Annotated in this window: 54 protein-coding genes and 2 tRNA genes (1 of these 56 running past the window's edge); 30 read left to right on the top strand and 26 right to left on the bottom strand. The window is 42.5% G+C overall.

Features of this window, described 5'->3' with window-relative positions; genetic code table 11:
- The 4 genes from JMX82_RS02810 to JMX82_RS02795 form a co-directional block, all read left to right on the top strand.
- Positions 1–884, top strand: partial view of a M3 family metallopeptidase gene (locus JMX82_RS02810; RefSeq protein WP_201539397.1) — the 3' portion only. Its footprint begins 1,303 nt before the window's first position; the window shows 884 of its 2,187 coding nt (coding positions 1,304–2,187); the start codon falls outside the window, past its left edge; its stop codon occupies positions 882–884.
- Positions 885–1,142, top strand: a complete 258-nt coding sequence (locus JMX82_RS02805) for a YheV family putative metal-binding protein (RefSeq protein ID WP_201539396.1) — start codon at positions 885–887, stop codon at positions 1,140–1,142.
- A gap of 113 nt (positions 1,143–1,255) precedes the next feature.
- The gene (locus JMX82_RS02800; protein ID WP_201539395.1) at positions 1,256–1,780 is read left to right on the top strand and encodes a hypothetical protein; all 525 of its coding nucleotides are present in this window, start codon (positions 1,256–1,258) and stop codon (positions 1,778–1,780) included.
- A 33-nt stretch (positions 1,781–1,813) separates the two neighbouring features.
- Positions 1,814–2,404 carry a hypothetical protein gene (locus JMX82_RS02795; RefSeq protein WP_201539394.1) on the top strand — a complete coding sequence of 197 codons (591 nt, stop codon included), beginning with the start codon at positions 1,814–1,816 and terminating at the stop codon, positions 2,402–2,404.
- A gap of 129 nt (positions 2,405–2,533) precedes the next feature.
- Here the strand turns inward: JMX82_RS02795 and pnp are convergent, their stop codons facing one another.
- From pnp to tpiA, 14 genes are all read right to left on the bottom strand, one after another.
- Positions 2,534–4,636 (bottom strand): polyribonucleotide nucleotidyltransferase, encoded by a 2,103-nt coding sequence (pnp, locus tag JMX82_RS02790; protein ID WP_201539393.1) that lies wholly within the window; start codon positions 4,634–4,636, stop codon positions 2,534–2,536.
- Between the two features lie 740 nt (positions 4,637–5,376).
- Entirely contained in the window at positions 5,377–5,643 is a 267-nt protein-coding gene (gene rpsO / locus JMX82_RS02785; RefSeq protein ID WP_045443035.1) for a 30S ribosomal protein S15, read from the bottom strand.
- 370 nt (positions 5,644–6,013) lie between these two features.
- Positions 6,014–6,187, bottom strand: a complete 174-nt coding sequence (locus tag JMX82_RS02780) for a hypothetical protein (protein ID WP_201539392.1) — start codon at positions 6,185–6,187, stop codon at positions 6,014–6,016.
- Positions 6,188–6,322: 135 nt separating this feature from the next.
- Positions 6,323–6,484, bottom strand: a complete 162-nt coding sequence (locus JMX82_RS02775) for a hypothetical protein (protein WP_201539391.1) — start codon at positions 6,482–6,484, stop codon at positions 6,323–6,325.
- A 75-nt stretch (positions 6,485–6,559) separates the two neighbouring features.
- Positions 6,560–7,084, bottom strand: coding sequence for a type 1 glutamine amidotransferase domain-containing protein (locus JMX82_RS02770; RefSeq protein ID WP_201539390.1), 525 nt, complete (start codon positions 7,082–7,084; stop codon positions 6,560–6,562).
- Positions 7,085–7,460: 376 nt separating this feature from the next.
- Positions 7,461–8,540 carry a tRNA pseudouridine(55) synthase TruB gene (truB, locus tag JMX82_RS02765; RefSeq protein WP_201539389.1) on the bottom strand — a complete coding sequence of 360 codons (1,080 nt, stop codon included), beginning with the start codon at positions 8,538–8,540 and terminating at the stop codon, positions 7,461–7,463.
- 8 nt (positions 8,541–8,548) lie between these two features.
- Positions 8,549–8,953 (bottom strand): ribosome-binding factor A, encoded by a 405-nt coding sequence (locus JMX82_RS02760; RefSeq protein ID WP_201539388.1) that lies wholly within the window; start codon positions 8,951–8,953, stop codon positions 8,549–8,551.
- A 203-nt stretch (positions 8,954–9,156) separates the two neighbouring features.
- Complete coding sequence (infB, locus tag JMX82_RS02755) at positions 9,157–11,877, bottom strand: translation initiation factor IF-2 (protein WP_201539387.1); 2,721 nt, start codon at positions 11,875–11,877, stop codon at positions 9,157–9,159.
- Between the two features lie 151 nt (positions 11,878–12,028).
- Positions 12,029–13,513, bottom strand: coding sequence for a transcription termination factor NusA (gene nusA / locus JMX82_RS02750; RefSeq protein WP_055123697.1), 1,485 nt, complete (start codon positions 13,511–13,513; stop codon positions 12,029–12,031).
- 158 nt (positions 13,514–13,671) lie between these two features.
- Positions 13,672–14,172, bottom strand: a complete 501-nt coding sequence (rimP, locus tag JMX82_RS02745; protein WP_045454872.1) for a ribosome maturation factor RimP — start codon at positions 14,170–14,172, stop codon at positions 13,672–13,674.
- Between the two features lie 446 nt (positions 14,173–14,618).
- Positions 14,619–14,695, bottom strand: a tRNA-Met gene (locus JMX82_RS02740).
- Between the two features lie 125 nt (positions 14,696–14,820).
- Positions 14,821–14,904: transfer RNA gene (locus JMX82_RS02735), tRNA-Leu, on the bottom strand.
- 186 nt (positions 14,905–15,090) lie between these two features.
- Positions 15,091–15,399, bottom strand: a complete 309-nt coding sequence (secG, locus tag JMX82_RS02730; RefSeq protein WP_025652589.1) for a preprotein translocase subunit SecG — start codon at positions 15,397–15,399, stop codon at positions 15,091–15,093.
- Positions 15,400–15,613: 214 nt separating this feature from the next.
- A complete protein-coding gene (gene tpiA, locus JMX82_RS02725) occupies positions 15,614–16,426 on the bottom strand; it encodes a triose-phosphate isomerase (RefSeq protein WP_201539386.1) in 813 nt (270 codons plus the stop codon).
- A 628-nt stretch (positions 16,427–17,054) separates the two neighbouring features.
- On the opposite strand from tpiA, the gene pilB reads away from it, so the two are divergent.
- From pilB to coaE, 4 genes are all read left to right on the top strand, one after another.
- Positions 17,055–18,764 carry a type IV-A pilus assembly ATPase PilB gene (gene pilB / locus JMX82_RS02720; RefSeq protein ID WP_201539385.1) on the top strand — a complete coding sequence of 570 codons (1,710 nt, stop codon included), beginning with the start codon at positions 17,055–17,057 and terminating at the stop codon, positions 18,762–18,764.
- A 393-nt stretch (positions 18,765–19,157) separates the two neighbouring features.
- On the top strand, positions 19,158–20,381 hold the full coding sequence (locus tag JMX82_RS02715) for a type II secretion system F family protein (protein WP_201539384.1): 1,224 nt from the start codon (positions 19,158–19,160) through the stop codon (positions 20,379–20,381).
- A 25-nt stretch (positions 20,382–20,406) separates the two neighbouring features.
- Positions 20,407–21,309 carry a prepilin peptidase gene (locus JMX82_RS02710; protein WP_201539383.1) on the top strand — a complete coding sequence of 301 codons (903 nt, stop codon included), beginning with the start codon at positions 20,407–20,409 and terminating at the stop codon, positions 21,307–21,309.
- Positions 21,310–21,433: 124 nt separating this feature from the next.
- Positions 21,434–22,120, top strand: coding sequence for a dephospho-CoA kinase (gene coaE, locus JMX82_RS02705; protein ID WP_201539382.1), 687 nt, complete (start codon positions 21,434–21,436; stop codon positions 22,118–22,120).
- Here coaE and rlmB read toward each other — a convergent pair.
- The 4 genes from rlmB to JMX82_RS14210 all read right to left on the bottom strand — a co-directional run bounded on the left by rlmB (position 22,083) and on the right by JMX82_RS14210 (position 24,691).
- On the bottom strand, positions 22,083–22,853 hold the full coding sequence (rlmB, locus tag JMX82_RS02700; RefSeq protein WP_198330480.1) for a 23S rRNA (guanosine(2251)-2'-O)-methyltransferase RlmB: 771 nt from the start codon (positions 22,851–22,853) through the stop codon (positions 22,083–22,085). The genes coaE and rlmB overlap by 38 nt on opposite strands.
- 212 nt (positions 22,854–23,065) lie before the next feature.
- The gene (locus JMX82_RS02695) at positions 23,066–23,401 is read right to left on the bottom strand and encodes a pyrimidine/purine nucleoside phosphorylase (protein WP_198330479.1); all 336 of its coding nucleotides are present in this window, start codon (positions 23,399–23,401) and stop codon (positions 23,066–23,068) included.
- 446 nt (positions 23,402–23,847) lie between these two features.
- Positions 23,848–24,369 carry an IS630 family transposase gene (locus JMX82_RS02690; protein WP_265089306.1) on the bottom strand — a complete coding sequence of 174 codons (522 nt, stop codon included), beginning with the start codon at positions 24,367–24,369 and terminating at the stop codon, positions 23,848–23,850.
- Complete coding sequence (locus tag JMX82_RS14210; RefSeq protein ID WP_227676266.1) at positions 24,353–24,691, bottom strand: IS630 transposase-related protein; 339 nt, start codon at positions 24,689–24,691, stop codon at positions 24,353–24,355. Before JMX82_RS14210 ends, JMX82_RS02690 begins: the two co-directional genes overlap by 17 nt.
- A gap of 353 nt (positions 24,692–25,044) precedes the next feature.
- On the opposite strand from JMX82_RS14210, the gene recN reads away from it, so the two are divergent.
- The 7 genes from recN (at position 25,045) to xerD (ending at position 31,316) form a co-directional block, all read left to right on the top strand.
- On the top strand, positions 25,045–26,724 hold the full coding sequence (gene recN, locus JMX82_RS02685; RefSeq protein ID WP_201539381.1) for a DNA repair protein RecN: 1,680 nt from the start codon (positions 25,045–25,047) through the stop codon (positions 26,722–26,724).
- A gap of 147 nt (positions 26,725–26,871) precedes the next feature.
- Positions 26,872–27,435 (top strand): YqgE/AlgH family protein, encoded by a 564-nt coding sequence (locus JMX82_RS02680; protein ID WP_045443003.1) that lies wholly within the window; start codon positions 26,872–26,874, stop codon positions 27,433–27,435.
- Between the two features lie 108 nt (positions 27,436–27,543).
- Positions 27,544–28,071, top strand: coding sequence for a Holliday junction resolvase RuvX (gene ruvX / locus JMX82_RS02675; protein ID WP_201539494.1), 528 nt, complete (start codon positions 27,544–27,546; stop codon positions 28,069–28,071).
- A 92-nt stretch (positions 28,072–28,163) separates the two neighbouring features.
- Positions 28,164–28,643 (top strand): hypothetical protein, encoded by a 480-nt coding sequence (locus JMX82_RS02670; protein WP_201539380.1) that lies wholly within the window; start codon positions 28,164–28,166, stop codon positions 28,641–28,643.
- A 60-nt stretch (positions 28,644–28,703) separates the two neighbouring features.
- A complete protein-coding gene (tusA, locus tag JMX82_RS02665) occupies positions 28,704–29,030 on the top strand; it encodes a sulfurtransferase TusA (protein ID WP_201539379.1) in 327 nt (108 codons plus the stop codon).
- A gap of 120 nt (positions 29,031–29,150) precedes the next feature.
- The gene (locus JMX82_RS02660) at positions 29,151–30,353 is read left to right on the top strand and encodes a methyltransferase (RefSeq protein ID WP_201539378.1); all 1,203 of its coding nucleotides are present in this window, start codon (positions 29,151–29,153) and stop codon (positions 30,351–30,353) included.
- A 24-nt stretch (positions 30,354–30,377) separates the two neighbouring features.
- Positions 30,378–31,316, top strand: coding sequence for a site-specific tyrosine recombinase XerD (gene xerD, locus JMX82_RS02655; protein ID WP_201539377.1), 939 nt, complete (start codon positions 30,378–30,380; stop codon positions 31,314–31,316).
- Here the strand turns inward: xerD and JMX82_RS02650 are convergent.
- A complete protein-coding gene (locus JMX82_RS02650; protein WP_201539376.1) occupies positions 31,313–32,569 on the bottom strand; it encodes an ImmA/IrrE family metallo-endopeptidase in 1,257 nt (418 codons plus the stop codon). The two genes, xerD and JMX82_RS02650, sit on opposite strands and share 4 nt — an antisense overlap.
- A gap of 193 nt (positions 32,570–32,762) precedes the next feature.
- On the opposite strand from JMX82_RS02650, the gene JMX82_RS02645 reads away from it, so the two are divergent.
- Positions 32,763–33,371, top strand: a complete 609-nt coding sequence (locus JMX82_RS02645) for a class I SAM-dependent methyltransferase (RefSeq protein ID WP_201539375.1) — start codon at positions 32,763–32,765, stop codon at positions 33,369–33,371.
- A gap of 94 nt (positions 33,372–33,465) precedes the next feature.
- Here JMX82_RS02645 and lptG read toward each other — a convergent pair whose 3' ends face one another.
- Positions 33,466–34,692 carry an LPS export ABC transporter permease LptG gene (gene lptG, locus JMX82_RS02640; protein ID WP_060490161.1) on the bottom strand — a complete coding sequence of 409 codons (1,227 nt, stop codon included), beginning with the start codon at positions 34,690–34,692 and terminating at the stop codon, positions 33,466–33,468.
- Positions 34,692–35,987 carry an LPS export ABC transporter permease LptF gene (locus JMX82_RS02635; RefSeq protein WP_201539374.1) on the bottom strand — a complete coding sequence of 432 codons (1,296 nt, stop codon included), beginning with the start codon at positions 35,985–35,987 and terminating at the stop codon, positions 34,692–34,694. The genes lptG and JMX82_RS02635 overlap by 1 nt, the downstream gene beginning before the upstream one ends.
- Positions 35,988–36,554: 567 nt before the next feature.
- On the opposite strand from JMX82_RS02635, the gene JMX82_RS02630 reads away from it, so the two are divergent.
- The 5 genes from JMX82_RS02630 to sstT (JMX82_RS02610) all read left to right on the top strand — a co-directional run bounded on the left by JMX82_RS02630 (position 36,555) and on the right by sstT (JMX82_RS02610) (position 42,386).
- Complete coding sequence (locus tag JMX82_RS02630; RefSeq protein WP_201539373.1) at positions 36,555–37,172, top strand: cysteine hydrolase family protein; 618 nt, start codon at positions 36,555–36,557, stop codon at positions 37,170–37,172.
- Between the two features lie 190 nt (positions 37,173–37,362).
- A complete protein-coding gene (locus JMX82_RS02625) occupies positions 37,363–39,042 on the top strand; it encodes a leucyl aminopeptidase (protein ID WP_201539372.1) in 1,680 nt (559 codons plus the stop codon).
- A 36-nt stretch (positions 39,043–39,078) separates the two neighbouring features.
- The gene (locus tag JMX82_RS02620; RefSeq protein ID WP_201539371.1) at positions 39,079–39,567 is read left to right on the top strand and encodes a DNA polymerase III subunit chi; all 489 of its coding nucleotides are present in this window, start codon (positions 39,079–39,081) and stop codon (positions 39,565–39,567) included.
- A gap of 198 nt (positions 39,568–39,765) precedes the next feature.
- Positions 39,766–40,968, top strand: coding sequence for a serine/threonine transporter SstT (sstT, locus tag JMX82_RS02615; RefSeq protein ID WP_201539370.1), 1,203 nt, complete (start codon positions 39,766–39,768; stop codon positions 40,966–40,968).
- Positions 40,969–41,183: 215 nt separating this feature from the next.
- Positions 41,184–42,386 (top strand): serine/threonine transporter SstT, encoded by a 1,203-nt coding sequence (gene sstT / locus JMX82_RS02610; RefSeq protein ID WP_201539369.1) that lies wholly within the window; start codon positions 41,184–41,186, stop codon positions 42,384–42,386.
- 93 nt (positions 42,387–42,479) lie between these two features.
- Here the strand turns inward: sstT (JMX82_RS02610) and JMX82_RS02605 are convergent, their stop codons facing one another.
- The gene (locus JMX82_RS02605) at positions 42,480–42,803 is read right to left on the bottom strand and encodes a chaperone modulator CbpM (protein ID WP_201539368.1); all 324 of its coding nucleotides are present in this window, start codon (positions 42,801–42,803) and stop codon (positions 42,480–42,482) included.
- A 92-nt stretch (positions 42,804–42,895) separates the two neighbouring features.
- Complete coding sequence (locus tag JMX82_RS02600) at positions 42,896–43,879, bottom strand: DnaJ C-terminal domain-containing protein (protein WP_201539367.1); 984 nt, start codon at positions 43,877–43,879, stop codon at positions 42,896–42,898.
- A gap of 572 nt (positions 43,880–44,451) precedes the next feature.
- Between JMX82_RS02600 and JMX82_RS02595 the strand changes: the two genes are divergently transcribed.
- Positions 44,452–44,814: a septal ring lytic transglycosylase RlpA family protein gene (locus JMX82_RS02595; RefSeq protein ID WP_045442968.1), complete on the top strand. Its 363-nt coding sequence runs from the start codon at positions 44,452–44,454 to the stop codon at positions 44,812–44,814.
- 111 nt (positions 44,815–44,925) lie between these two features.
- On the opposite strand, the gene JMX82_RS02590 is transcribed toward JMX82_RS02595, so the two are convergent.
- Positions 44,926–46,947, bottom strand: a complete 2,022-nt coding sequence (locus tag JMX82_RS02590; RefSeq protein WP_201539366.1) for an ABC-F family ATP-binding cassette domain-containing protein — start codon at positions 46,945–46,947, stop codon at positions 44,926–44,928.
- Between the two features lie 467 nt (positions 46,948–47,414).
- On the opposite strand from JMX82_RS02590, the gene erpA reads away from it, so the two are divergent.
- From erpA to JMX82_RS02550, 8 genes are all read left to right on the top strand, one after another.
- Entirely contained in the window at positions 47,415–47,795 is a 381-nt protein-coding gene (gene erpA / locus JMX82_RS02585; protein WP_201539365.1) for an iron-sulfur cluster insertion protein ErpA, read from the top strand.
- Positions 47,796–48,144: 349 nt separating this feature from the next.
- Positions 48,145–49,719 (top strand): glutamate--cysteine ligase, encoded by a 1,575-nt coding sequence (gshA, locus tag JMX82_RS02580; protein WP_201539364.1) that lies wholly within the window; start codon positions 48,145–48,147, stop codon positions 49,717–49,719.
- A gap of 83 nt (positions 49,720–49,802) precedes the next feature.
- Positions 49,803–50,330: a disulfide bond formation protein B gene (locus JMX82_RS02575; protein ID WP_201539363.1), complete on the top strand. Its 528-nt coding sequence runs from the start codon at positions 49,803–49,805 to the stop codon at positions 50,328–50,330.
- A gap of 488 nt (positions 50,331–50,818) precedes the next feature.
- A complete protein-coding gene (locus tag JMX82_RS02570) occupies positions 50,819–51,457 on the top strand; it encodes a copper resistance protein NlpE N-terminal domain-containing protein (protein ID WP_201539362.1) in 639 nt (212 codons plus the stop codon).
- A 442-nt stretch (positions 51,458–51,899) separates the two neighbouring features.
- Positions 51,900–53,423, top strand: a complete 1,524-nt coding sequence (locus JMX82_RS02565; RefSeq protein ID WP_201539361.1) for a Mur ligase domain-containing protein — start codon at positions 51,900–51,902, stop codon at positions 53,421–53,423.
- A 369-nt stretch (positions 53,424–53,792) separates the two neighbouring features.
- Complete coding sequence (locus tag JMX82_RS02560; protein ID WP_045454808.1) at positions 53,793–54,047, top strand: GlsB/YeaQ/YmgE family stress response membrane protein; 255 nt, start codon at positions 53,793–53,795, stop codon at positions 54,045–54,047.
- A 314-nt stretch (positions 54,048–54,361) separates the two neighbouring features.
- Positions 54,362–54,916 carry a peptide deformylase gene (gene def, locus JMX82_RS02555; protein ID WP_045442956.1) on the top strand — a complete coding sequence of 185 codons (555 nt, stop codon included), beginning with the start codon at positions 54,362–54,364 and terminating at the stop codon, positions 54,914–54,916.
- Positions 54,917–55,080: 164 nt separating this feature from the next.
- Positions 55,081–56,256, top strand: a complete 1,176-nt coding sequence (locus tag JMX82_RS02550; RefSeq protein ID WP_201539493.1) for a type III PLP-dependent enzyme — start codon at positions 55,081–55,083, stop codon at positions 56,254–56,256.
- A gap of 92 nt (positions 56,257–56,348) precedes the next feature.
- Here JMX82_RS02550 and JMX82_RS02545 read toward each other — a convergent pair whose 3' ends face one another.
- Both JMX82_RS02545 and JMX82_RS02540 read right to left on the bottom strand, forming a co-directional pair.
- On the bottom strand, positions 56,349–57,200 hold the full coding sequence (locus tag JMX82_RS02545) for a hypothetical protein (RefSeq protein WP_201539360.1): 852 nt from the start codon (positions 57,198–57,200) through the stop codon (positions 56,349–56,351).
- A complete protein-coding gene (locus JMX82_RS02540) occupies positions 57,184–57,459 on the bottom strand; it encodes a hypothetical protein (RefSeq protein WP_201539359.1) in 276 nt (91 codons plus the stop codon). Before JMX82_RS02540 ends, JMX82_RS02545 begins: the two co-directional genes overlap by 17 nt.
- Positions 57,460–57,671: the final 212 nt, after the last annotated feature.

Raw genomic sequence — 57,671 nt, 5'->3', positions numbered from 1 at the left:
GTGGCTTTTACTTTGACTTATTTGCACGCAGTGGTAAACGCGGCGGCGCTTGGATGAGTGGTTTTCAGTCACGTTATACTTACAGTGAACAAAATCATCAGCAGCTACCCGTTTGCTTTATGGTGGGTAACTTTACCCCTGCCCTCGATGGCAAACCAAGTCTATTGACGCATGATGAAGTATTGACTCTATTCCATGAGTTTGGTCACGGCCTACATCATTTATTAACCCAAGTGACGGTCGGTGATGTCGCTGGTGTCAATGGCGTTGAGTGGGACGCGGTCGAGTTGCCTAGTCAATTTATGGAAAACTGGGCGTGGGATGCCGAAGGGATTGCGCTGATTAGTAGCCACGTCAAAACGGGTGCGCCCTTGCCTAAAGACAAACTTGCAGCGTTATTGGCGGTGAAGAATTTCCAAAGCGGCATGCAAACCCTACGGCAAATCGAATTCGCACTGTTTGACTTATTGATTCATGCGCATACGCCAGCGCTAGATTATGACGGTATATTAGCCACGCTAAATACCGTTCGAGATGACATTGCTATCATGCAGACACCTGACTACAACCGTTTTGCCAACGGCTTTAGTCATATCTTTGCAGGCGGCTATGCGGCAGGTTATTACTCGTATAAATGGGCAGAGTTGCTATCGGCAGATGCCTTTAGCAAGTTTGAAGAAGAAGGTATTTTTAACCCAGTCACTGGTAAAGCCTTCCGTGAGACAATTTTATCCGTTGGTGGTAGTTTCCCTGCCAAGACCAACTTTGAAAACTTCCGTGGTCGCAGTGCCAGTATCGATGCGTTGTTACGTCATAGCGGTTTTTCTGATACTAAAAAAGGCAGTGCTGCTGCTAATGCCTCAACAACACATGAGGTGATTTAAATGCGCTATCAATCAACGCGACCAAAGCGGCAGTTTTTAGCAGGTGTTCGTTGTCCTAAATGTCAGGCGATGGATGCGGTGGTACAAATCAACGTCGTCACTCCAGAACCTGATGAGTATATTGAATGCACATTATGTGGACATAGCGAACATCGCCCTGATCCTGATGCCATCAGTGCCAAAAACCATGCTGAAGATCAGCTTATACGTGATGCTATGGCTACTGGTACCAGCGGCACAGTAAAATTCAAACCTTAAATATTAAGCGTCAAGTCTTAATAGCTACCAGCCTATCTAGCAATAGATAGGCTTTTTATTTTGAGTTTGCTATAGTATGGCTACTTATATTTCTAACATAAATCGACTATAGTATGAAAAGTCAAAGAATGCGTCCTCTGTCAACCAAATCACTGAAAAAAAAGCCCACTAAGTCACGCCAGAAATGGTGGTCAATTATTATATTAGCGGCATTATTGATTGGCTACTTGGTCTGGAAAAACAATTCGATAAACACAAATACTGTGCCTATCGAAAGTACACCACCGACGACCGAACCAGATAGCGCTACTCAATTAGATGCTACGCTTTTAGGTAATAATGACAATAGTTCAAACAATAGTAACTTAACGTTAAATACTGATGAGACAATCACAGTTGATCAAATACCTAATGCTGAAGCCATCTTAAGTGCTCCTTTACCAGAAACAGATAGTCTTGCTAAAGAAGAAATAGATCGCTTAGCAGATGAAAAACAGCGCTTCGCTGAACAAAAAAAACTCGCTGCTGAACAGTTGGTCATGAATAAGCAATTGACGACAATGAAGGATGAGCAAATTGAATTGTTAGAACAACAAATAGCGCAATTAGAAGCCGAGACAAACGGCGACAAACAGTAGCTCATTATTTAGACTTTTATCAAGGGGCTGACAATGGCGACTTTGCAACTTACCCACGCCCCTATCTTAAATAGTAGCGCGCAGCTGCTTATTCTACCAGTCAATACTGCAGGGATTCTTTTAGATCCTGTTCTCACAAAAGCTAAAACTTTATTTGCTGATAATTATCAACGTTACTATCGCGCATGCCGCGATGGCAGTCTGAGTGTTGGCAGCTGCTTACTGCATAAACGCGCGCTTGAGCAAGCTGGTTTAAGTATCAGCAGTAATGGTAATCAGCCCAGTTATATCGCTAATCTTGTGGTATCAAATCATCCTTACCACCCCACACGGTCACAATGGTTGATTGCCGCGCTGAATGATTTATCTGAGCAGCTTATCCCGCTCATCCGTTATCAAGGTATTCGTAGAATTGCCCTACTGGCACGTCCACTTATTCATAACCACTCACGAAATGATAGAGCTAACGTGTCCAACGCAGCCAATTTAGCAAACACAGGCTCAGTTGCGTTAGACTGGCACGCTGACATCTTACCGTTACTCTTACAGCACCTACAAGATTTGCCTAAAGTTCGAATCGATATTCACCTTCCTAAAGACTTTAATATAGACCAATCACTTTGATATAGGCCAGTTACTTTAATAAGATATTCTACTGAAAACAAGATTTTACACCCATAAAAAAAACCGCCTTAAGCGCTCATGACGAGAGACTTAAAGCGGTTTTTGGATGTTGACTACATTAGATATCGATTAGCTTTGTTCGATACCTTTCATAGTCAATTTAATACGACCACGGTTATCGACGTCTTGGACGAAGACTTTAACGATCTGACCTTCTTTTAGGTAGTCAGAAACATTCTCAACGCGCTCTTCAGCGATTTGTGAGATGTGTACCAAGCCATCAGTGTTTGGCAAGACGTTAATAAACGCGCCAAAATCAACGATACGAGCAACCGTACCTTCATAAGTTTTGCCCACTTCAACTTCTGCCGTCAATGCTTCGATTCTACCGATAGCTGCTTTAGTTGCCGCTTTGTTCTCACCAAAAATACGAATCGTGCCGCCATCATCGATATCGATAACTGCGCCAGTCTCTTCGGTTAGCTGACGAATCATCGCGCCGCCTTTACCGATTACGTCACGGATTTTATCCGGATTGATTTCGATAACCGCATAGTTTGGTGCATGAGCGTTGATTTCAGTACGGCTCTCAGGCAATACTTTATTCATCGCGTCCAAAATATGGATACGACCAGCATGGGCTTGCTTAAGTGCCTGCTCCATGATGTCAGGGGTAATACCTTCGATTTTGATGTCCATCTGCAGCGCAGTGATACCATCTTTAGAACCAGCAACTTTAAAATCCATATCGCCAAGATGATCTTCATCACCTAAGATGTCTGATAGTACAGCGAAACGCTCACCTTCTTTAACCAGACCCATAGCGATACCAGCAACTGGTGCTTTTAGTGGAACACCAGCATCCATCAATGCCAAGCTTGCGCCGCAAACAGACGCCATAGAAGATGAACCATTTGACTCAGTAATCTCTGATACCACACGGATGACATAAGGGAAGCGTTCGCTATCCGGTAGCATCGCTTGTACACCGCGGCGAGCTAGACGACCATGACCGATTTCACGACGTTTTGGAATACCTTCGCGTCCCGTCTCACCAACTGAGAAATGTGGGAAGTTGTAATGCAGCATGAAATGGTCACGAATCGTGCCACCTAGTGAGTCAATCATGTTGACATCACGGCTGTTACCAAGCGTAGTCGTAACCAATGCCTGCGTTTCACCGCGTGTGAACAATGCTGAACCATGCGTGTATGGCAATACACCAACTTGTACGTCGAGGGCACGAACAGTCTCAAGATCACGACCATCAATACGCGGCTTACCTGACAAGATATTGTCACGAACCGTACGATATTTAAGATCATTATAAATTTCTTTTAGCTCAGATACCGTATCAGCGTAAGTTTCTGACTCAGCATCACCAGCGAGCGCATCGATAATTGATTGCTTAATGTCATCAAGCTTAGTATAACGAGCTTGCTTATCAGTAATCGTATAAGCGTCAGCAACTTGCTCACCGAACTGTTCTTTCATGCTGCTGGTAAGCGCTTGATCACGCTCAGGGGCAGTATACTGCTGCTTAGCAGTACCGATTTCTTCTGCCATTGAAGCAATGTTATCAATAACGATTTGCTGTTGTTGATGACCATATAATACCGCGCCTAGCATTTGATCTTCTGACAGCTCTGCCGCTTCAGATTCAACCATTAGTACCGCAGATTTCGTACCAGCCACAACCAAATCAAGATCACTCTCTTTAAGCTGCTCAATCGTTGGGTTCAGGATGTACTCGCCGTTGATAAAGCCAACACGGGCAGCTGCGACTGGACCATTGAATGGTGCATCAGAGATGGCCAATGCTGCTGAAGCACCGATTAAGGCTGCGATATCTGCAGACTGCGTTTTATCTGATGAAACAACCGTTGCCGTAATTTGAATTTCGTTAACATAACCTTCAGGGAATAGCGGACGAATCGGGCGGTCAATCAAGCGTGAGGTTAGGGTTTCGAACTCGCTTGCACGACCTTCACGTTTGCCATAGGCACCTGGGATTTTGCCCGCTGCATACATTTTTTCTTGATAGTTAACCGTTAGCGGAAAGAAGTTTTGACCTTCTTTAGCCTCTGACTTTACCACTGCTGCGACAAGTACCGTAACGCCGCCCATATGTACTAAGATAGAGTTTGCTTGACGAGCAATACGACCTGTCTCGATCACAACCTGTTGGTTGCCATACTGAAATTCACGCTTAATGGTGTTAAACATTGTCATATAATCTTCCTAATGTTGACTGACGAAAGTAATATCAGCATTATAAAAATGCTGATATTTTTCATTAAAATTCTGTGTATGTGACTACTAGTGTATATGACTAATAATTGACAGTCTTTCTCTCAGAAATCATCTCAACCAGTGCCAATAACATTACCTAGTTATTCCATATGCCTATCGGCGCTAGACATCGTACTATTGTGTATATTTGGTCATTCAATTTTGGCTTTACTATAAATACTATCAAAAAGACCTTAAGTCAAAAGACTTCGGTGCTAAAAACCCTACAGACTATTTTTCTGCGCTTTTGAGAGTCAGGTATTAGCGCAGCTAGCTATTCTATAAGCTAAGAAATAGGTATTTTATAAATAGTCACCATATATATAGTAGATATATTATCAAACTCACAAGGCATTATTTTACAGTGATTTATAGCCATTGACCAATGAATTGCCGAACACAGCAATTATCGATAGAAAACACTTAGCTCTAGTATTACTGTTTTCACGAAAAATTCTATTACCTACTTGAATTGGTCTTTATAACCAATGCTATCCAAAATCAATCTTGAAAATGAATAAGCATAAAAAAACGGCGTGAAACTATTCCACACCGTTTTTAGAAAAATCTATTTTATCGATAGCAACAAGCAAGTTCCAAGCGATTCAGCAAAATTTCTAGAATAGCACCATATGATGGATTCTTTTGTTTTAGCATCTACTCGTACTATTGTCGTTAGATTAACGACGTAGACCTAACTGGCTGATAAGCGTGGTGTAACGACCAAGATCTTTACCTTTTAGGTAATCAAGCAATTTACGACGCGTGTTAACCATACGGATAAGACCGCGACGGCTATGATGATCAGCTTTATGTGCTTTAAAATGGTTCTGCAAATCGTTGATACGAGCACTCAATAGTGCTACTTGAACTTCTGGAGAACCAGTGTCATTTTCGCCACGTTGGTATTGAGCAATGATTTGTTCGCGATCGGTATTAGTTAGCATAAATATCTCCGGCAATGCTAAAAGCTTTAAGATATTCTCGAATTTGAGTAGGATCTAAAGCAGTAGAATAGTAAATAAAATAGCCTACACGTCATTCAGGACAACCCTGCATTACTAGAGTTGACCTAGTGTACGACAAGCTAATTAGTCATAACGACCATTTAGAATAAGCTGCGATGAGAGACCACTTAATATAACTATCCGTTTTGGACAGCCTATGAAGCACGATGTCTTATCTCAACCTAATGTAAATGTGACGGTGATTATAACAAAAAACTGCTGAACTAGCAGCAGTTTTTCATAATACTTGTAAAGTCAGATTTATTTTTTATAGTTAAATCATCCGTCAATAGGCAATAGAATTTGCTTATTACTTGACGTCATCTTCCGTTGCGTTACCGCCTAACTCATCATCTTCAAGCGGTGCAGCTGTGGTAACTTCTGCTAAACTATCAGGAGTAGCATGCTCACTAGGATTAATGTCTTCTGCAAGCCTTTCAATCTCTTTTTCTTGCTCATCCATGTTATTCAATGAATTACTCATATTAGCTCCTGAATTATTATTTTTTGAAGTAGCTGTTTTATACTTTTTACATTGAAATGCAAATGTCATCAGTGATATTGAGGTGATAAGCCAATATATCAGTGTCACCCTACTATGGCTGACACTTTACATACTCTACTTGTCTTCTTTAGCATTTCCTAGGTTGTCCGCAATACGATCTGCTGCGGCTTCACTATCTTCAATATGATTGTTCTCAGTTTGGCCTTTAAGCGCTGCAGTTGCTGATTCAGAACGTTGTTGCTCAAGCTTGGTATCGTTTGGGTTAGAGTTTGACATAATATTTTCCTCAGTTACGGTTGTGAATGTTTAAGAAATATAAGTAATTAATTACTCAATAAGTGGGTAGAAAAATTAAGATAACGCCTTATCAATAGCATCAACGAAATTGCTGATATCATCTGGATTACGTGAGGTAATCAAATTACCGTCTACCTGTACTGTTTGATCTACAAATTTTGCACCAGCGTTTTCTAAATCTATCTGCAACGTATGATAAGCAGTAAGTGTTTTACCTTTAGCAATACCTGTATTGATAAGTGCCCAAGGAGCATGGCAAATGACAGCTAATGGCTTGCCTGCATCATTGATAGCATTGATAATACTATGAGCCTCTTCATTGCCACGAATCGTATCCGCATTGACAGTACCACCTGGTAGTACCAACGCATCATAATCAGAAACGCTTGCGTCTTTTGCAAAAATATCAGCAATAAAGGTGTCGCCTTTGTCTACATCTTGCTGCATGGCTTGCACTTCTTTTTCTTTATTTGTGGTTATAAGAAGTGTCTTGTAACCTTTATCTTTGAGTTGATTATTAACCTCTTCGTATTCTGCTTGCTCGAAGTTATTGTGTAGTAAAAAAGCAATGGTTTTCATGATATTCCTTTTTTCGTTATGAGTGATTTTCTTTTGGTATTTTTATTATTCATACTTTATTTTTATAAATCGTTATTATTATTGGCTGTATAGTCTTCCTTTGACCCATCTTGTTCCTATTAAATATTCTCTTTCGAACCTAGTTTTTATTTTTGATATATGACTTTTTATCTTATTATTTTTTTATGTTCTTATTCTTAGAGTCTTAGTTCGATTTATTTTTCTATCCAGACTTCCTATCCGGTAGATCTAAAGTACAAAAAAAACAGGTTACACCATAGGTGAAACCTGCAATAAAATGTGAGGATATGTGATTAGTGTAAACTATTAGTAAGCTAAATCGTGTTTAAACGAGGGTTATATAAGAACCGTAACATTAACGCTGGATTAATTTTTTAGGCTGCAATCTACCGTTGAGACTTACGGCACCCAATCCAAGAAACTGACCTTGCTGATTTATCAAACGAATATCAGCTGGAATCTCATGGATCAAGGGTTGTTGGTCATCGTCACTACTAACCATATCACTATCTAGTTGAATATCGTTGTTTTCTGACACAGACGACTGATGACTGATACTAGTTGAAATATAGTCGCGCAGACTGTCTGTCAGTTGCTCAAATACATTCAAACGTTGACCCATGTGTATACGCTCACACTGCTCAACCGTCAATACCATCTCAGCTTCAATATTAATGCAAGCATCTACCGGCATCAATTGCTCTTGCCTGTTATCAAACGCTAATGCTTCTAAGTCTGACAAAGTAATCGCATCATTGATTTTAAAATCACCAACCTGCGTACGGCGTAATGCAGTCAAATGCCCTAATGTACCCATCGCTTTGGCGATGTCTTCACCAAGTACACGCACATAAGTCCCTTTAGTACAGGTCACTGTCAATTGAATTTTCTCATGATCAAGCGCTTTTAAATCAATGGCCTTGATTACAATATCTCTAGGCGCTCGTTCTACTTCAATACCAGCACGAGCATACTCATAGAGTTTTTTGCCATCCTTTTTTAGTGCAGAATACATCGGTGGTATCTGCTGCTGGGCACCTAAAAACTGCTGGGCGACTTTGTCTAAAAGTACATCATCAAATTTTGGAATGGGTGCTTGTGCAACGATTTGACCATCGGCATCACCAGTATCAGTTTGACCACCAAGTAGAATAGTTGCTTGATAAGATTTGTCTGCATCTAGCTGATAATGGCTAAATTTCGTCGCTTCACCCATACAAATCGGCAATAGACCCGTTGCCATTGGATCAAGTGTCCCTGTGTGCCCCGCTTTTTTACTATCATGATTTAGCGATTTAAAAAGATACTTCACCTTCGACACCACTTGCTGAGAAGTCATGCCTTTGGGTTTATCAACTAAAATAACACCCGAGACTTTAATCTTGTTAGGGTGATTACTAGACTTTTTATCCGCTTGCGTAGATGCGATAGACATAACGACTTTTACCCTTCGTTTTCTTGCTCGTCTGACTCATTTTCTTCAGTCTTAATAACTGCTTTACTGATTAAATCCATCATGTAATTACCACGAGCAGTCACTTCGTCATAATGAAAACGCAAGCGTGGTGTGGTACGTGTTTTTAGGCTGTGGCTTAATTCGGTGCGCAAAAAACCCGCCGCTTTATTAAGTACTTTGATGCTTTCTTCATGATTGGTCTTATTCATGGAATCATTAAGCTCAGGCTCCATGATGGTGACATAGACATCAGCATACCCTAGGTCAGGACTAACTTTGACACTAGAAATAGTGACAAAACCAGTTAAACGAGGGTCATTGACTGCATCACGGATGAGAACAGCAAGCTCACGTTGAATTTGGTCGGCTAAGCGTTGTAGACGTTGGTTCATATTGTTACCTTACTTTAATATGGCTTATTTTCACTGATTGATATATTGGCTTATTAACAAATTTTAGGACTAATAGTTGGTAAAAAAGGCCTAGCAGGATGTACCTGTTAGGCCTAAGTACAGCTAGATATTAAGAAGATACTAATCTGCTCAGCTGATTAAGCATATTGCATGATTAGATATCCTGCTATCGAACTGTAACGTTAGATAGTACGTGCAAACTCTTGGATTTCAAAGACTTCGATCTTATCGCCAGCTTCGACATCATAGCCACGAACAGCCATACCACATTCCATACCAGTACGTACTTCATTAACGTCTTCTTTATAGCGACGCAATGATTGCAATTGACCGGTAAAGATAACTTGGTCATCACGCAATACGCGGATAGGTTTGTTGCGATAAATTGTACCTTCAACCACCATACAACCAGCAGCAGCACCGAACTTACTAGAACGGAATACTTCACGAACGTCTGCAACACCAAGGATTTTCTCACGATGTTCTGGCGCAAGCATACCACTCATAGCTGCTTTGACATCATCAATCAAACCATAGATAACGCTGTAATAACGGATATCCATGTTGGCGGCATCCGCTTTGCGACGTGCGGTCGCATCAGCACGAACGTTGAAACCTAACAATACCGCTTCGCTAGATTCTGCAAGTGTCACATCAGATTCAGAGATAGGACCGACGCCTGAGCTGATTACTCTGACTTTAACTTCATCAGTTGATAGCTCATTCAATGCTGAAAGCAGTGCTTCAAGCGAACCACGAACATCGGTTTTCAATACGATATTCAAGAATGACACATCACCTTGTTCCATCTGATCAAACATGCTTTCTAAACGCATGGCATTCTGACGTTCAAGTTGACGCTCACGGTTGCTTCTAAACTCTGCCACTTCACGAGCTTTTTTCTCGTCGGTTAAGACTAAGAACTCGCTGCCAGCTGCTGGCGTTTCAGGTAGGCCTAAAATTTCTACAGGGATAGAAGGACCCGCTGATTGAATACGCTTACCATGTTCATCAGTCATCGCACGAACTTTACCGTAATGCTCGCCTGCCAAGACCAAGTCGCCTTGCTTTAATGTGCCTTTTTTAACTAAGACACTAACAACCGGACCGCGCCCTTTTTCAAGTCTTGATTCAATGACCACACCTTGAGCAGCGCCATCTAACGGTGCTTCTAGCTCCATTAGTTCAGCTTGTAGGCTAATAAGTTCTAACAGCTCATCAATACCATCACCGGTTTTGGCTGAGATGCGAGCCATTGGCGTATCGCCGCCCCACTCTTCTGAAACAACTTCTTTAGCAGTCAATTCATTAAGAACGCGATCTGGATCAGCGCTTGGCTTATCCATTTTATTAATTGCAACGATAATTGGCGTACCAGCAGCACGAGCATGATCAATAGCTTCTGCTGTTTGCGGCATCATACCATCATCAGCGGCAACAACTAACACAACAATATCAGTCGCCTGTGCACCGCGTGAACGCATAGCACTAAAGGCCGCGTGACCTGGAGTATCAAGGAAGGTAATCACACCGCGATCGGTTTTAACGTGATAAGCACCAATATGCTGAGTAATACCACCTGCTTCACCAGTTGCCACTTTTGTTTCACGAATTTTATCAAGTAATGATGTCTTACCGTGATCGACATGACCCATGATCGTGACTACTGGCGGACGAGTTTGAACGTTACTGCTACGCTCATCAACGGCGTCTTGTAGATCGTCTTCAACCTTAGTATCACTAACCAGTACTGGATTGTGACCCATCTCTTCAACGAGCAAACTTGCTGTCGCTTGATCAATCGTATCTGACTCACGAGCCATCTCACCCATTTTCATAAGCAATTTGGTGACTTCGCGCGCTTTAACTGCCATACGTTGAGCAAGATCTGCGACTGTAATTTGTTCACTAATCTCAACATCGTAAACAATTTTTTCAACAGGTTTTTCGAACTTATGCTGTGATGCTTGCGTTGAACGCAAACCGTTTTTACGGTTTTTGATTTCACGCTCATCTTGATTCTTACGACGACCACGGCCACGAGCACTAGTACTACTGGTGCCACGCTTGATTTCACGACGTTCTTTTTCAAATGATTCTTCTAAGGCATCACCAACCAAACCTTCAGCGAGTGGCTCATCTTTACGAACTTCAGAAGCAGGCTGATCTGTATATTTTCCAGCCATTTTACGCATTTGTTCAAGCGTACGTTTCTGTGCTTCTTCAGCTTGAGCACGGCGTGTTTCTGTTTCGATTTCACGTAAACGAGCTTCTTCTTTCTCACGCATTTCGCGCGCTTTACGCTCAACCGCCGTTTCAACTTTCGGTTTCGTCGCTGCAACTTTTTTCTTCGGTTGGTCTTTAGGTTTGACTTCGACAGTGGTTTTGCCACCTTTTTTCACAACCACTGAGGTTGAGATATCGTCGTTTTTATCATCTGACTTTTTGCTAGAGCCTAAGCTTGCACGCATTGCAGCCAAGGTTGCAGCTTGACGTTCTTCAGATTTTTTCTTGGTAGCAGCACGCTCTTCAGCATCTTTAGCAGCACGTTCTTGCGACTCAATCATCGCTTGCTCACGCGCAGCCAACTCTTCAGCCATTTTTTCTGGATCAGGCTTTTCAAATACTTTCTTTTTACGCACTTCCACATTGACGCTCTTAGATTTACCTGAAGAGCCGGTCACGCGCGCAGTGCTAGTTGTCTTAGATTTAAGACTAATACGACGCTTTTCTTGCTGACCATGACTTTGCTTTAAATACGTCACCAACTTCTCTTGCTCAAGCTCAGTGACTAGGTCACCCTCTGCACGAGCAGGCAGTCCAGCATCTACCAATTGCTGTTGTACAGCACTTGCGGTTTTGCCTACCATATCTGCCAGTTCTTTGACGGTCTTATCTGCCATTTATTATCACCTACTGTCTATTATTTGCTATATGTTCAATTCAGTTGTTGGCTACAAATGATTGGGGTAAGGCTGGTATTGGTACTGCTTTGACACCAGCACTTTATTATCGATAGCATATCACTAAAAGACAGCGATATGCAGTTACCGCTTATTCATTGAACCAAGATTCCCGAGCTTTCATGATGAGTTTTCCTGCGGTTTCAGAGTCTAAACCTTCGATATCTTCGAGATCGAAGACTGCTTGTTCTGCCAAATCATCAACGGTAATAATGTCTTTTTGTGCCATTTTATAGGCCCAATTGACTGTCATACCTTCAAGCTCTTGTAGCTCTTGACTTGGCTCTTTCATGTTCTGTTGTTTGACCAGCTCATCAGCGATGACCACTTCTTTTGCACGCTCTTGAATCATCTCAATTGCTTCATCGTCTAGACCTTCAATATCATAAAAGGTTTCAACTGGTACGTAAGCCACTTCTTCAATACTGGTAAAACCAATATCGACAAGTGCTTGTGCTAAGTCTTTATCCACTTCTAAACGTTCATAGAATAATTCGATAAAGGCTTTCGATTCGTTTTGTTGACGCTGCTGATATTCTTCTTCTAGCATCATATTAAGCTTATAGCCCGTTAGCTCAGACGCCAAACGTACGTTTTGACCTTGTGAACCGATCGCACGCGCCAACTGATCATTGGTGCTAAAGATAATATCAGCTGTTTGCGTGTCTTCATCCAAGATGATGCTACTGACGTCAGCTGGCTCTAAAGCACTGATAATGAACTGTGCTGGATCATCTGACCACACCACCACATCAATGCGTTCGCCATCAAGCTCCTGCTGTACGGCTTGGATACGTGTACCACGCATACCAATACAAGCGCCAACTGGATCGATACGATGATCGTTGGTTTTCACAGCTATTTTAGCACGAGTACCCGGCAAGCGCGCGACGTTGCGGATTTCAATAATTTGTTCGGCAATCTCAGGCACTTCTTTTTGCATCAATGCTGAAAGCATTTCAGGATGAGTACGAGACAGTAGCAACTGAGCGCCGCGGTTTTCACGGTTGACATGATACAAAATGGCATTGATACGTGATTTTGCACGTAATTGCTCACGCGGCAGCATCTGATCACGTGACAAATAGCCTTCGGCATTGTCACCTAGATCAATGATATAGCCATCACGAGTCTGCTTCTTGACTTCACCATACATCATCTCGCCAACACGCGGCTCAAAAGCATCTGCTACTAAATTACGCTCAGCTTCACGAATCTTTTGGATGATGACTTGTTTGGCTTGCGTCGCAGCAATACGACCAAACTCAATCGATTCAATCTGTTCTTCTTTGACATCGCCGATTGACCATTCTTCTGGATCAAGATCGCTGATGGCTAGCTGACAAGCAGGCATTTCATGGTCTTCATCTGCAACCACTGTCCAGTAACGATAAGTATCATAATCGCCCGTTGTACGGTCGATAGCAACCCGTACTGCCACTTCTGGCTGTTCGGTGTATACTTTTTTCTTAGTCGATACCACCAAAGCATCTTCTATCGCTTCAAAGATATCTTCAGGATTTAAGCCCTTTTCATTACTGACAGTTTCTACTACCGTTAAGATTTCACGACTCATGCTATACCTGTCCTATCATTTTTAATTGACTTAAATTTTATAATTTATGTATTGCTATTATATTTTCACCGTAAGCTATATAAGCTGTTTGGATATTAAAATGCTGATGAATGATTTGTTACTTCAAGTTTTCAAATCAAACCAAGCTGTACAAAAGCTTAGGCATCTTCATAAATCAAATTGGCTTTATCAATATTACTCAGCGCAATCTCAAACTGCTGACCATCGCTTGATGTCAGATTTAAGACATTTGCATCGATACTATCTAAAGTACCTGTCGCTTTGCGACGTTTTTGATCACCTTCACCAATCGCTTGTATTAGACGCAAGCTGACAGTTTGACCAACATAGGCATGCATCTGCTCATCGGAAAAGAATGCACGGTCGAAACCTGGTGAAGAAACTTCTAAGATAAACTCACCAGCAATCGGATCATGAACCTCAAGAATACCGCTCACTTGATGGTTCACTGCTGCACAGTTTTCAATGGTTACTTGTTTATTTTGGGCCTGCTCTTCTGGCAATGCCTCAATATAAATGCGTAATAAAGAGCGATTGCCTTGCGGTGCAAACTCGATACCCCATAATGCCACATCGCAAGCCGCGACGGCAGGAGCAATAATATTGGTCAGTTCTGTAACTTTGGTTGAAAGCTTCATAATCTATTTATCTTTTCCTATTCACGTATCTATCGTACTTAGTAAACCGCGTAATTGTCGCTCACTCATGAAATTTATTTATTAGTAAGAGACACAGTCATTATATTATCTTAAATCACAAACATATTATTTTATATGATATGCGCTTATATAGGGATGAGCACAAAAAACATCAAGCTCAGCCAGACAATGCTTTTATTATTCACAAAGCAGTACTATCGATAAAGGAGTGAGGAATAAAGGATAGTGTGCTTAAGAAGCAGCGCGCCGATAGCGGCAGGTGACAACCAATAACGAATAATATCGCACTCTATAGAACTAGAGCTTAGCATAAGTAGGATAGATACCGCGATACCACTGACCGTCAGATACAAAAAAACCCACAAACATAATGGTGGGCTAATCGTTACTGACAAATTTAGTGTACAAAACATCAGTATAAAAAGTGGTAGCGGGGGCTGGATTTGAACCAACGACCTTCGGGTTATGAGCCCGACGAGCTACCAGACTGCTCCACCCCGCATCAATCTATGGTGCGTATTATAGGAGGGTTTTATATAAGTGTCAATCTTTATTTTAAATAAATTAAACTAAATTTCTTACCTATATTACTAACGCCGCACTTAATACGTTACAACTTTAAAAACTTGGTGCGATTGGGGGGACTTGAACCCCCACAGCTTGCGCCACCACCCCCTCAAGATGGCGTGTCTACCATTCCACCACAATCGCATTTTTCACTGCTCTATTATTACTATCTAATCTATCATAATAGATGCTTAAGGTAGGCATCGATAGAATCAGACTGCTAAAACAGAAAAGCATTGTAAATCTAACGTCTCAAAATAGCAAGAGCTGCCTCAATTAAAAGGCAATGACTAAAGACAGCTATTAAAGGCAAGTGTCTTTAAAATACAGTTATTGAGGATTCTGTGTCAATGGACGCGGCGTTTGTGGTGCTGACACAGGTGCATCTAAACGGAACTGATCTTCAGCCTGTTTGCGCGCGTGAACGGCTAGCGTCATACTGGTGATAAAGAATATCACTGTTAAGACTGCTGTCGCACGCGTTAAAAAGTTCGCTGTTCCTGCCGCACCAAAGACCGTACCTGACGAGCCAGCGCCAAAAGAAGCTCCAGCGTCTGCCCCTTTACCATGCTGTATCAAAATCAAGCCGATCATGGCAATCGCCACGATAATATGCAGGGCTAATATAAACGTAAACATGGTGGCCTCTTTTGCCGCGTAATGACGACTGATAACGGAAAATAAATCTTACGGTTAATAGGAATAGCAATTGACGGGTAATGCTGCCAAATCGATTATATAAATAAGGCGCATTGTACACGATTGCAAGGGCACTGTTAAACCTACTTTTGCCAACTGATAAAGACATTTTATAATCGAGACCGCTATGAAATGCACGTTTTATCTCTATTAACTAGTCTTTAGCTCGACTAAAGGCATTGGCAATTGCCAAAAAACTCTCTACCTTTAATGATGCGCCGCCAACCAATGCCCCATCAATCATAGGATCTGCGGCAAAGCTATCAGCATTGTCCGCATTGACACTACCACCATATAGCACACTCATTACCTTTAGTGATTCTGCAAAGCCTGTGATGGTTTGCTTAATATGCTGATGCGTTTGACTGACTTCGCTCACGGTTGGGACTTTGCCAGTACCAATCGCCCATACTGGTTCATAAGCAATGATCAGTCGATCAGATAGTGATGACATGAGATCAGGTTGGGTAGTAATCACTTCTTTTATTACTGATAACTGAGTGTCAATTACGTCAAGGGTTTGCTTATCATCATATTGAGCCTGAGTTTCACCAATACAAAATACCACGCCCAAACCTTGGGTGAGTGCGTGAGTCACTTTTTGCAATAACGTATCGTGAGACTCGCTATGATACTGGCGACGCTCAGAATGACCCAGTATCGTCCAAGTTGCCCCAGCGTCTGCTATTTGCTGTGCTGAGCAATCGCCCGTATAAGCGCCAACGCTAGCACTATGCGCACTGACGTCTTGCGCTGCACTCAATATCGAACTACCGACTAAACGCGCACTGACAGCTGCCAGATGAATACAGCTTGGTGCCACCATCAACTGACAGCGACTATTTGACCGTTCTGTGGCGGCTTGCTCTTTAGCATCAATCGTAGTCAACAAATTATTCAACAATAAATCGACGTCGTGACTCGTTGCTGGATTTTGTTTCCAATTACCAATTACCCAAGCTTGCATACTCATCTACCTTGTTTCATCTATTCTTGCCAATTTGGCTAATATGCGCGCCAGTATAACAAATAATTCCCAAGTGCTATAGTATGCTGCCGCCAGCAGAAAAACAGACAGTCAATGCAAATATTTACTAGGGCATGTCCTCACTCTAAAAAATAATGATAAAAATGAGATAAATTACTGTCAAACAAGGAAAGCAGCACAAATATTATCGAGATATTGATAGGCTATTAAACGATGTTTGGCAGAATTTAGCCTATTTAGAAAATAGTCTATTGAATTGAAGACACGCCCTAGACATTGTCTCAAGCTATGATTTTTTGGGTCAAGCACTCAATCGTCCATATAAAATCTTTAAACTAAAGTAATGTTTTATAGTATTGTGTCTATATATAACAGAACATTATCAATAATCTAATGACCAAGCTACTGATAACCTACACTATTAAAACGCTTTCTCTGCTAAGTCTCTTGCAAGAGCATCTCTGCATTGACTGTTATTAATGATAGCCTAAAGGCTAACAATGACTTATAGCAGGTATCTGTTAAAATTTATAATAGTAAATGGCTCTCAGAAGTATATGGATTTCAGACAAATATATAGCATATTGGGTATTAAGGAGAAGTCGTAATGTCTATCACCACGAGCAAATATGGTGGTTTAGCGCACCAGCTAATCAGCGAAGGTATCGTCAGCGAAGCGAATATGAAAATTGCGCAGACCGAATCGCAACAGCAACAAGTAGGACTAGTGCCCTACCTAGTCGACAATAAATTGGCAGATGCTTATCATCTTGCGCAGATGTTGTCACAAGCTTTTGGTGATCCTCTTTTCGATCTTGATGCTTTACATGTTGATGTCATTCCAAAAGACTTAGTAGATGAAAAAATCGTTCGTAAATTTAATGCGTTGCCACTATTCAAACGAGGACAGCGTTTATTCGTAGCATTGAGTGATCCAACTCGTGTGGATGCAATCGACGCTATTGCTTTTAATTCACGGCTGTCTATTGAAACTATTGTCGTCGAAGAAGATAAGTTAAAAAAGCGTATTGAGAGTCTTTACGCTGATACCATGCAAAATTTTGATAGCTTCTCTGATAGCGATTTAAATATTGGCTTTGATGAAGGTGAAGAAGAGGAAAGCGAGACCAAGCTTAGTGATAGCGTCGAGGAAGCACCTGTTGTAAAATTTGTTAATAAAATGCTGGTTGATGCCATTCGTATGGGCGCCTCTGATTTGCACTTTGAACCCTACGAAAAAACCTATCGCGTTCGCTTTCGTGTCGATGGGGTGATGCAAAAAATGGCCAATCCACCTGTACAACTGGCTGGGAAAATCGCAGCTCGTTTAAAAGTCATGTCGCAGATGGATATTTCAGAGCGCCGTGTGCCACAAGATGGACGTATCAAGCTCAAGATATCTAAAGATAAAGCCATCGACTTTCGAGTAAGCTGTCTGCCTACCCTATTTGGCGAAAAACTTGTACTTCGTATTTTGGACCCCTCTTCAGCGATGTTGGGTATTGAAGCGCTCGGCTATGAACCTGATCAGAAAGATATGTTTTTAGAGGCACTGCATAAACCGCAAGGTATGTTGCTTATCACGGGACCAACTGGTTCTGGTAAGACCGTGTCGCTTTATACTGGTATTAATATTTTAAATACTGGCGCGACCAACATATCCACTGCTGAAGATCCAGTGGAGATTAACTTGGAGGGGATCAATCAAGTCAACGTCAATCCAAAAGTGGGTCTAACTTTCGCAAATGCCCTCAAATCTTTTTTACGCCAAGATCCTGATATTGTCATGGTCGGTGAGATTCGTGACCTTGAGACTGCTGAAATTGCAATTAAAGCAGCGCAAACAGGGCACATGGTGCTCTCAACCCTACATACCAACTCAGCACCTGAAACACTGACGCGGCTGCGGAACATGGGTGTGGCCTCCTTTAATATCGCGACTTCAGTGAACTTGGTTATCGCCCAGCGCCTAGCACGACGTTTGTGTAAAAACTGCAAAAAACCTATTAACATCCCTAAGCAAAGTCTGCTTGAGCTCGGCTTTACAGACGCTGATTTGGACAATCCAGACAATATCATTCACGAGCCAGTAGGCTGTAATGAATGCCGTGAAGGTTATAAAGGACGAGTCGGTATCTACGAAGTCATGAAAGTCAGCCCTGATATCTCACGTATCATTATGGAAGATGGTAACGCGATAGATATCAAAGACGCTGCACTTAAAAATGGCTTCCGAGACCTGCGTCGCTCTGGGATTTTAAAAGTCTTACAAGGCGTAACCAGTATTCAAGAAATGATGCGCGTTACTTCTGAGTAAGAATACTGGCTATTCGCATGTTGCATACGCACAAAAAAACAGACACTGCTGATCACTAAAGAGGAACGTTTGAAGTGACTGAACCAACTACTTTTTAATCTTGAGTTGTCGAAAAAACAGCTTTTAGTAATGTACTGATAAACGGGTATTTGGAAATTTAAAACTGTCCTTATATGAGTAATGCCATTATTTATATGAGGACTGATATAATGTGCGTTAATCGTACGGAATTTTATAAATTAGCAATAATCCCTACCAGATATACTTAAATATAAAACAGAGTTATACTGGTTTTTTACGTTAAAATAAAGTATGCCTCTTTTATGTAATGAGTCAGGCATCGTTGTACATCTTTGCAATATCTATATTAGACAATATTTTGAGGGTAGTAACATGGCAAAAGCGAAGACCGACATGCTGTTAGACTTTGTCTATGATGGGGTGAATCGACGCGGACAAAAAGTGAAGGGAGAGACCACCAGCCGTAGTTTAGAGTTAGCAAAAGCCACTTTACGCAAACAAGGTATCAGCGTCAAAGGTATCAAGAAAAAACCGAAGCCGCTTTACACTTTCAAGAAATCCATCAAACCTATCGATATTGCTATTTTTGCCCGTCAATTGGCTACTATGATGAAAGCAGGCGTGCCATTGACCCAATCCTTTGAGATTGTTGCTGACTCACTTGATAATCCCAGTATGAAAGACTTGGTATTACAAATAAAATCGGACATTGAAGCGGGTGGGACTTTTGCTTCTGCATTGCGTAAGCATCCTCGTTATTTTGATGATCTGTTTTGTTCACTCGTCGATTCTGGTGAGCAGTCAGGTGCACTGGAAACCATGCTTGAACGCGTTGCTACCTATAAAGAAAAAAGTGAATTACTTAAATCTAAAATTAAAAAAGCAGTAAAATACCCTATTGCAGTCATCGTAGTCGCTATCATTGTCACCATGATTCTATTGATAAAAGTAGTTCCAGTTTTCTCAGATTTATTCGAATCTTTTGGTGCAGAGCTGCCTGCTTTTACCCAAATGGTTGTCAATATGTCTGAGTGGATGCAGGCGTGGTGGTTTATTTTAATCATCATTATCGGCGGTACTATCGTTGGCTTTTCAGAGACGAAAAAACGCTCTAAGAAATTCCGTGACTTTTTAGACCGTGCGGTTTTAAAGGTTCCAGTATTTGGCAATATCGCTTATCAAGCGATTATTGCGCGTTTTGCTCGTACACTATCGACGACCTTTGCTGCAGGCGTGCCGCTTATTGATGCCCTCGATTCTACAGCGGGTGCAACCAATAATGTTGTATTTTATAATGCCACTCAGCAAATCAAAAATGATGTTTCTACTGGTCAACAGCTACAGTTTTCAATACGTTCTACTAATTTATTTCCAAGTATGGCTATTCAAATGGTTGGTATTGGTGAAGAATCCGGTAGTTTGGAAGAGATGTTAGATAAAGTTGCTGTCTATTATGAAAATGAAGTGGATAACGCCGTTGATGGTCTAACTAGCTTGATGGAGCCTATGATTATGGCGGTGCTCGGTGTATTAGTAGGTGGCTTGGTGATTGCCATGTATTTACCGATTTTCCAGATGGGCTCAGTAGTAGGCTAAAAGCTATTTAAAGGACAGCTTGTTCATGCAATTTATAGAGTTATTACAAGACAATATGCCTATCGCTTTAGGCATATTCGGCCTATTAGGTCTTTGCGTTGGCAGTTTTTTAAATGTGGTGATTCACCGTATTCCGCTGATGATGGTTTATAGCTGGCGACAAGAGTGCAGCCAGTTTATGTCAGAACAAGCAGACATGCCTCGCGAACACACTCTGCCCCTAACAAATATCGTAGCAGCTGACCAGCCGATTACTTTGAGTCGACCAGCCTCACGCTGCCCTCATTGCGCCCACAAAATAAAATGGTACGAAAACATACCGTTAATTAGCTGGTTAATATTACGTGGCCGTTGCTCAGAATGTAAAACTGCGATTGGACTGCGTTATCCACTGGTTGAGCTAGCAACAGCCCTACTATCAATGTTAGTAATTTATCAGTTTGGCGTAACTGCAGCTGGCTTGTCAGCCCTGATTTTGGTATGGACGCTGGTTGCATTAACTGGTATTGATTTTGATACCCAATTACTGCCTGATCGCTTGACCTTTCCATTAGCAGGTTTAGGATTAGCAGTGAATTCACAAGGCTGGTTTGTCTCACCTACCCAGTCAATTTGGGGCTTATTGCTAGGATTTTTGTCATTGTGGATAGTGGTTAAGATATTTTATCTAATCACTAAAAAGCATGGTATGGGGCAGGGAGATTTCAAATTATTGGCAGTATTAGGTGCTTGGCTTGGGCCCATGATGTTGCCATTGATTATTTTATTGTCTTCTCTATTAGGCTCAATTGTTGGGATTATTTTGATGAAGAAGCAGGGTGAAAGCAAGCCGTTTGCCTTTGGTCCTTATATCGCTATCGCTGGTATTGTTGCTTTATTATATGGCTCAGATATCGTCAACTGGTATCTCGGCATGTATACTTACTAAATTGTCCTAGAAAGTATTTCGGTCACTCCTTTTTAAACAGACACCAAATCTTAAAATAGGCACCAAAATACTTTCTTAGCTTATAACCATCACTGTCATTATATCGAGCAGATAAGTCATTATTATGTCAAAACGATCATTTTCACCTTATTCTCATAAGCCCCAGACCCCGCAAAAGAAAAGCAAAACTTTAGTAGTTGGCTTAACGGGTGGTATCGGTAGTGGTAAGTCCGCTGCGAGTGCTTGGTTCGCTGAGCAAGGCATTGATATTATCGATGCGGATGTGATTGCCCATGAAGTCGTCGCTAAAGGTAGCAACACTCTGCACAAAATCCAGAAAAAATTTGGTGATTGGGTGTTGAATAGTGATGGATCAATGGATCGAGTGGCAGTAAGAACGCACGTCTTTTCACATCCTGAGGCATTGATTGAGTTAGAAGCAATCACTCACCCAGCGATACGCGAAGCAGCAAAAGCACAGTTGGCAACCAGTACTTCGCCTTACGTGATATTGTCAGCGCCTCTACTTATTGAAGCAGCAGAAGCAGGACTTGCCAATTTATGCCAACGTATCTTAGTAATGGATGCCACCGAGGATACGCAGATTGCGCGTGCCAGTCAGCGCGACGAACAAAGTATACAAAAAATCAAAGCCATCATGGTGAATCAGCTGAGCCGCGAAGAGCGTAATCGTCATGCAGATGATGTGGTGCTCAACGAAAGTGATCTTGCGGCTCTGTATGTGCAACTAGCGCCATTACACCAAGAATATCTTAAGCTTGCCCAACAGCTAAAGTACGCTGTCGATTGACTTCATATAGCGCCATACCAGTGGCAACACTCACATTTAGACTTTGAAGGTTGCCATGCTCATTTCCTGACATCGGAATATACACCAGCTCATCACAGCTCTCCATAGTCAGGCGACGCATCCCCTCACCTTCTGAACCCATGATAATGGCTGTTTTGCCAGTCAGATCAGCAGCATGAATGGGTTTGGCATCCGCATTAAGCGCTGTACCAAACACAAATACCCCAGCATTTTTGATTTGCGTGAGCGTACGTGCCAGATTGGTAACACTAATAATCGGCATCATCTCTGCTGCACCGACTGATACTTTAGCCACTGTTGGTGTCAGACTTGCCGCATGATGTTTCGGACAAACCACGGCATCCACACCCATCGCCACTGCGGTACGCAAGCAAGCACCAAAGTTATGTGCATCCGTAATTTGATCTAAGACCAATAATAAGCATTGGTCACGCCCAGCAAGGGTAGCAAGCAAGCCTTCATCAGCAAATCCTAAAGGACGCGCATTCAGCACCACACCTTGGTGCTGCGGGCTGCCACACAATTGCGTGAGTTTGTCTTTTTGCGTGGGTTGGATACTGATACCATTGTCACGTGCTTGCGCCATAATCGCTTGTACATGGCTATCAGTCTCACGACCTTGCTGCACAAACAAGCTTAGCCCATCTAAAGGACGATATTCGAGTAAGGCATCAATCGCATGAATGCCATAAAAATAGGTAGGTTTTGCCATAATAGGCCTATTGATTATAAAGTGGGTATCGCGCTATATGATAAAAACTAGGCGATAAAAAGAGATGACAGTAATTGTATCAATAAATGGATATCTGCATATAAATAATATCAGCAGAAAAAGAAAAACCTTACCAATCCGATAAGGTTTTTCTTTTTTTGAGTAAAAGGCTTTTTGCTGTCATCAATCACTTAATAACAGCTTTAGCAAACTTACCCTTCTAAGTGGCAAATATATTGAACAATTTCTTCTGTCCGCAGATTAAAACCACTATTACCTTCAACCACGAATGATTGACCAGCGCGGTAATAGCTGAATTCTTCGTCACCATTAATTTTGACCTCACACTCACCGCCCGTGATCTCGATACGCTCGGAGGTATTGGTGCTAAAATGATAATGCTCAACCAAATTATCACAAGGCAAGATAACGCCCAATGTTTTATGTCGACCATCTTCGAACATAATAGTGTGGCTTGAACAACGACCATCATAAGATATCGTAGCTTGAGCATTGACTGTTACATTAGTAAATTGCGCCGCTGTCATAGTGGCTTCCTTATCAAATAATCATTACGAAACTAAAAAATAAGTAATTGGTTAGAGTACCGCCAGAGTTGCATCGTTAACCGACACCTCTGTACTACGTACTGTATCCTTCTATACTAGATATCTGTGCGCTAGAGCTAGCCACAGGTTCTATGAAAATACTTTAGAATAATGACCGAGTGGCATACTCTTCCAACTATACGCCTATCATTTTACAAAATTATGACTCGTTATCGTGTATTACACTGCACCAATCTAATCAGAAGAGTTTATCATTATGTGAGATTATGCTACCACATTATATCTATAAAGTTTGTTAAAGCGACTAGGAAAATGCTGTTTGATGCGAATCCTAAACTTAGTTACTCACCTTTTTTTGAGTCAACACCTGATCACTACAATTGGGCTATTTTTATAAGTTTAATCCGCAACCATGCTTAGTATAGTCAGTCCAAAATAAAACTGGAACAGCCCATATCATAAAATAGTTCAGGTAGATTATTCTCCATCCACCCTTGTCGTAGGAACTTAGCTTGTGCCCATTTTTTCTCAATGGGATTTAGATCAGGACTGTAGGGTGGCAGCGATAAAATACGATGGCCGTGCCTGTTCAGTAGTTTTTGAATACGCGTGCTCTTATGAAAGCGGGCATTATCCATAACGATCACGCATTTGGTCTTGAGACTTGGAATTAGCGTGAACTTGCACCAGTCATAAAATATATGGCTGTTGATATTTTGTTCAAAGTAATCAAGCGCAAATAGCATCTTTTTATACAAAGCACCGATGACATTAGTACGCTTTTTTGCTTGCCAGTTGTAGCTGTCGATACAGGGTTTGCCTCTCGGTGAGTATCCGTAGGGTCTGATAGTTTCAGCTTCAAAACCGCTTTCATCCATATAAACGATGGGATAGCCTTGAGTCATATAATCATTTAAATGATTGAGATACTTAGCTCTTTTTATCAAACAGGCTTTTGGATGTTCTAAGGTCTTTTTTTTGACTGATACCAAGACGTTTTAATGCGGCTTCTATACCTGATTTACTACAGCCTAAACGCCGTGCTCGCTCGTACATATAATCGTCTGGATGCTGCTCAATATCTTTCAATAAGGCTTGATTTGATATTTTAGTCGGTGCTTTATTTCTGGTGGTTTTAGGAGCTAAGCTCTGCTGCCAGCTGTGAATCGAGCTTGTGCTAAGCTGATAAAAGTTAGCTGCTTCTCGAATGGTCATGCCGTCTTTAATGCTACGCAGTACTTGTTTGCGATAGTCGATTGAATAGGTCATCGTTTATTTCACTAAATGCAATTATTAATAGGATTGTATCGGTTTTATCTAAGATTGACTATATACAGCCATCATTTTGACAGGCTTAATCATCTTAATGATTGATATTGTGAATATTATGATGATGACTCATAGCCAGTTTTTGACAGTTTTATGGTAATCTTCCAATAATAAAATCTATTATACATCACTTGAAAGTTTGTATTTAAGCGCGTTTAACACCATACTATTTGCCTATAATATTTATCTCATTAACACGGTTAAATGAATAATTTCATTCCCTTATCTACCCTATTTTATATATGGCTTCTTAAGATGTATATGAAGTCTATTGTCTGTCATGAGAGGCGTTGATGCTAGTATCATTAACTTTACATCAGTTTGCGTTGATCGCTCGGCATGAGCTGAGTGTGGCTGAAGGCTTCAATGTCATCACTGGTGAGACCGGTGCTGGCAAGTCATTATTATTGGATGCGCTGTCTTTATGTGTTGGTGAGCGCGCAGACAGTGCGATGGTCAGACACGGGGCGGCGCAAGCCGATATTTATGCGCAGTTTGACGTAGAAAACAATACCGTCATCGCTGAGTGGTTCGCTAAAAATGATCGACCATTAGAAGAACCCGAAGTCCTCATTCGTCGTCAGCTCAGCAATACCGGACGCTCAAAAGCTTGGTTGAATGGCACGCCAGTCAGTTTGGCTGAACTGAAAAACCTCGGTACGTTACTGGTTAATATTCATAGCCAACATGCTCAGCAAGCGCTCCTCAAGCCGCAGTTTGTGGTGCAATGGCTCGATGAGATGGCACAAATCACGCCATTAGCCATACAAACTGCCAGTAGCTATCAATCTTACCAGCAGCTCAAACGCCGTGCTGACGATATTGCGAGCCGTGAGGCTCAGCGCCAAGACCGTATTCAACTATTGCAAAGCCAACTTGCTGATATTGCGCCGTTATTGGCGGTTGATTATGCAGAAGTTGAAGCAGAGCACGAAGAGCTGTCTAATATCGAAGCCCTCATGATAGAGGCCAGTCATGGCTTGCATCTGCTCGACAATGACACGGATGAGCCAGATGTGATGACCTTGCTTGGGCAGGCGATTAAGCTTTGTGATAACCAAATGAGTGTCAGTCAAACCTTTGAGCAAGCCTCCGAGCAACTACATTTAGCACAGCAACAAATCACTGAAGTGACAGGATTACTATCAGATTATGCAGAGCAACAGCTGCCTGATCCTGAGCGCTTGCAGACACTAGACAGTCTTATCAGCTTAGGACATCGCTTATCACGTAAACATAGCTTACCAACGAGCGACTTAATCGATGAAGCAAAGGGCTGGGAAGCGCAATTAGAGCAGCTAGAAAACGAGCCAAGCAGTGATGTGATGGCAGCGCAAATTGAACAGGCTTGGCAAGACTATCTTGCATTCGCCACTCAGTTAAATAAAGAGCGCTCGAAAGCCGCGCCGATCGTCAGCAAACAATTAATGCAGCAACTACAACCGCTTGCGCTACCCAATGCCCGCTGCGAGTTTGTCTTTACCAAGAAGATCGAGCCGAGCCACTATAATGCACAAGGTTGCTATGATATTGATTTATTATTTAGCGCCAATGTCGGTATGCCGATGCAGCCGCTACATAAGATTGCCTCAGGCGGTGAGCTGTCACGAATGGCACTGGTGATGCAAGTACTGCAAGCGACCAATGCCGATAATAATGCCGCAAAACCTATGCTGGTATTTGATGAAGTCGATGTCGGTATCAGTGGCGGTACGGCGCAAGTGGTCGGTGAGCTACTGCGCGCACTTGGGCAGACGCAGCAGCTACTGGCCATTACTCACCAAGCACAAGTCGCGGCGCAAGCGCATCAACATATCCTAGTACAAAAACATCATGACGAGCAGACCGAAAGCGAGCTATTAATACTGACTGATAGTGCGCAAGTCGACGAGCTGGCACGCATGTCTGGCGGTGTGATCATCACTGACGTCACTCGCGACCATGCACGTAGTTTATTGACCGATGTGAAATAAAAGCTTGGTCATTCATCAACCAGTTGTGCAGCGCTGTGTCTCATCACTGCTAAATATTTGCTTTGGTTGATTTTCACCTCAGTATCGCCATATAGTGGTGTGTCATTTCTGTTATTTTACCTTCAATATTAGGGTGCGTTTGTCTCTATGTCTAAAGCCAATTTGACCCATCATTTTTTAATCGCGGCACCAGAACTGTCAGACCCAAGGTTTGAGCAGGCGCTGATCTATATTTGCCGTCATGATAAACATGGCGCACTCGGTCTGATGGTCAATCGTCCATTAGAGCAGGCACGTGTGGGCAAACTGCTAGAAGATTTAGACATTGAGGTGACGGATGCGCAAGTGATGGAAGATGTGGCATTAGAGGGTGGCCCGATGTATCCAGAGGTTGGCTTTGTGCTGCATACGGGTCAACCAGAATGGGCATCGTCTTTTGCAATCTCAGAAAACGTCTGTATTACCACCAGTCAAGATATCCTTAAGCGTATCGCCGCAGGTCAAGGCGTTGGTCACTATCAGCTGTGCTTGGGTCATGCCAGCTGGGGTAAAAAACAGCTCGATCAAGAACTTAATAATGGCGATTGGCTGGTCTGTCCTGCTGACCTGAATTTATTGTTTGATACGCCATTCGAAGAACGCTGGCAAATTGCCGCGGATAAGATTGGGGTGAACTTTGATTACCTTAGTAGTGATATTGGTCATGCTTAATGATTGGTTATGATTGTTAAATTATCCATTTAAACTAAAGCTGCATTTAAATTAAAGCCGTTAAGCTAAATGAATCACGCCCAATAGAAATAGGAAGTATGCATAATGATGGTAGAGTCTGATACGAGCATTAAAATCGAAACTGCTGACACTACTGTGGCGGAACCCGCTATTAAGCCTCATCTTATTTTGGCGCTCGATTACGGGGTAAAAAAGATGGGTATGGCGCTGGGTAATACCATTACCGAGACTGCGCGTGCCTTTGATATTTTAGCGATGAATAATGGTCAGCCTGATTGGGACAATCTGCTCGGTATTATCAAAGTCTGGGGCGTGGCAAAAGTGGTGGTTGGGTTGCCACTTAATATGGATGGCAGCAGCTCAATGCTGTCTAAGCGTGCGCACAAATTCGCTCGTCGTCTAGCACATAGAGTCATAGAACAGCATCTACCAGTGGTCGTGAGCCTGTGTGATGAGCGCCTAACCTCAGTGGCAGCGCGTGAGATCGCGTGGGATAATGGTTGGATTAAGCATGAACGCGACCCAATTGACGACATCTCTGCCTGCATTTTGATGTCGACTTATTTCGCTGACCCCAGTAGCAGTATCGCCATCGACGCTATCAAAGCCGATTAAATCAGCGATAAACCTGCTGTTAAAGCACTCTTAATTAAAACACTGCCAATTCTGACATATCGTCACTCTACACGGATAAATACCTGATTATTATGACCACTGTCTCAGACCACTCCCTGCAAAACAAATCGCAACATGGTTTTACGCCGCTTGCCATCGCCCGTATCAAAGGCGCACAGCGAGCGAATCAAATAGCGATTTATCTCATTTATGCCGCTATTCTCGCCTTTATGGTCTTTGGCACCATTGCCAGTATCAAAGCCTTTCATGACAATCAACTGCTTTATCAACTTTTCTATAACTTGCCTTATGCCTTGGTTGCGCTTACGATTCCTATTACTATTTATGATGCGCTGGTGATTTATCGTTATCGCTTAAACCAAGCGTCGATGATTGCCATGAGCATTGGCGTATCGACCATCATATTGGTTGGTGGCTTATTATTCGCTGATACCGCCTGGTTAGGCTTATCTTGTTGGCTAGGTGTGGCGTTTTTATTTAAAGTGAGCTTTAAGCGCTTTTTTAATTTTCTAGAAGCAGAAAAAGACACTGAAACCGCTGAAGAAACGTAAAGCATACTTATAAATGACGCAAAAAACTTTTACCTTATACTATCGATTTAAATGACTACTATGAGCACTTCTACCACGCAAACGACGATCAATCATCATTTAGATACTCAAGGGCTGATTTGCCCTGAGCCAGTCATGATGCTACATCGAACCATCCGTAACGCTGATGCTGGCGAGGTGATTGAAATACTCGCCACCGACCCAGCCACCACTCGTGACATTCCTAATTTTTGTCGTCATTTGGGACATGAGCTTGTGCAGCAAGAAACGCTTGCTGAAAATGTAAATTTAAACGTCGATCCCGATGAAATAATGGTCGCTGGCGATGAGGATGCACCAATCAGCGCCACACTTTATCGTTATCTGGTTAAGAAAAAAAGCGCTTAAATGCACTCAAGTGACCGCAGCAAAGCATTGATCACAGCAGAACATTGACAGCGCAATAAATAATATAAAGGTATCTTTGCATTTTAAGCGAAGTATCTTTCACAAAAGGTAGGCTACTACGTGTTACAAACAGAAAAGCAGTATGTACAATGGCAAGAAAACGAAACGCTACATAATGCTCTTTGGTTGTCTGAAAGCAATCATATGCCGCCTGCGCGCATTGTGTTGGTCGATGATACAACGACCGCAGATGACGCTTATCGCTTAGCTTGCGAAGGTAGCTCACTGCTGTGGCGCGGTGATTTTCATAATGCACGCCAGTTGCTACAAGCGCTCGGTCGTCGCATAGATCGTACCAATGAGCGCTCTGAGCTGCGTAAAGCAAAAAAAGCGGCTAAGTCTATAACAGAATCTGATTCAGTCAGCTCTAAAGAAATACCTAATTTATTTCATCAACAGCGCCAACTGCAAGCGCAGCGTTCGCGCATATTAAGCCGTTTGCTATTAGAGCTTGATGCCAACTATGTCAGCCAACTACGCCGCGCGCCCGATGTCAGTGCAGCCTGTACAGCAGCTTTTGGCCCTTTAGATAAGGCGATGGATGAGTCTTGCGTGCTGTCGTTTCGTGACTTGCAAGGCGCACTTGGTGCGGCAGGATGGCGCGAAAAAGGTGTCCCAATAGACAGCTTAGGGCTATCAATTTTCCCGCATTATGGCGTCTTTGCACCAACCCGTCATGAGTATGTACAGCTATTGCTCGATGCACCGCTACCAGCAAGCCATGATGTCGCCTATGACATCGGTACCGGCACGGGATTGCTGGCTATTATCTTAGCGCAGCGCGGTGTTTCGCAAGTGATAGCAACGGATTTAAACCCACGTGCTTTGGCCTGTGCCAACGAGAACTTTACACGCTTAGAATTACCTGCCGTACAATTGCAGCAAGCCGATTTATATCCGACTGATGCACCACTCGCCAACCTGATTGTCTGCAATCCGCCTTGGTTACCTGCTAAGCCAAGCTCGTCTCTTGAGTACGCCGTCTATGATGCCAAGAGCGCGATGCTGCGTGGGGTGTTGCAAGGTGCCAAACAGCACTTAGCTGAGCACGGCGAGCTTTGGTTGATAATGTCGGACTTGGCAGAGCACCTGCAACTGCGCACCCGTGATGAGTTACTAAGCTTGTTTGCCGATGCTGGATTGGCAGTAAAATATCGTCTGGACACCCAACCTAAGCATGGTCGCAGCCAAGATGATACGGACCCGCTACATATCGCGCGCAGTGCTGAAGTCACTTCATTATGGTGCTTAACGCTTATCTAACATTTAACCATCGAGTACTGAGTTATGAGTCGTGATCGTGCCGTGCAACAGCGCCAACCTAAGGCGCTGGCAGTAGATGACGAACCCAGTTATATCACTGAGTTTCGTCAAGCCATGCTGGCACGTGGTCTAGCAACGCGTACTCGTAATGCTTATGTCCGCGACCTGCGCTCTTGCGAGCTGACCAATCCTATCGCCCTGACCCGCTGGCAGCCTGATGACGTGCTGCACTGCTTATCAACCCTGACTCAAGACGGCAAAACGCCACGCACCCAAGCACGTATGCTTTCAAGCTTGCGTCAGTTTTATCTGTGGATGATTGCCAGTAATCTGCGTGAAGACAATCCTTGCGAGCGTATCAAAAGCCCCAAGCTCGGACGACCGTTACCAAAAGACTTAGCCGAAGCTGATGTCGATAATTTGCTTGCCGTACCCGATACCAGCACCGCGCTCGGACTGCGTGACAAAGCCATGCTAGAGGTACTATATGCGTGCGGGCTGCGTGTGAGCGAGTTGATTAATCTCTCATTAGAGCAAGTAAATCTAAACGCTGGCTGGCTGCAAATCACAGGTAAAGGCAATAAAACAAGACTGGTGCCACTCGGCGAATATGCAAACGATGCGCTGGAAGATTATCTAACGCATGCTCGTGGTGATTTGATTGCACATTTGAAATCAGGAAATTGCCAAGCGGTATTTTTGACGGCGCAAGGTGGCTATATGACACGGCAGAACTTTTGGTATTTGCTCAAGAAATACGCCAAAGTCGCTAGTATCGATAAAGAGCTATCACCGCATACCCTGCGTCACGCTTTTGCCACGCATCTACTGAATCATGGCGCGGACTTGCGTAGTGTGCAGTTATTACTTGGACATAGCGATTTATCAACCACACAGATCTATACCCATGTGGCGACAGCGAGGTTGCAGAAATTGCATGCTGAGCATCATCCGAGAGGTTAGATTACTTTCAATCTTTCGTCATGAAGTAGACCAAAACCTATTAATCTAATTTTAATAACACTTTTTGAAACATCAAAGTAACGAGCCAGCTTGCTAACAACATTATTAGCTATCATCTTATTTTCGGCCTGGTTATCTAAATAAATCCAGAACACACCTCTTCTTTTTAATCCTAACTCAGAATATATCTTTAAAAATGCTTTTGCTAATTGCTCACTAGGAACCAATAAACAGCTTGCTAAGTAATTCGCTTGAAACTCAAGCTTTGCAACCATAGAATTATCTAAAACCTGTATACTAGCTAAGTCATGTTCTTCAAATGAATCTTTATCCAAATATTGACTGTGTCCTAATAGGATATGCGATAATTCATGTGCAAGAGTGAATCTATCTCTTTTGTCATCTTCAATTTCTTTTTTGTATATAAAAATTTCATTACTTTTAAAATCAACTCTACCGAGTAGGATCTTCTCATGTACAGAGGGAATAACGTCTTTATATAATTTTACGCTCTTTAATACCTCGTAAGATAGTAAGTCAGATAGACAAACAACGCCATCTAGGTACTCAATTTTTGTAAGTATTTCTTTAGCTATATTCTCCAGAGTATCTTTAGAAAAATATACTACTTGAGACTTAGAGCATTCGTCCTTTTGTCCAGTGATGTCTCTTAAATAATCCTTAAAACTACTAAACCATCTATTTTCAGAATAAAAGAACCACTTAGAATTGTAATAATTTGGTTGGTCGCTATGTACAAATATGTCCTTTGAGCTAAGAGCTTGATTGATACCATACTTTTCAAAACTTCTATTTAATACCCATTTCAGTCCATCGCTTTCGTTTATTTTAATGAGTCCTACATTTCTCTCTAAAGCTACATTAAATGCCGATTTTGCTAAATTAGAGCTAATCGCCATTATAGGTTTTAAATTATAGCTAAAATTACCTTCACTTAAATCTCTGACATCTTGTAAGAACTTATTGACCTGATCAACACCAACTGCTCCTTTATAGTCCTTACACTCAATCAGTATTAGAGATGAATAGTTTGGAATTTTTTCATCCTGATATACCTCAATAGCAATGTCAAACTCTATATCATTTTTCCTAAACCTTGAATAATACTTCTTCTTTTTGAAAACTTTCATATGGTTTTTAGGGTTTATAAATGTATTAAAACTTTCTATTTCTTCCATAAGAAGTGTTAGCACTTTATCTTCAAAATTATCGCCTTTTTCTGTTGTATTCATAATAATCTCATAGGCTATATCTCTATCAACCAATCTTACACTACAAAATCAGTATATAGCCTAGGTTTTTGGTCTATCGAATCAATAGCATGCTGCAAACCTACCTTTTTCTCGTTACAATACCCATCATAATGTGTACGCTGTTTTATTCCATCGCGTACCACCTTTTACTTATCTATTATCCGAGAATCTCATGAGCCATAGACCACCTGCCGACCTATTAAAAAACGCCCAACATTGGCGCGAAGACATTAATTTTCGCCAAGACGTACTGGGTAAGCCATTTGATTTTGCGACCACGTGGGGCATTTTTTCACCGCAAAAGCTCGATGACGGTAGCTTGATGCTGCTTGATTATATTGATTTTGAAGCGGATGATGACTCGATCGATTTGGGCTGTGGCTATGGCGTACTTGGTATGACGGCAGCGCGTGAGTGTCCAAACGGTCTGCATACGTTGATTGATAAAGACTTTATGGCAGTCGAATATGCACGCCTGAATTGTGAGAAAAACGGTCTAAACAATGTCGATGTGCATTTATCAAATGGCTTTAATCACGTGGCAAAAGACAAAGACTTTAGCTTGGTGATGTCAAACTTGCCAGCCAAAGTAGGTAAAGAGCAGCATTATTTATATTTCCTCGATGCCTATGCGCGTATGCGTAAGGGCGGCCGTTTTTATGTGGTGACAATCAATGGCCTACGTCAGTTTATGAAGCGCTCGTTTACCGAAGTGTTTGGTAATAGTGAAAAGATCAAACAAGGTAAGACCTATACGATTACCATGGCGACGAAAGACTAAGCTTTAAAAGCTTATGTATTAAAAGCTGCGTAAACAAAAAGCCCGCTAAATCGTCATGATCTAGCGGGCTTTTTTTATGGCTAAATTTCTAAAATTACATCTGCCGTTTGAGCAAATAGCCACCCAATATCGCACTGGCGATAATCGGTAATATCACCATTAATAATGGCGAAAATCCAGTCGCCAATGAGACAAAGCCAACCAAGTCTTGCACATAACTAAACAGCAAGCCAAACAATAATGCTACGACGATACGCAAGCCTAAGCTATGCGTCCGCAGTGAGCCAAAGACGAATGAGCAGGCAACAATCACCAGCGATAAAATCGATAGCGGTGAGAGCAGTTTTTGCCAAAAAGCCAGCTCATGACTTAACGAGCGTGTGCCTTGTTGGCGCATAAATTGACGATGCTCATACAGCTGAGTCAATGATAAATCCTCTGCCTTACGGGTAAGCAGATATACCGATTCAGGGGCAAAGGGCAGGCTTAAGGTATCTGACGGTGAGATGGCTTGGCTACTCTCAAAGCCTTGGTTAATCATCAGCTTGGTCATGTTGTTCAGCTGCCACTCATAGCGATATTGCTCGCTCGGTTTGCTGCTGGCAGGATTAACAGGTTCACGACCAATATATTTACCACCCTCAGCGTGAATGGCCGTTTGCAGATTGCCATTATTGTCTAAATGCCAGCGTTTAACTTCACCGATATTGCCTTGCACATCAGCATAATCGATATACAAAATATCGCTACCATCTGGCTTGGCACTGCCGTCTTTTGTACTCTCAAAGCGTGGCTGCAACGTCCAATAACCGCGTACCGATGTGACCAATGAACTGCTGTCTTCGTCGTTGATTTCTTTTGCCAATTGATTAGAGTGCGGCAGCACGAACTGATTGATAATCAATGCGAGCAACACAAAAATCAAAGCAGGCTGCAATACCCAACCGACGATACGATAAACGCTGACGCCAGCGGCACGCATCACGACCAGCTCACTTTTATTGGCAAGCAAGCCCAAGCCGACCACTGCACCTAGCAATGCGCCAGTGGGAATAAATTGCTCTAAAAAATAAGGCGAGCGATAAAAAATATACTTAATCGCCTCGCCCATCGTATAGCTATCATCTAACGAATCCAGCTCAGACAAATAAGAGAATACCAGCTGTAATGCCCACAAGCCTATGACAGCTCCGACGATTGCGAGCAAAGCGTTCAGCTTGACGTAACGGCTCAGCACTTTTAGTTTGGCAGGTTTGCGAGCGTACTTAGCATGAGCGTTTTGCGAGTCAGGATTAGATGGTTTAGAAGATAAGACACTCATTAGGACTGCCCTCCTTGTGAGCCACTGCTCTGATGATCGGCAACCGTTAAAGGCGTGTTCTTCGGTTTGCGAAAGCGTAGTCGATGCTGCACACGGCTGCCCCAATTCATATAAAGCGCCAATGCCATAAACCCTAAAATGAGCCAAGCATATGCCCAAACGCTCACACTGCCTTTGCTAACAGCATTTTTGAGTGAAATAATACCCAGCGCACAACTGACAAACAATAAAATAGAAGGGAATAGGCGCAACCAGCGACCTTGACGCGGACGTACTTGCGCCAGTGGTACAGCGAGCATTGGTGCAATGATCATCAACCACGGCAATGCCAAACGATAGCCAAGCTCACTTTGTGCCACACGCAGCGAGTTGCCACTACTTGCTGTACCACCCGTCGCGGCTTGCCATAATGGTCCAATCGCTTGCGTTTCGATATTATCTTCGGTGATGACTTCTTTTGAGGATTCTGTCAAAGTAATGCGGTAACGATCAAAGCCCACTTGATTGTATTTCAGACTGCCAGCACCGACTTCATAACGCCGCCCTTGGAACAAGTCCAATTGGGTCACACCGCTATTACCCGTGTCTACTTGCTCGGCACGCTTAGCCAACGTAATAGTATCTTTGCTGATGTTGGTATTATTAGTAATCGCAGTTGGCATATTTGGCATGTCTGAAATATTTAATTGCTCAGCTGTTTCGGGATCGATGGTGTTTTTAACATCGACGGCAGTCTCTTTGGCAGTGTTATTTTTAGCGGCACTGCCCTTTTTTTCAGGCTCAGATTGAATCAATATCACATCTTGCAATTGCTTTTTATCATCACTCAAGCTGCCCACATACAAATGATAATTGCCACTACTAATAAATTCATTGGGACGAATTAAATCAAAAGCACTGGTCAATACCTGCTGTTGCCAGACACTTTCCGATGAGCGTACGCCCCACGGTTTACCAACGATAGATAAAGCCGCTTCCCCAACGAACAATGCCAATATTAAAGGCGTCATCAAACGGGCAAGTTTACCACGCGACACCCCACTGGCATTAATCACTGCCATTTCTTGATCGACATACAGCCGCCCGAATACCAGCATTAGAGCGATAAAAAATGCTAATGGCAGGATAAGCTCTAAAAAGTACGGCAAATTATAACCAATGATGGTAAATAACAAGCTGATATCTAGATTGCCTTCTGCGGCAATCCCAAAGTAACGGATCAAACGACCGCCCAGCATCATCACCACTAAAAACCCCAAGACCAATGCGGTCGTTGAGGCAACTTGTTGAGTCATATAGCGGCGTAATATCACAATGGGCACTCTTTTAAAAAGGTTGATAGTCGCACGATTTATCGCAGCTTTATTGGCAAACACTGACAATTATGGATCGCTCTAAATACAATAGCGGATACCGATAACTGGACAATAGAAATACAAGACCGTGCTGCTCAATCAGATACTTAAACAGCCCTAAAAGCAACGGCAAAAGATATGAAAATATCTGCGAGACGGATTAGCGACATGCTGTAAAAATTAGCGATAAAGATAACCGCTAATCCTAGCATATTTTGCTCAAAAATGGCTGTGAAATGTGTTCGCAAACATTGCGTCCATCTTGCTATAACGCTGTATGGCTCACTAATAATAGATAAGATATAAAAAGGATAACGAGCATTTAACTCATTAGTTTGTCTTATCTAAGAAGCCTTTTTATTAAGTCTTTGCACGATATTTTTACTTGATGTCATTTGGAAACCTTTGTGTGTCATTCGTATCACTGCCCTCGCACCATTAGGATTACTTGTTAAACTGAGAAAACTAAAAATTCCTAATTAGCTCGCCAAATGGAGAATACTACTGATGAATACTCTTACATCTACGCCCTCTACTTTACTTGAACTTGCTGGCGGTCAATTTGATATGCTCGATTGGTCAAATTGCGCCGTGGTTTTTATTGACTATCAAAACGAATATGTCGATGGTGCGATGCCATTGGGGCAAGCTGGTACGAACGCCATTACAAATGCGCGTCTATTGCTAGATAAAGCTCGTAAACAGAACGTCCCTATCTTTCATATCGCCCATCACGGCGCAGATAATGGCAACGTTTTTGATCCTTTATCATCTAACGTCGAGATTATCGCTGAATTACAACCAAAGGATGGCGAAACCTTCATCGTCAAAAAAAATCCCAATGCGTTTCATGATACCCAGCTGCAAGCACTTATTTCAGCTGCACAAAAACAACAGATTATTTTTGCAGGCTTTATGAGTCATATGTGTGTTAGCTCAAGCGTGAGAGCTGCCTTTAATTTAGGCTTTGACAGTTTTGTTTGCCATGATGCTTGTGCCACTCGCGACCTGCCTGACTATAAAAAAGAGAAAATCAGCGCTGATACCATGCATGCTACCGCGATGGCAGCACTGCAAGATAGATTTGCCGCTTTAGTAGCAACCGATGAGTTAGTTAATAGCTAATAAGCGGTTCGAACCCATGACCTAAACCTTGCTCACTGCGCACTCACCTCGCAATATGCTACACTATTGCGATTGCTTGATTGGCCAAACAATCTGATAATTTAACAGGTATCAGCAATTAAAAAAATCTGCCATTTTCATAGCGTTAACGTCATAACTATAATGTCATAACCCCAATAAGGATAAATATATGAATATTAAATTAACCCAAACACTGCCAAAAACTCATACGCAAAAAATCCTCAAAAAAGAAGCGAAAAGTAAAGACGCGGCCTGCCTTGTCGTCTTAATTGATGATCAAAAAAACATCTTAGCTGAGTCAGTCTTGAGCGATTATCAAACCCGTATTGAGCAATTGATTGAAGTATCGCACTTTAACGGCAAAGCTTGCGAAACCGTCGCTGATTATGCGCTAGCGGGTGATAAGAAAACCACCAAAGAAAATCCAGTACAGCTATTATTGGTCGGTGTGGGTAATGTTGATAAATTGCGTCATAGCGTTCTAGAGAAAATTGCTAAGACCATTTATAAGAGCACCCAAAAACGCGTCGACTCTATCACTGTAGCGCTGGGCGATAGCTTAGAAGAAAACCAATTTAGTCAATTTGCGCTGAGCCTACTGGCAGCAAGCTATCGTTTTGACAAGTACAAATCTGAGCAGCAAACGCCTGTTTTAACGGATATCTACTTATTGGCAGAGTCGTCTTTAAAAGATTCGTTAGACTTTGCACAAGCGGTCTTTACTGGTCAAAGCTTGACCCGTGATGTCGCCAATGAGCCGGGTAATATCTGTTTCCCAGCGTATATGGCTGAGCAAGCACAGGAATTGGCAGCCACTTATCCTGACCTCTTAAAAGTAACGGTACTTGGCGAAGACGAGATGTCAGCACTGGGTATGAACTGCTTCTTATCGGTCGCGCAAGGCTCAACCAAAGAAGGTAAGTTGGTACTCATGGAGTATCGCGGCAAGTCTAATTTTAGCGTCAATACTGATGGTGATACTAACAAAACCATTACCAACAGCGCAAAAGTAGCTGGCGGTCTCAAAGCCTTGGCTGATAAATTACCAACCAAAGCTGCTAGCAAAAAAGCCGCTAAAAATGCTGAACAGAATAGCGAAGACAATGCCCAAAGTGCACACGATAATGCCCCTATCGTGCTTGTTGGTAAAGGCGTGACCTTCGATTCAGGTGGTATCTCAATCAAACCGGGTGCGGCGATGGATGAGATGAAATTTGATATGGGTGGCTCTGCTGCGGTACTCGGTACCCTAAAAGCATTATGTGAAGCGCGTCTGCCGATTAATGTCGTCGGTGCACTAGCTTGTGCTGAAAATATGCCATCAGGAGAGGCAACGCGCCCTGGCGATATCATCATAGCAATGAATGGTAAGTCCGTTGAAATTCTAAATACCGATGCTGAAGGTCGTTTGGTATTGTGCGATACCTTATGCTACGTGCAGAAGTATTATCAGCCAAAAGCCATCATTGATGTCGCAACCTTGACTGGTGCTTGTGTGGTCGCGTTGGGTCATGTACGCTCGGCAGTCTTTAGTAATGACGAAGATGTGTTGTTTGACTTAGAAAATGCCAGTAACCTATCAGGCGATCTAATCTGGCACATGCCAATGGATGACGAATATCAAGCGCAGATTGACTCGCCTATTGCTGATATTCAAAATATCGGTGGTAAAGGTGCTGGCGCTGTGACTGCTGCCTGTTTCTTATCGCGCTTCATCGAAGAAGGTCAAGCATGGGCGCATTTAGACATCGCTGGTACGGCATGGATTTCAGGTCAAGACAAAGCCGCGACTGGTCGTCCTGTGCCATTATTCATGCAATACCTAAAAAATAGTGCAAATATGGCATAATCTATTGATGAATCATTACTCAATGAAAACCACTCTATGAAAGTTAGCTTTTATGTATTAACTGAGAATAAAGCTCAAGATTTCTTGGGCTTTATTTGTCAGCTGGCCCAGACGGCGCTCAACAAGAGCAGCCAGTCGTTATTGATTCTTATCGAAAAAGACGATGCATTGCTGTCGACGCTTGATCAAGCCCTTTGGTCACAAGACGATACGAGCTTTATACCGCATCAACGCCTTTTAGATTCTAATCCTGAAAGCGCTGATATTGACGGTGTTCATACTGATATTAATAATCAATTATTAGCACCAGTGTTGCTTGTCAGCTATATGCCAGCCGATTTTAAAGGGATCGTACTCAATACTACGATACGTCCCGTTAATGACTTTATAAATGCTACCAGCAATACATTGCCAACTCGTATTTTAGAGCTTATCAAACCTGATGCAGTCAGCACTGAGGCAGGACGCGCTAAATATAAGCACTACCAGCAATTAGGGTATGAGCTTACCCATTTCAAAGTTTAATCTTCTATTACAAAATCAAACGCCAGTTATGGCGTTTTTTTGTGCTTAAATTTTGACTTTTAAAATTCTTAGAGGCTTATAAGTACGTTATTGCCTACTGCCTTATAAAATCTGTCAGTAGGCGCTTATCACAAAAAATGCTAACATCCTTCGGTTGTTAAGCTAATATTTATTTCCAAATGGACTAAAGGGGTAAAAATGCATTCATTAATAGCGATGTACCAACGAATCGGATTGGTAACGCTGATTGTTATCGGTTTAATACTAGGTACTTTGATAGGATGGCTGGCGCCAAGTGTGGGTATTGCCTTAGGTATTTTGGGGACTCTGTTCGTAGGTGCCCTAAAAGCCGTTGCCCCTATATTGGTGTTTTTCTTAGTGATGGCTGCTATCTGCCAACATCGTAGCGGTAATAAGGTCTATGTAAAACCGGTGCTGTTTTTATATCTGATAGGCACTTTTATAGCCGCTTTGGTCGCTGTTGGTGCCAGCTTTTTATTCCCAACCGAATTGACGTTAGTGAATGCGACCATCGAGCAAGTACCGCCAGCAAACTTAAAAGAAGTATTGAACAATTTATTACTCAGTCTCGTCGCCAATCCAGTTGCTGCCCTAGCCAATGCTAATTATATCGGTATATTAGCTTGGGCCGTTATTATTGGTATTGCGCTACGACAAGCTGGCGAGACGACTCGCAGCACTGTCAATGACATTGCAGATGCCATCTCAAAAGTAGTCAAATGGGTCATCGCGCTAGCACCTTTTGGTATTTTGGGATTAGTCGCCAATACCGTCGCTGATACTGGCTTTGCTGCGTTATTGGGCTATGCACGAATTTTGCTAGTACTGATAGGCTGTATGTTGTTTATTGCTTTGGTGACTAACCCTCTCCTCGTATACTTAAAAACGGGTAAAAACCCTTATCCACTGGTATTCACCTGCTTACGCGAATCTGGTATTACTGCGTTTTTTACCCGTAGCTCTGCTGCCAACATTCCTATCAATATGAACCTTGCTAGCAAATTAGGGTTACATGAAAATACTTATTCAGTCACCCTGCCATTAGGCGCCACTATTAATATGGCAGGTGCCGCGATTACGATTAATGTGTTAACCCTTGCAGCCGCGAATACACTCGGTATTGAAGTGACCTTTGGCTCAGCATTACTACTAAGTATAGTCGCTACAATCAGTGCTGGCGGTACCTCTGGCGTCGCTGGTGGCTCATTACTACTCATTCCTTTGGCGGCCAGTTTATTCAATATTCCTGATGATATTGCGCTACAAGTGGTGGCTATTGGCTTTATTATTAGTGTGCTGCAAGATTCCGCAGAGACCGCATTGAACTCATCAACAGACGTCTTGTTTACTGCCGCTGCTGATCCAAAATATGCACGCTAATGTTGGGTGTGTTAAAGACGACCATAACAAACCAATCATCTTAATTGATAGGTATAAAAATAAAAAAAGGGCTTAACTGCCCTTTTTTTGGTTATACTTTACCTATTTTTATTCTGTTTTACGAATCTTACCTGTATATGAGTATGAGACTAGTAAAGCAAAAAACATAAAATGGCTTGATCTCTTTTATTATTCATTAGATTGTCGGGGTAAGGATGTATTCATTTTTTGCGATGTATAAGCGCATTGGTCTAGTACCACTTATTATTATCGGTTTGATAGCGGGAGTATTGATAGGTTGGTTGGCACCAGATATCGGTATTGCCTTAGGATTATTGGGTACCTTATTTGTAGGAGCACTAAAAGCCGTTGCACCGATACTGGTATTTGTGTTGGTCATGGCGGCCATTAGCCAACATCGCAGCGGTAATGAAGTTTACGTCAAGCCTGTACTCATCATGTATATGTTTGGCACTTTTTTAGCCGCACTGACTGCTGTTGGCGCGAGCTTTTTATTCCCGACAGAACTGGTATTGGTCAACGCCACAATTGAGCAAGTCCCACCAGCCAACCTTAAAGAAGTACTGACCAATCTACTGCTAAATCTGGTTGCCAATCCAGTTAATGCCATCGCTGAAGCCAACTATATTGGTATTTTAGCGTGGGCAATTATCATCGGTTTCGCACTGCGCCAAGCCAGTGATACCACACGCGCTGTAGTCGGTGATTTTTCTGACGCCATCTCCCAAGTGGTGAAGTGGGTCATTACCCTAGCACCTTTTGGTATCTTGGGTCTGGTCGCCAACACCGTCGCTGAGACAGGCTTTGCGGCTTTGGCAGGTTATGCGCGTATCTTGATGGTACTGGTCGGTTGTATGCTATTTATCGCTTTGATTGCTAATCCTATTATTGTACTGATCAAAACGGGCAAAAACCCTTATCCGCTGGTATTCAAATGCTTGCGTGAGTCAGGGATTACCGCATTCTTTACGCGTAGCTCGGCTGCTAACATTCCCGTCAATATGAATCTTGCCCGCAAACTGGGTCTACACGAAGATACTTATTCGGTGACGATTCCACTGGGTGCGACCATTAATATGGCCGGCGCGGCGATTACGATTAACGTCTTAACGCTTGCAGCCGCGCATACACTCGGTATTGAAGTGACCTTTGCCTCAGCACTGCTACTCAGTTTGGTTGCAACCATTAGCGCCTGCGGTGCCTCTGGTGTCGCTGGTGGTTCATTATTGCTTATACCATTAGCAGCAAGCTTATTTAGCATTCCAAATGATATCGCCATGCAAGTGGTTGCGATTGGCTTTATTATTGGTGTGATACAGGATTCGGCAGAAACGGCGTTGAACTCTTCAACGGATGTACTGTTTACCGCAGCAGCTGATCCAAAATATGCGCGTTAAACGCTAAATATATTATTTGCAAAAAAAGGGCCTCATTTTAGAGACCCTTTTTTTTGTGCTGATTTTTTATGTACTGAATAAAAGGGAAATAAGTTATTTTAAATGATCGATTTCAATTTCAATCACTGGTGTATGCATGTCTAATTGGCGTTTAAATTGGCGTAATTGTTCGAGCTCATCCAACAGCTCAAGTATCAAGCCAATCGCAGGAACACTGGCTTCAAAGTCGCGGCTAAGGCGCGAGGCACGGCGCACTGTCGTCAGCTGATAACCAGTGAACTGCTCACGTTCCGGCACATCATATTCGATGATGTCCTCTTCAATCAATTCGATGACCCATTGGCGCTCTTGGCCACAGGCAGATACCAGCTCATCCAAGCTCATGATAATGTCGGTAAATTCAGGCGAGTGTTTCATAGCTATTATCCTCGTTTGCTCTTTATTTCATCGTTATCGTATGGTCTTCATCTCTATTACAGTGTTTCAATGTGAGTAATTTTTGGTGGCCATTAACGACTAATATTGATATCGGCAAAGGCTTGTTTTAGTTGCCCATAAGCTTGGGTCGCGGCCTCAGTGCTGATATCAGGGTTCACGATGTTTAAGGTTAGATACAAATCACCCGCTTGCTTAGCAGGGATACCTTTACCTTTTAGGCGTAAATTGCTACCAGACTTGCTGTTCTTAGGCACAGTCACAGCAAGCGTACCAGCTGGCGTACTGACGTTGATTTTTTCACCCAACGCCGCTTCCCATGGCGCTATATTGACGGTTTGATAAACATTAGCGCCTTCGATACGGATATTGTCTGCGTGACGGATTTTTACTTTTAAAAATAAATCGCCATTTTTACCGCCACCAATACCAGCGGCACCTTGCCCTGCTAGGCGAATTTGCTTGCCATCAGTAATGCCTTTAGGGATTTTAATTTTCAGCGTTTTGTTGTCATACTCGACACTGCCATTCGGTTGACGAATAGGGACATTCAACTTAATGCTGTAGTCGTCGCCGTTATAAACGGACGCCAAATCAACCGTAATCTCTGCATGTTGATCTTGACCTTTACTATCTTGCGAGCCAAAACCACCACGCTGCGATTGGCCTCCCGCTGAACCACGTGCACCGCGACCAAATGCCGAAAAGATGTCATCGAAGCGGAAGCCACCATCGCCATAAGCTTCGCCTTCACCAAACTGATCTTTGATATCTTCCCAGCGATAGCCGCCTTGCCCGCCACTTGCAGATTGACCACCAAAACCACCACTTTGACCAGCAAAGGGATTGTCTAGCATGGCGTCGTATTCGGCACGCTTTTCTTTATCTCTAATGGTTTCGTAAGCATTATTAATCTCAGCAATCTTATTGTCTGCATCTGGATCATCGCTCACATCAGGGTGATATTGACGCACAAGCTTACGGTATCTTTTTTTAATATCTGCAGCTGACGCGTCTTTTTTGACCCCTAAAATGTCATAGTAATTTTTCTCTGCCATGTTTTTGTCCTCAACATAAAAGCATGTTAATGATACTGGTATGCCCATTTTAAACGATATGGTACGGAAATTTATTCAACTGCGACATAACAGGTGGTAACGATAGTCTATCTAATAATGATAGTAATATAAAAATTCAATACCGTTATACAAATATTGCCAGTAATAGTGCTGAACAACAGCAGTGTTTAGGTTGTTTGAGGCACTTAATACATTGTTATTCACTTGTGCCACGGTAGTGATGTGTTTCTCTATGATTCTGACATTATTATTCTTTGATAACCACAGATGTCATATCAATTTAACACTCGCCCTAATGAAAAAATAGAGAGTCAAGCCAAAAATACCATTAACAATGTAAATCATTATTTAAAACAATTACATACAGATCACTGGTATTTAGTAGCTAGCGTGCCTAAATGAGCGTTTTGACCTTGGTAGTTCTTTTACAGAACCGTAAGAATATGACAAAGTATGTGTTGTAAAATGAATATATTATTTATACTCATAGGGAGTATGAATAACATAGGCAAGTGTATCTGTCTATTTTATAAATTGCTTAAAGGTATTAAATGTCTTATTTAATCAAGTCTTTGGTTATCACATTATCACTATTGCTGAGTACCACCGTTTTTGCTGGAAACACCAGTTATTACGGTAGTCAGTTCCACGGTAAACGCACTGCTAGTGGTAGTATCTTCAACATGAACTCTTTGACCGCTGCGCATCGCACGTTGCCGTTTGGTACGAAGGTACAAGTGACCAACAAGAAGACAAAGCAGAGTGTAATCGTAAAAATCACCGATAGAGGCCCTTTCATTCGGGGTCGTATTCTGGATTTATCGAAAGCCGCTGCTGGTCAAATAAACTGTCAGTTATGTACGACCACAATGGAAATACTGTCTTATGGTGATGGTAAATACCGTAAGGAATAACGTAATAAAAAAGGGAGAGCCAGCGCTCTCCCTTTTTTGTGACTGTCTTTATCAAGCAAATATAGATTAAAAAACGATCAAAACCTGCTATTTACTATAACGAACAGCTCTCTACTCAAAACCCGCTTCCATTTCTTCTAATGTCGTCATCAAAAGTAATAGTTTTTCTTCATTGTCACTGTGCTGCTGCTGCAATGCCGTTTGCTCATTAAGTAATAACAGCAAATCAGACTTGCGACCTTCTTCGTACAAATCCGTATCAGCCAGTTTTTCTTCAAGCGTCACAAGCTGTCCATCAATTTTAGCCAATGCCTTTTCTATTTCTTCTATCTCACGGCGAATAGGCGCGGTGAGTTTGCGTTGTTCAGCCGCCAATTTGCGCTGCGCATCTTTACTAAGCGCAGGCGTCGTAGCTTTACTTTCTGATGAATTATCAGGTGCTTTATTATTCACTTGACCATTATCTGTTTCACGTGAAACGAATTTCTTACTCTCTTTTTTACTTTTCTTCTTACTGGTACTTTTATCTGATGAGTTCTCTTGCTTACGCTTCTCTGCCAACCACTTACCGTAGTCGCTGATGTCACCATCGAACTCCTCGATTTGACCATCATGTACCAAAAACAGCTCATCACAGACGTTGGCAATCAACTCACGATCATGCGAAACCAGTACCACTGCCCCCTCAAATCCTTGCAAAGCGATGGTCAGCGCTTGGCGCATTTGTAAGTCCAAATGGTTGGTTGGCTCATCGAGTACCAGAACGTTCGGACGTTGCCAAACGATCAAAGCTAACGTTAAGCGCGCACGCTCGCCACCAGAGAATAGCTCACTCGGCGTATCGATACGCTCACCGCGGAAGTCAAAGCTGCCTAAAAACGAGCGTAACATCGCATCAGAGGTTTTACCGGCTAGACGACGCAACATCTCTATAGGCGTGGCCTTGGCATCCAAGATATCCATTTGATGCTGGTTAAAATAGCCTAATTTTAAGGTATCCGAAACACGATACGTCCCTGTTAATACGCCAAGCTCGCCGACCAGTGCTTTAATCAGTGTCGACTTACCTGCGCCATTCATACCTAGCAAGCCAAGACGCGTATCCGGCGTTACTTGCACATTGGCATTATATAGAAGTGGCGTATCGCTATAGCCAATATCCGCTTTGGTCAGCTCAATCAGTGGTGAGCTCATATTTGCTGGCTCATAAAAGCGGAAAGAGAACGGGTTGTCTGCCATCATCGGTGACAGCTCAGCCATGCGCTCAAGCTGCTTGATACGGCTTTGTGCTTGCTTAGCCTTACTGGCTTTGGCGCGGAAACGACGAATAAAGTCATCCAAGTGTGCTTTAGTCGCTTCTTGTTTTTCAAACGCTTGCTGCTGCTGTGCCATACGCTCGTGACGGGTGCGAATAAACTGCTGATAATTACCGGTGTAAAGGGTGATTTTTTGTTGCTCAACATGCAAGATATGACCGACGGTGGCATCCAAAAAGGCTTGGTCATGCGAGATGACGATGACCAGACCAGTATAGGCATTGATCCAAGTCTCTAACCAAAGAATAGCATCCAAATCCAAATGGTTGGTCGGCTCATCGAGTAACATTAAGTCCGCACGGCTCATCAAGGTTTTGGCAAGGTTTAGACGCATGCGCCAACCACCCGAAAACCCTTCTACAGGTAATTCATGCTGGCTGGTATTAAAACCAAGACCTGCCATAATTTGTGCCGCTTTAGTCGGCGTACGATAGCCATCAATTTCATCGAACTGCTGATGCAATACCCCGATCTGCTCATCACTGACGCTACTCAAATCATTCAAAGAAGCATTAATCTCATACCACTGCTCATCACCACTCAATACATAATCGATTGCAGACTGCGTCGTAGCACCAACTTCCTGAGCCATATGCGCCACATGCCAGCTATCAGGAATACTGACTTCACCTCTATCAAGCGTGACCTCGGTATCTCCTCTGCCCATTCGCGTCAACAATAAGGCAAATAAGGTAGATTTGCCGGTGCCGTTGTTGCCCGTCAAGCCAACTTTGTGGCCCGGATGTAGCTGGAAGCTTGCCCCTGCAAACAACTCACGACCATCACGGCGAACACCAACGTCTTTAAATTCGATCATATAATCTCTTCAACTCAACAGTAATATAAAATATAAGGCAATAAAAAACACACATCTGGCATGTTAACTGGCGGCTATTATTTCAAACGCTTGCCCCATAGGCAAACGATTAAATAACTATTTCAAAACCAAGTGTTTATTCGCACAAAAAGTCTTTCTCTTAGTATGAGTTTATGGGGATAATAACCACTAGTATCAATCAGCCACCTTCAGCCAGTAGCCTCACTCTTGACAAACGAATCAATACCCCCATTATGATATACTGCGATGAGATAAGTGCCCGTTATCAACCAAATCGTTGTAATGACACAGATATCATATTTATAATGCGCCATTAGTCGTACCAATAGCAGCGCCATAATAACAGCACCCAATTGAATCAAACGCCGTGCGTATCTTTATTTGCAACTATTTCATTGCAAACCCTAACTGGACGACCGCATTTGATCCTAGCAACTGAGGTAGATATGAACGAATCAGCCAACCAATTTAATCCAAACGCCAGCCAGCCAGTAGACCCAACTGTTTTAAGCTTAACCGATAGCGCTGCACAAAAGGTGCGACGTCTACGTGAAGAAGAAGGCGACAGCGATCTGATGTTACGTGTCTATGTGACGGGCGGCGGCTGCTCAGGTTTTTCTTACGGCTTTAACTTCGCCAATGAGCTGAATGAAGACGATGCCAATTTTGATAATGACGATGTGACCTTGGTTGTCGATTCACTAAGCTATCAGTATTTGCAAGGCTCTACCGTTGACTATATTGAGGGATTAGAGGGCGCACGCTTTATCGTCACCAATCCAAATGCCACCACCACATGTGGCTGTGGCTCATCCTTCTCTATTTAAGTTGGCGAGACGCATGACTTTTGATCAAGATACCTTCCTCGTTAGTCAACGCTATCATAAACCGCTTAACGTCGTACTTTTGAAGCATCTATCTCGTAGGTAGATGCTTCTTGTTTTATGCGTTTTTTAGAAAACAGTAACGCGCTGTGCATAAAATTTTTTATTGAAATACCTATTAAAATCAAGATGAATGAGCGCCTGTAAAGCTTATCGTATTTGTAATTGTCCGTGGTTTTCAGGGCAGCTTTGAGCTAAACTGACGGCATTCTTAATCCAATATTTACCTTCATTATGGTCAAACGCCAGTCGTGTTTTGAGCCGCCATAATAAATAACAATAGATGACTATTATGAGTAATTTTGCGAGTAGCTTTGTGAATTTTGACATTCCTAATTGGTTTGATAGCAAGCATTTAACGGGCATGCTCCGCGGTATCGAAAAAGAAGGGCTGCGCGTAAGACCCGATGGTTACTTGGCTCAGACGCCGCATCCAGCCAAACTTGGCTCAAAGCTCACCCATCCGTTTATCACAACTGATTATTCAGAAAGCCTACTTGAGCTAATTACTGACCCCAAAACCTCACCAAAAGAGACGCTAAATATGCTGCGTCAGTTGCATGTATTGGTCTATCAAGCCATGCCTGAAGGTGAGCTGATGTGGCCGCTGTCTATGCCTTGTATGCTGTCATCGAATGATGAAGACATCCCACTGGCTGATTATGGCAGCTCTAATACGGGTAAGCTCAAGACGCTATACCGTAGTGGGCTTGGTATCCGCTATGGTCGCCGCATGCAAACGATTGCAGGTTTGCATTATAACTTATCTTTTGGTGACGGATTATTTGAAGTCTGGCAAGCTGAAATACCTGCTGCACAAGCGCAAACGCTGACAGAATTTAAAAACGAAAAGTACTTAGGGCTTATCCGTAACTTTAAGCGTCTGACCAGTTTGGTGTTGTATTTACTGGGTGCTAGCCCTAGCGTTTGTCCTTGTTTCTTAGCTGGTCGTGAGCATGATTTAGAGCTGCTAAACGACTCAACCTACTATAAGCCTGCTGCCACCAGCCTACGTATGGGCAAGCTTGGTTATACCAATAGTGTGCAAGAACAGCTCGATATTCGTTATAACTATCTGCCAGAGTATGTCGATGGACTGCGCCGTGCGATTCAGACTCCGCACGAAAGCTTTGCCAAGCTTGGCTTAGATGATGCCGATGGCAACCCTATCCAAATCAACAATCATATTTTACAAATAGAAAATGAATACTATAGCCCTATTCGTCCCAAACAAATCGCGATGAGCGGCGAGACACCGACCGAAGCATTAGAGCGCCGCGGTATCGCCTATGTTGAGTTCCGTGCAATCGATCTAGACCCTTATAGCGATGTCGGTATTCGTCTGTCTAGCGCCTGTTTCTTAGAGGTCATGGCGCTGTACTGTCTGCTGAGCGACTCTCCTGATCTGTTACCTGAGGAAGAAGAGACCTTAGCCATCAATCTTGAGCGCGTGGTAAACGAAGGTCGCCGCGAAGGCTTACACATTATAAACAACGGCGAAGAGCAACTGCTTGAGAGCTGGATGCTGATGCATTTAGAGCGTATGCAGCCATTGGCAGCACTGCTTGATGCTCATTATGGTGGCAACGACTACCGTGCAGCAGTCGCGTTAATGCAAGGCAAAGCAGGACATTCTGAATCGACCATTTCAGCACAAGTCAACTCTGATAGTCAACGTTTAGGCAGCTTATGGCAGCTTGGCTTTACCTTGGCGCAGCAGCATCGTGAGTCTTTATTACAGCAAACGCTTAGCCCAAACACTCAAGCCAAATATGAAGTGTTGGCGGAAAAATCAATATTACAGCAAGCTGAGATTGAAAAAGCCGAAACGGAAGATTTTATGGAATTTTTACAGCAATATCGCTAAGTTTTGATTGCTGCGTTTTGATTGCTAAATTCTGACCGCCACTTAACGTGTATAGATGACTACTTTATAAGAGTAACTGCCCGATGCTAAAGCTGACCACTTACCGCAATTTGCAAATATTTTTGGTGATAATAGCCGTAATAGGTATGAGTTTTGCGCTGTTTTTTTTACAGCGCTATATGGGGTTTTCGCCTTGCCCACTGTGTATTTTTCAGCGTATTGGCCTCATAATCATGGGCAGTTTTGCTTTGATAGCGACATTATTCAACCCTAAATCTAAGGCAGTTAGACTGGTATTGTGGCTTGGTAGCTTAGCAGGTATCGGTTGGGCGACCGCCGTGGCTGGACGTCATGTTTGGCTACAGCATCTACCTGCCGACCAAGTACCTTCTTGTGGTCCAGGGCTGGATTATTGGTTAGATACGCTACCGATTTTGCAAGTATTTAAAGAAGTTTTTGCAGGTTCTGGCGAATGTGCCTCTGTTGAGTGGACATTTATGGGTCTAAGTATTCCTGAACAATCTTTGATTCTATTTAGTCTGCTATTGGTGGTACACGGGTTGATATTATGGCGCATTTTACGACCTGTTGCCCCTAACCGTCTTGCTTGATAGCGAATTAGCCCCTACGTTGCTTTTTGCTATACCCTTTGTTTTTGCTAGATCCATTTTTCCAAACGAACAGGCGTGTTTATTACTAAACGTCTGTTCTTTAATGAGCCACTATTAAATATCTCCGATAATTTTGGTTCGTCATATCTATCAATGTTAAACCATTATTCTTAGCTCATGGCTAAACCTATCATAACAAAAAGGCCACAGAGATATCTTTAACCTTTGATATCTTGACACAGTTTATTTGCTTTTGATGGGTAAAATAGCGTTTTAAATATCCATCACTGTTGACTGATTGGCGATAGGCTACCGATAGCTTCTTCTCGCCGCCTAGCCTCAGATGGCACTTGTAGTCTCGTAGTCTTCTACTCTAATTTAAACATTTATACTTCCTATTATCTTTCCTTTTTGACAACGTATTGAGTTGTCGATAGTGTCGATAATCATTTGGAATGACTATTAAAAAACTGTTTTTTGGTGTGACCATGATATATTTTTCGCCTACTTGTTCTAACACGCTGACTATTCTCAAACGCGGTGGTCGTTGTTTGCTAGCGCTGCCCCTCTGTGTGCTGCTCATCGGCTGTGATAGTACCTCGTCTAGCGGCGATAAAGGTATGACGACTAAGGTCGCCCCTATCGATCATGTAGAAGAGAACAGCGCACAAGCTAGCGCAGAGAACTTGTCAGAGACCAATCTATTAAATGCGGGTAGTGAGCTAGATAAAGTGTCAGAAGGACAATCGCTGATTGCGGCTGCCCAATCGAGTAACGGTGCACATCCCCATCAATCGCTGACACGCTCAGAGCCGGGTAATGGCACATTACAAGCCACGTTAATGGGCGATTATGGTGGCATGGTACCCTGTAAATCTTGTGATAGCACTGATATTACATTGAATTTATTCGCTGATGGTTCAGTGCTAAAAACCAGTATAGATAACAATCCCGAAATGCCGAATGCACCCCTGTTTGAGCCTGGTGTTTATCGTCAAGACAATGATATGATTACGATTGTCTATGAAGACAAAAACATTGAAGCGTATCATATTCAAGACAATCATCTTGTCTTAATGGATGAACATAAAAAACCTAACAATGACTATACCTTGTCGCGCAAATAATAAAATAGCGGCATAAACATTTAGAGGCTCTAAATTTTAGGTGCTCTAAATTTTAGGTGCTCTGAATATAGTGATGCTCAATGAGCCAAACCATCCTTTTAATAACGCCTACTTGTTGGGCGTTTTTTATTGGTCATCATGCGGTGTTTACTTTACAATAAGTGCTTGTTTTCGACGCTGCTATTTGGCGATCCTATGCTGTTTTTGTAACAGAATATAGGGTCGAAGCAATATAAAGTAGAGATAAGGCAAGCGGGCGTCAATAGGACGTTTGGTACATGAAGCACGGTTAACGCTGTCACCATTTATAATATTTTAATTATAGCCAAGACTGATGATCATTAGGTTGAGCGTATCCTAGAATAAACCACGGTTAATATCGGTAACTTTTGGGATAATGCTCCATTTTTATTCTTTTAATTTAAGCTCGTACGGAACGTCTATGCATATTCATATTCTTGGTATTTGTGGTACTTTTATGGGCTCGCTGGCATTGCTAGCGCGCGAGCTTGGGCATACGGTCACGGGCTCAGATGCCAACGTTTATCCGCCGATGTCCACCCAACTGGAAAACGCGGGCGTGACCATTGAGCAAGGCTATCTGGTAGAGCATTTACAACCAGCACCAGATTTAGTCGTCGTCGGTAATGCCATGAAGCGCGGTATGGATGTCATCGAATATATGCTGGATACAGGTCTACGCTATACCTCAGGACCACAGTTTTTATCTGAGCAGGTATTACAATCGCGTCATGTGATAGCCGTTGCCGGTACTCACGGTAAAACCACGACGACGACTATGCTCGCTTGGATATTGCACTATGCGGATATCGATACTGGGTTTTTAATCGGCGGTGTGCCACTGGTTGATACCACTGATGAGCATTTACAGCACGTCTTCGCTCACAGCAGTTATTTGGGTGCGGATAAAATTGATAATGACGATTCGGTAAATACTGGCTATTTCGTTATCGAAGCGGATGAATACGATTCTGCATTTTTTGATAAGCGTTCAAAGTTCGTTCATTACCGTCCGCGTACGGCTATTTTAAACAATCTAGAATTTGATCATGCGGATATTTTTGCGGATCTTGAGGCTATTCAGACCCAATTCCATCATATGGTGCGCATGATTCCAAGTACGGGCAAAATCATTATGCCCACAGCGACTGCCAGCTTAGAGGAGACGTTAGCGAAAGGGGTTTGGACACCCGTTTGGCGGACAGCCGTATTGGATTCAGCGGCACATAATACCTATGCAACAGATAATACCCACGCAAAAGATAAGCATGTAAAAGATAGTAGTGATTGGCAAGCTGAACTTATCAGCGAAGATGGTGGTCAATTTGCGGTTAGTTTTGCGGCTGATATTGCTGATAAAGAAGCCACGGGAGTCGTCGATTGGTCGATGAGCGGCATACATAATGTGAATAATGCCTTGGTTGCTGTCGCAGCGGCTTATAACATCGGCGTCAGTGTCAAAACTGCGTGCGCGGCGTTATCAGCATTCGCGGGCATTAAACGTCGGATGGAGCTGATTGGCGATGTCAATGATATCTTAGTCTTTGATGATTTTGCTCATCACCCTACGGCCATTACTACGACCTTAGATGGTGCCAAGAAGAAACTGGCGGACAGACGCATTTGGGCGATTATTGAACCACGTAGTAACACCATGAAAATGGGCATTCATCAAGACAGCTTGGCTGAGTCTGCTGCTCTCGCCGATCATACCTTATGGTATGAGCCGACAGGACTGGAGTGGGGTCTAAAAGAAGTCATTGAAAATGCCAATAGCGCAAATCCTAACATGGGCAACCAACAGGTGCTCTCTAGTATCGATGCTATCATCGAGCATATCGACACGCACGCAAAAGCGGGTGACGCCATTGTGATTATGTCGAATGGCGGTTTTGAAGGTATTCATCAACGCTTATTAACTGCGCTACGTAGTAAAGCCACTTAATAAAGCTACGCAACAAATAATCTAGCTGGTCTAGTTCTGGTGTCAAATAAGAGCGTTGCTTATTATAAATGAGCAACGTTTTTTTATGATCAACTTTTTCTGATTACTTGCGATTACTATAGAACGTATCAGTATTAGGGAGCGTCGATATCCAAAAATGCCTTAATATATAAATGGCGTTTTCGACTTCACTACCTTTGTAACCTTTCATTTACCTATTCTACCTGCATATTAGCAAATCTACGATTTTCCTCACATAGCTCATACACTGGTAACATTTCGCGCTTACCTTTACGTCTATACAGTGCTTACAATGAGCTTATCAAAATTGATTAACTATTATAAATGATAATAAATTAGGAGAATAATATGAGCTTTATTTGGATGATTATTGTAGGTCTGGTTGCAGGTTTATTGGCACGAGCTATCAAGCCAGGTAGCGACCCGATGGGCTGGATAATGACGATTGTATTGGGTATCGTCGGTGCTTTATTAGGTGGCTTCTTAGCTAGTCTTATCGGTATCAATGCTGATGGCGGATTTACTGGTTTGATATTCTCAGTAATAGGTGCGATCATCCTGTTATTTATCTACGAGATGATTATGAGCAAACGTGGCGTATAACTTTGCACTTTTGGTCAGATGTTTTAGCTGCCCCAAGTGACTTTAATGACTCAGAAGTGATTTGATTTACTAAACTCAATTTACTAAAAAGCAGCTCTACTTATGCAAGTCAGATTACATCTAATCTAGCTTATATAAATCAAAAAGCCTTGCGAATTGCAGGGCTTTTTTATGCCTATAATAAAAGCGACCTCCTTGATTTTTTACGATGATAAAAAGCAATAATTGTGCGAAAGTATTGATAAGCATTACTTTTGTCCCCATTTATCCTATAATATCAACCCTATTTTATCCCTATCATTGAGGTGAGCGTTATGGCTTTACTCCCTATTTTAAATTACCCAGACCCGCGCCTGCGTACTATTGCTACGCCTGTTAAGGAAGTGACTGCTGAAATCAAAACCTTAATCGCTGATATGATTGAGACGATGTATGAGGCACAAGGTATCGGTTTGGCGGCAAGCCAAGTGGATCGCCATATTCAGCTCATCGTCATGGATCTGTCCGAAGATAAAAATAGCCCTAGAGTTTTTATCAACCCAAAGGTGACACCATTGGTAGAAGAGAAACAGCCCTATGAAGAAGGTTGTTTGTCCGTACCTGAAGTCTATGACAGTGTCGAGCGCCCGAACAAAGTGCGCATTGAAGCCTTAGATGAGAATGGTCAAAAAATCGATGAAGAAGTAGAAGGCTTACTCGCGGTATGCATCCAACATGAAATGGATCATTTAAATGGGGTCATATTCGTCGATTATTTATCACGTCTCAAGCAAACTCGTGCTCGCGATAAAGTGCGTAAAATCGTTAAAATACGCGAAAAACAAGGCGAACAAATGGCGGATAAACAGCCGCAGCCCAGCCATTCTTAGTCCATTCATCACCTAAGCTATTTTTACGTCATTTAATCAGTATGAACACAAGGTTTTTTGACTTGTAGAATGCGTGATGATGATAACGTGAAATGACAATAACGTGATGCGAGCATTTACTCTTTAACACCTACTGTCTTTATTAAAGGTTTCCTACCATGACCATGATCAAAATTGACCAATATTTTGACCCTGCCGGCTGGCAGAAATTCACTCAAGCTGCTGAAGGTCGCGAGACGCCATTTTTGGTCGTGGATCTTAGCCGTATCAAAACCAAATATCATGAAATGGTTGGGTTTTTTCCCAATGCTAAAATCCATTATGCAATGAAAGCCAGTCCTGCTGTTGAAGTGATTAACTTGCTTGCTGATCTTGGTTCGAACTTTGATTGTGCCTCCATCTATGAGCTTGATCGCGTACTAGACTGCGACGTTGAGCCATCGCGTATCTCTTATGGCAATACCATCAAAAAAGCGGAGCACGTCAAATATGCCTTTGAAAAAGGTATTGACTTATATGCGACCGACTCAGAAGCGGATTTAAAAAATATTGCCAAGCACGCCCCTGGTTCAAAAATCTTTGTGCGTATCTTAGTACAAGGCTCTGAAACCGCTGAATGGCCATTGTCTCGTAAGTTTGGTTGTCATCCCAATATGGCGATTGAGCTGTTGATTCAAGCTCGTGATTTAGGTCTAGTGCCTTATGGAATCTCATTCCACGTTGGTAGTCAGCAAAAAGACGTTGCCGCTTGGGATGATGCGCTAGCCAAGGTCAAATACATGTTTGACTGGATGAAAAACGAAGAAAATATTAAGCTACAAATGATCAATTTGGGTGGCGGCTTTCCAGCCAACTATATTAGTGAAGTGAACCCTATAAAAGTCTACGCTGAAGAGATCACTCGTTATTTGACAGATGACTATAGTGAAGAGGACATGCCTGATATTATCCTTGAGCCAGGTCGTTCATTGGTTGGCGGCTCAGGTGTATTGGTCAGTGATGTGGTGCTTATCTCGCGTAAGTCGCACACGGATTTAACGCGTTGGGTGTATACCGATGTGGGCTTATTCCAAGGCTTAATCGAGACGTTGGGAGAGGCCATCAAGTATCCGGTTTATACGCCTAAGATGGAAACGTCAACCAGCAAAGGCACTGTGGTACTGGCAGGTCCTACTTGTGATTCGACCGATATCATGTATGAAGAAGCGGGCTATCAATTGCCAGAAGAGCTGGAGATTGGTGATAAAATCTTTTGGTTGACCACGGGTGCTTATACTAACTCGTATTCATCTATTGAGTTCAATGGTTTTCCACCGTTAGAAGTGATCTACGTTGACTAATCTGCAATAAATTATTATCGATAAAAAGCGCGATACTGTAATGAGCAGTATCGCGCTTTTTTATACCAAAGATAATAATAATCGATGCAAGGCTACTGCACCATTATCCAAATTGGTGTGTTTTTAGTGCTATCAATGGCACGATTGCTACCATAACTTGCGCGTTGATTTTGGCTACTTTGAGAGATTTGTCCGATAGTTACCCATTGACCACGTGGGATAATAATGGTCGTGTCTAATCGTTGACCTTGAATGGCATGATTACTATTTTTCTGAGAAGACGGATAAGAGCGTGCGAGTGTTTCTTCAACTTGTGACAATGTTACTTCGACTTGACCAGTCGGTAATAATCTTGGCGTAACCGTGATGCCTTGCGTCGTTGGTAGCAATACCTGCTGCTGAATGACAATCTGTACTGAGGGACTTTTATAATTTGTATAACTATTTACATCGTAGGTTTGATTCAGCGCATAAAGCGTCCCTGTACTGATGCTGGCGGCACTACCTGACAAGGTTTGTACTTGGTATAAATTATTTGTTTGCTGTTGGCTATTGCTCTGATGAATAATCCCTGACCCTTGAATACCACGATTGCTAATAATGACCTGCCCTTGCTGAATATTACCTTGGACGCTGCTATTGTTGCCAACACGCACAGCGACCGTCAATGCCTGTGGCTGACCGTCAATCTGAGTCAATAACTGCTGTACCGCCTGATAGTTAGCGGCTGTCGTATGCAACACTAACTTGTCTTGATAGGTAGTAACTGTACCGCCGTCACGACTATTATTTAGTTGCTGACGAACTGACGGCAATAATGCATCGCCACCATAGGTATGAATGACGTAGGTTTGAAAAGTAGCTGCTTGTGCTGAGATATTGAGCGTTGAGAACACAATAACGCTTAGTAGAACTACTTTTATTGCTTTAGTAGGAGTGACCATAATGTATTAAGTCCGAATCAAGTGACCAAATAAATACCTGCACGTGCTTATTTCTATTGGCTTTGTTTTTATCTTGAATGTCTTCGTATTCTTTAATGATAGATAAATCTGTCAGGCTCATACCTTCATTCGGTTTAGTAGCAGTTTTATTTTGGCCAGCTCTGACAATAAACTCATTAATCCAATTACGCCATTCTAACTTTAGGTCAAAATTGCTAATCTCAAATGGCGAGCTACCATCAAACGTTTTTTGCATCATATCAACGAACTGTTTAGCAATTTCTCGGCGTGTATCTCCATCACCATTTTGACTAATATGATTACCGACTTCTACCGCGACTACTAACGGTATAATAAATCGACAATTTGATTCAGCAAAGATTTTAAATTCGTCTAGGGCGTGTCCCTAATTCAGTTTGCAATGAATCATAGTACAAGCTAGATACAGCATAGACTTATAATTACGAGCCA

The sequence above is a fragment of the Psychrobacter sp. 1044 genome (genome assembly GCF_904846525.1).
Taxonomy (GTDB): Bacteria; Pseudomonadota; Gammaproteobacteria; order Pseudomonadales; family Moraxellaceae; genus Psychrobacter.
This window is presented reverse-complemented; position numbering and strand designations above follow the sequence as displayed.

Excerpts from the sequence above, each read along its gene's own strand:
- def (WP_045442956.1), top strand. The coding sequence starts at position 54,362 with ATGGCTTTACTCCCTATTTTAAATTACCCAGACCCGCGCCTGCGTACT.
- infB (WP_201539387.1), bottom strand. The coding sequence starts at position 11,877 with ATGGCAGATAAGACCGTCAAAGAACTGGCAGATATGGTAGGCAAAACC.
- JMX82_RS02780 (WP_201539392.1), bottom strand. The coding sequence starts at position 6,187 with ATGAGTAATTCATTGAATAACATGGATGAGCAAGAAAAAGAGATTGAA.
- recN (WP_201539381.1), top strand. The coding sequence starts at position 25,045 with ATGCTAGTATCATTAACTTTACATCAGTTTGCGTTGATCGCTCGGCAT.
- JMX82_RS02625 (WP_201539372.1), top strand. The coding sequence starts at position 37,363 with ATGAATATTAAATTAACCCAAACACTGCCAAAAACTCATACGCAAAAA.
- JMX82_RS02590 (WP_201539366.1), bottom strand. The coding sequence starts at position 46,947 with ATGATCGAATTTAAAGACGTTGGTGTTCGCCGTGATGGTCGTGAGTTG.
- JMX82_RS02545 (WP_201539360.1), bottom strand. The coding sequence starts at position 57,200 with ATGGTCACTCCTACTAAAGCAATAAAAGTAGTTCTACTAAGCGTTATT.
- sstT (WP_201539370.1), top strand. The coding sequence starts at position 39,766 with ATGCATTCATTAATAGCGATGTACCAACGAATCGGATTGGTAACGCTG.
- pilB (WP_201539385.1), top strand. The coding sequence starts at position 17,055 with ATGTCTATCACCACGAGCAAATATGGTGGTTTAGCGCACCAGCTAATC.
- coaE (WP_201539382.1), top strand. The coding sequence starts at position 21,434 with ATGTCAAAACGATCATTTTCACCTTATTCTCATAAGCCCCAGACCCCG.
- secG (WP_025652589.1), bottom strand. The coding sequence starts at position 15,399 with ATGTTTACGTTTATATTAGCCCTGCATATTATCGTGGCGATTGCCATG.
- JMX82_RS02560 (WP_045454808.1), top strand. The coding sequence starts at position 53,793 with ATGAGCTTTATTTGGATGATTATTGTAGGTCTGGTTGCAGGTTTATTG.
- JMX82_RS02800 (WP_201539395.1), top strand. The coding sequence starts at position 1,256 with ATGAAAAGTCAAAGAATGCGTCCTCTGTCAACCAAATCACTGAAAAAA.
- JMX82_RS02715 (WP_201539384.1), top strand. The coding sequence starts at position 19,158 with ATGGCAAAAGCGAAGACCGACATGCTGTTAGACTTTGTCTATGATGGG.
- JMX82_RS02620 (WP_201539371.1), top strand. The coding sequence starts at position 39,079 with ATGAAAGTTAGCTTTTATGTATTAACTGAGAATAAAGCTCAAGATTTC.
- rpsO (WP_045443035.1), bottom strand. The coding sequence starts at position 5,643 with ATGCTAACTAATACCGATCGCGAACAAATCATTGCTCAATACCAACGT.
- sstT (WP_201539369.1), top strand. The coding sequence starts at position 41,184 with ATGTATTCATTTTTTGCGATGTATAAGCGCATTGGTCTAGTACCACTT.
- JMX82_RS02635 (WP_201539374.1), bottom strand. The coding sequence starts at position 35,987 with ATGACTCAACAAGTTGCCTCAACGACCGCATTGGTCTTGGGGTTTTTA.
- JMX82_RS02600 (WP_201539367.1), bottom strand. The coding sequence starts at position 43,879 with ATGGCAGAGAAAAATTACTATGACATTTTAGGGGTCAAAAAAGACGCG.
- rimP (WP_045454872.1), bottom strand. The coding sequence starts at position 14,172 with ATGAAGCTTTCAACCAAAGTTACAGAACTGACCAATATTATTGCTCCT.
- JMX82_RS02630 (WP_201539373.1), top strand. The coding sequence starts at position 36,555 with ATGAATACTCTTACATCTACGCCCTCTACTTTACTTGAACTTGCTGGC.
- nusA (WP_055123697.1), bottom strand. The coding sequence starts at position 13,513 with ATGAGTCGTGAAATCTTAACGGTAGTAGAAACTGTCAGTAATGAAAAG.
- JMX82_RS02710 (WP_201539383.1), top strand. The coding sequence starts at position 20,407 with ATGCAATTTATAGAGTTATTACAAGACAATATGCCTATCGCTTTAGGC.
- JMX82_RS02565 (WP_201539361.1), top strand. The coding sequence starts at position 51,900 with ATGCATATTCATATTCTTGGTATTTGTGGTACTTTTATGGGCTCGCTG.
- JMX82_RS02775 (WP_201539391.1), bottom strand. The coding sequence starts at position 6,484 with ATGTCAAACTCTAACCCAAACGATACCAAGCTTGAGCAACAACGTTCT.
- JMX82_RS02645 (WP_201539375.1), top strand. The coding sequence starts at position 32,763 with ATGAGCCATAGACCACCTGCCGACCTATTAAAAAACGCCCAACATTGG.
- JMX82_RS02670 (WP_201539380.1), top strand. The coding sequence starts at position 28,164 with ATGACCACTGTCTCAGACCACTCCCTGCAAAACAAATCGCAACATGGT.
- tpiA (WP_201539386.1), bottom strand. The coding sequence starts at position 16,426 with ATGCAAGCTTGGGTAATTGGTAATTGGAAACAAAATCCAGCAACGAGT.
- truB (WP_201539389.1), bottom strand. The coding sequence starts at position 8,540 with ATGTCTATCGCATCTACGCAAGCGGATAAAAAGTCTAGTAATCACCCT.
- JMX82_RS02650 (WP_201539376.1), bottom strand. The coding sequence starts at position 32,569 with ATGAATACAACAGAAAAAGGCGATAATTTTGAAGATAAAGTGCTAACA.
- gshA (WP_201539364.1), top strand. The coding sequence starts at position 48,145 with ATGAGTAATTTTGCGAGTAGCTTTGTGAATTTTGACATTCCTAATTGG.
- rlmB (WP_198330480.1), bottom strand. The coding sequence starts at position 22,853 with ATGGCAAAACCTACCTATTTTTATGGCATTCATGCGATTGATGCCTTA.
- JMX82_RS02760 (WP_201539388.1), bottom strand. The coding sequence starts at position 8,953 with ATGAACCAACGTCTACAACGCTTAGCCGACCAAATTCAACGTGAGCTT.
- pnp (WP_201539393.1), bottom strand. The coding sequence starts at position 4,636 with ATGACAATGTTTAACACCATTAAGCGTGAATTTCAGTATGGCAACCAA.
- JMX82_RS02550 (WP_201539493.1), top strand. The coding sequence starts at position 55,081 with ATGATCAAAATTGACCAATATTTTGACCCTGCCGGCTGGCAGAAATTC.
- erpA (WP_201539365.1), top strand. The coding sequence starts at position 47,415 with ATGAACGAATCAGCCAACCAATTTAATCCAAACGCCAGCCAGCCAGTA.
- tusA (WP_201539379.1), top strand. The coding sequence starts at position 28,704 with ATGAGCACTTCTACCACGCAAACGACGATCAATCATCATTTAGATACT.
- lptG (WP_060490161.1), bottom strand. The coding sequence starts at position 34,692 with ATGAGTGTCTTATCTTCTAAACCATCTAATCCTGACTCGCAAAACGCT.
- JMX82_RS02795 (WP_201539394.1), top strand. The coding sequence starts at position 1,814 with ATGGCGACTTTGCAACTTACCCACGCCCCTATCTTAAATAGTAGCGCG.
- JMX82_RS02770 (WP_201539390.1), bottom strand. The coding sequence starts at position 7,084 with ATGAAAACCATTGCTTTTTTACTACACAATAACTTCGAGCAAGCAGAA.
- JMX82_RS02805 (WP_201539396.1), top strand. The coding sequence starts at position 885 with ATGCGCTATCAATCAACGCGACCAAAGCGGCAGTTTTTAGCAGGTGTT.
- xerD (WP_201539377.1), top strand. The coding sequence starts at position 30,378 with ATGAGTCGTGATCGTGCCGTGCAACAGCGCCAACCTAAGGCGCTGGCA.
- JMX82_RS02605 (WP_201539368.1), bottom strand. The coding sequence starts at position 42,803 with ATGAAACACTCGCCTGAATTTACCGACATTATCATGAGCTTGGATGAG.
- JMX82_RS02595 (WP_045442968.1), top strand. The coding sequence starts at position 44,452 with ATGTCTTATTTAATCAAGTCTTTGGTTATCACATTATCACTATTGCTG.
- JMX82_RS02695 (WP_198330479.1), bottom strand. The coding sequence starts at position 23,401 with ATGACAGCGGCGCAATTTACTAATGTAACAGTCAATGCTCAAGCTACG.
- JMX82_RS14210 (WP_227676266.1), bottom strand. The coding sequence starts at position 24,691 with ATGACCTATTCAATCGACTATCGCAAACAAGTACTGCGTAGCATTAAA.
- JMX82_RS02680 (WP_045443003.1), top strand. The coding sequence starts at position 26,872 with ATGTCTAAAGCCAATTTGACCCATCATTTTTTAATCGCGGCACCAGAA.
- JMX82_RS02540 (WP_201539359.1), bottom strand. The coding sequence starts at position 57,459 with ATGATGCAAAAAACGTTTGATGGTAGCTCGCCATTTGAGATTAGCAAT.
- JMX82_RS02570 (WP_201539362.1), top strand. The coding sequence starts at position 50,819 with ATGATATATTTTTCGCCTACTTGTTCTAACACGCTGACTATTCTCAAA.
- JMX82_RS02575 (WP_201539363.1), top strand. The coding sequence starts at position 49,803 with ATGCTAAAGCTGACCACTTACCGCAATTTGCAAATATTTTTGGTGATA.
- ruvX (WP_201539494.1), top strand. The coding sequence starts at position 27,544 with ATGGTAGAGTCTGATACGAGCATTAAAATCGAAACTGCTGACACTACT.